At 68.6% G+C, this 57,671-nt stretch carries 46 protein-coding genes, 3 pseudogenes and 1 riboswitch (2 of these 50 running past the window's edge); of the genes and pseudogenes, 13 read left to right on the forward strand and 36 right to left on the reverse strand.

Translation table 11 applies throughout. The features are described 5' to 3' along the window. Both ACZ55A_RS33135 and ACZ55A_RS33140 read right to left on the reverse strand, forming a co-directional pair. A protein-coding gene (locus ACZ55A_RS33135) for a response regulator (RefSeq protein ID WP_468848103.1) crosses the window boundary here: on the reverse strand, positions 1 to 621 show its 5' portion. Its footprint begins 78 nt before the window's first position; the window shows 621 of its 699 coding nt (coding positions 1-621); the start codon lies at positions 619 to 621; its stop codon lies off the left edge, out of view. Continuing rightward, positions 614 to 2,314 carry a sensor histidine kinase gene (locus ACZ55A_RS33140; protein ID WP_468848106.1) on the reverse strand — a complete coding sequence of 567 codons (1,701 nt, stop codon included), beginning with the start codon at positions 2,312 to 2,314 and terminating at the stop codon, positions 614 to 616. Before ACZ55A_RS33140 ends, ACZ55A_RS33135 begins: the two co-directional genes overlap by 8 nt. A 557-nt stretch (positions 2,315 to 2,871) precedes the next feature. On the opposite strand from ACZ55A_RS33140, the gene ACZ55A_RS33145 reads away from it, so the two are divergent. The 3 genes from ACZ55A_RS33145 to ACZ55A_RS33155 all read left to right on the forward strand — a co-directional run bounded on the left by ACZ55A_RS33145 (position 2,872) and on the right by ACZ55A_RS33155 (position 4,684). Next, positions 2,872 to 3,462 carry a hypothetical protein gene (locus ACZ55A_RS33145; RefSeq protein WP_468848108.1) on the forward strand — a complete coding sequence of 197 codons (591 nt, stop codon included), beginning with the start codon at positions 2,872 to 2,874 and terminating at the stop codon, positions 3,460 to 3,462. An 87-nt stretch (positions 3,463 to 3,549) separates the two neighbouring features. Continuing rightward, positions 3,550 to 3,957 (forward strand): LysE family translocator, encoded by a 408-nt coding sequence (locus tag ACZ55A_RS33150; RefSeq protein WP_468848110.1) that lies wholly within the window; start codon positions 3,550 to 3,552, stop codon positions 3,955 to 3,957. 238 nt (positions 3,958 to 4,195) lie between these two features. After that, a complete protein-coding gene (locus tag ACZ55A_RS33155; protein WP_468848113.1) occupies positions 4,196 to 4,684 on the forward strand; it encodes a hypothetical protein in 489 nt (162 codons plus the stop codon). A 212-nt stretch (positions 4,685 to 4,896) separates the two neighbouring features. On the opposite strand, the gene ACZ55A_RS33160 is transcribed toward ACZ55A_RS33155, so the two are convergent. Continuing rightward, entirely contained in the window at positions 4,897 to 5,154 is a 258-nt protein-coding gene (locus ACZ55A_RS33160; RefSeq protein WP_468848115.1) for a hypothetical protein, read from the reverse strand. Between the two features lie 119 nt (positions 5,155 to 5,273). Next, on the reverse strand, positions 5,274 to 6,161 hold the full coding sequence (locus ACZ55A_RS33165) for a hypothetical protein (RefSeq protein ID WP_468848117.1): 888 nt from the start codon (positions 6,159 to 6,161) through the stop codon (positions 5,274 to 5,276). A gap of 653 nt (positions 6,162 to 6,814) precedes the next feature. Here ACZ55A_RS33165 and ACZ55A_RS33170 point away from each other — a divergent pair. Next, positions 6,815 to 7,094 (forward strand): annotated as a pseudogene (locus ACZ55A_RS33170) (transposase); the annotation flags it as partial. 45 nt (positions 7,095 to 7,139) lie between these two features. Here ACZ55A_RS33170 and ACZ55A_RS33175 read toward each other — a convergent pair. From ACZ55A_RS33175 to ACZ55A_RS33220, 10 genes are all read right to left on the reverse strand, one after another. Further along, positions 7,140 to 7,739, reverse strand: coding sequence for a 2'-5' RNA ligase family protein (locus tag ACZ55A_RS33175; RefSeq protein WP_468848120.1), 600 nt, complete (start codon positions 7,737 to 7,739; stop codon positions 7,140 to 7,142). Between the two features lie 138 nt (positions 7,740 to 7,877). Beyond that, complete coding sequence (locus ACZ55A_RS33180) at positions 7,878 to 8,969, reverse strand: endonuclease/exonuclease/phosphatase family protein (RefSeq protein WP_468848123.1); 1,092 nt, start codon at positions 8,967 to 8,969, stop codon at positions 7,878 to 7,880. Positions 8,970 to 9,269: 300 nt separating this feature from the next. Continuing rightward, positions 9,270 to 11,543: a glycosyl hydrolase family 65 domain-containing protein gene (locus ACZ55A_RS33185; RefSeq protein WP_468848125.1), complete on the reverse strand. Its 2,274-nt coding sequence runs from the start codon at positions 11,541 to 11,543 to the stop codon at positions 9,270 to 9,272. A gap of 236 nt (positions 11,544 to 11,779) precedes the next feature. Continuing rightward, on the reverse strand, positions 11,780 to 13,426 hold the full coding sequence (locus ACZ55A_RS33190) for a glycoside hydrolase family 13 protein (protein ID WP_468848127.1): 1,647 nt from the start codon (positions 13,424 to 13,426) through the stop codon (positions 11,780 to 11,782). 324 nt (positions 13,427 to 13,750) lie between these two features. Beyond that, positions 13,751 to 15,400: a glycoside hydrolase family 13 protein gene (locus tag ACZ55A_RS33195; RefSeq protein ID WP_468848129.1), complete on the reverse strand. Its 1,650-nt coding sequence runs from the start codon at positions 15,398 to 15,400 to the stop codon at positions 13,751 to 13,753. A gap of 123 nt (positions 15,401 to 15,523) precedes the next feature. After that, positions 15,524 to 16,429, reverse strand: a complete 906-nt coding sequence (locus tag ACZ55A_RS33200; RefSeq protein ID WP_468848131.1) for a carbohydrate ABC transporter permease — start codon at positions 16,427 to 16,429, stop codon at positions 15,524 to 15,526. Further along, positions 16,426 to 17,385: a carbohydrate ABC transporter permease gene (locus tag ACZ55A_RS33205; protein ID WP_468848133.1), complete on the reverse strand. Its 960-nt coding sequence runs from the start codon at positions 17,383 to 17,385 to the stop codon at positions 16,426 to 16,428. The genes ACZ55A_RS33200 and ACZ55A_RS33205 overlap by 4 nt, the downstream gene beginning before the upstream one ends. Before the next feature lies 1 nt (position 17,386). After that, a complete protein-coding gene (locus ACZ55A_RS33210; RefSeq protein ID WP_468848136.1) occupies positions 17,387 to 18,700 on the reverse strand; it encodes an ABC transporter substrate-binding protein in 1,314 nt (437 codons plus the stop codon). A gap of 770 nt (positions 18,701 to 19,470) precedes the next feature. Continuing rightward, entirely contained in the window at positions 19,471 to 21,159 is a 1,689-nt protein-coding gene (locus ACZ55A_RS33215; RefSeq protein ID WP_468848139.1) for a glycoside hydrolase family 13 protein, read from the reverse strand. A 540-nt stretch (positions 21,160 to 21,699) separates the two neighbouring features. Then, positions 21,700 to 24,117 carry a glycoside hydrolase family 31 protein gene (locus ACZ55A_RS33220; protein WP_468848142.1) on the reverse strand — a complete coding sequence of 806 codons (2,418 nt, stop codon included), beginning with the start codon at positions 24,115 to 24,117 and terminating at the stop codon, positions 21,700 to 21,702. Between the two features lie 398 nt (positions 24,118 to 24,515). Between ACZ55A_RS33220 and ACZ55A_RS33225 the strand changes: the two genes are divergently transcribed. Then, positions 24,516 to 25,754, forward strand: coding sequence for an ROK family protein (locus ACZ55A_RS33225; RefSeq protein ID WP_468848145.1), 1,239 nt, complete (start codon positions 24,516 to 24,518; stop codon positions 25,752 to 25,754). A gap of 480 nt (positions 25,755 to 26,234) precedes the next feature. On the opposite strand, the gene ACZ55A_RS33230 is transcribed toward ACZ55A_RS33225, so the two are convergent. From ACZ55A_RS33230 to ACZ55A_RS33240, 3 genes are all read right to left on the reverse strand, one after another. Beyond that, complete coding sequence (locus ACZ55A_RS33230; RefSeq protein ID WP_468848148.1) at positions 26,235 to 27,491, reverse strand: NAD(P)/FAD-dependent oxidoreductase; 1,257 nt, start codon at positions 27,489 to 27,491, stop codon at positions 26,235 to 26,237. Positions 27,492 to 27,493: 2 nt separating this feature from the next. Next, the gene (gene tal / locus ACZ55A_RS33235; protein WP_468848151.1) at positions 27,494 to 28,615 is read right to left on the reverse strand and encodes a transaldolase; all 1,122 of its coding nucleotides are present in this window, start codon (positions 28,613 to 28,615) and stop codon (positions 27,494 to 27,496) included. A gap of 225 nt (positions 28,616 to 28,840) precedes the next feature. Further along, positions 28,841 to 29,203: a DUF488 domain-containing protein gene (locus ACZ55A_RS33240; RefSeq protein ID WP_381399752.1), complete on the reverse strand. Its 363-nt coding sequence runs from the start codon at positions 29,201 to 29,203 to the stop codon at positions 28,841 to 28,843. Positions 29,204 to 29,721: 518 nt separating this feature from the next. On the opposite strand from ACZ55A_RS33240, the pseudogene ACZ55A_RS33245 reads away from it, so the two are divergent. From ACZ55A_RS33245 to ACZ55A_RS33255, 3 genes and pseudogenes are all read left to right on the forward strand, one after another. Further along, positions 29,722 to 30,179: pseudogene (locus tag ACZ55A_RS33245) on the forward strand (Crp/Fnr family transcriptional regulator). Between the two features lie 98 nt (positions 30,180 to 30,277). Next, positions 30,278 to 30,991: a GTP cyclohydrolase I gene (gene folE, locus ACZ55A_RS33250; protein WP_468848154.1), complete on the forward strand. Its 714-nt coding sequence runs from the start codon at positions 30,278 to 30,280 to the stop codon at positions 30,989 to 30,991. Beyond that, positions 30,984 to 31,880 (forward strand): RibD family protein, encoded by an 897-nt coding sequence (locus ACZ55A_RS33255; protein WP_468848157.1) that lies wholly within the window; start codon positions 30,984 to 30,986, stop codon positions 31,878 to 31,880. The genes folE and ACZ55A_RS33255 overlap by 8 nt, the downstream gene beginning before the upstream one ends. A gap of 76 nt (positions 31,881 to 31,956) precedes the next feature. Here the strand turns inward: ACZ55A_RS33255 and ACZ55A_RS33260 are convergent. Continuing rightward, positions 31,957 to 32,994: pseudogene (locus ACZ55A_RS33260) on the reverse strand (transposase); the annotation flags it as partial. 25 nt (positions 32,995 to 33,019) lie between these two features. Next, positions 33,020 to 34,261 (reverse strand): ROK family transcriptional regulator, encoded by a 1,242-nt coding sequence (locus ACZ55A_RS33265; RefSeq protein ID WP_468848159.1) that lies wholly within the window; start codon positions 34,259 to 34,261, stop codon positions 33,020 to 33,022. Positions 34,262 to 34,577: 316 nt separating this feature from the next. Between ACZ55A_RS33265 and ACZ55A_RS33270 the strand changes: the two genes are divergently transcribed. The 4 genes from ACZ55A_RS33270 (at position 34,578) to ACZ55A_RS33285 (ending at position 38,712) form a co-directional block, all read left to right on the forward strand. Next, entirely contained in the window at positions 34,578 to 35,756 is a 1,179-nt protein-coding gene (locus ACZ55A_RS33270) for a Gfo/Idh/MocA family protein (RefSeq protein WP_468848162.1), read from the forward strand. Then, positions 35,753 to 36,673: a sugar phosphate isomerase/epimerase family protein gene (locus tag ACZ55A_RS33275; RefSeq protein ID WP_468848165.1), complete on the forward strand. Its 921-nt coding sequence runs from the start codon at positions 35,753 to 35,755 to the stop codon at positions 36,671 to 36,673. The genes ACZ55A_RS33270 and ACZ55A_RS33275 overlap by 4 nt, the downstream gene beginning before the upstream one ends. A gap of 147 nt (positions 36,674 to 36,820) precedes the next feature. Further along, the gene (locus tag ACZ55A_RS33280) at positions 36,821 to 37,588 is read left to right on the forward strand and encodes a sugar phosphate isomerase/epimerase family protein (protein WP_468848168.1); all 768 of its coding nucleotides are present in this window, start codon (positions 36,821 to 36,823) and stop codon (positions 37,586 to 37,588) included. Beyond that, a complete protein-coding gene (locus tag ACZ55A_RS33285; protein WP_468848171.1) occupies positions 37,585 to 38,712 on the forward strand; it encodes a Gfo/Idh/MocA family protein in 1,128 nt (375 codons plus the stop codon). The genes ACZ55A_RS33280 and ACZ55A_RS33285 overlap by 4 nt, the downstream gene beginning before the upstream one ends. Positions 38,713 to 39,190: 478 nt before the next feature. Here ACZ55A_RS33285 and ACZ55A_RS33290 read toward each other — a convergent pair whose 3' ends face one another. The 17 genes from ACZ55A_RS33290 to ACZ55A_RS33370 all read right to left on the reverse strand — a co-directional run bounded on the left by ACZ55A_RS33290 (position 39,191) and on the right by ACZ55A_RS33370 (position 56,232). Then, positions 39,191 to 39,718, reverse strand: coding sequence for a GNAT family N-acetyltransferase (locus ACZ55A_RS33290; protein ID WP_468848174.1), 528 nt, complete (start codon positions 39,716 to 39,718; stop codon positions 39,191 to 39,193). A gap of 372 nt (positions 39,719 to 40,090) precedes the next feature. Further along, entirely contained in the window at positions 40,091 to 40,990 is a 900-nt protein-coding gene (locus ACZ55A_RS33295) for a TauD/TfdA dioxygenase family protein (RefSeq protein ID WP_468848177.1), read from the reverse strand. Positions 40,991 to 41,021: 31 nt separating this feature from the next. Then, the gene (locus ACZ55A_RS33300) at positions 41,022 to 41,390 is read right to left on the reverse strand and encodes a 4Fe-4S dicluster domain-containing protein (protein ID WP_468848179.1); all 369 of its coding nucleotides are present in this window, start codon (positions 41,388 to 41,390) and stop codon (positions 41,022 to 41,024) included. Further along, positions 41,387 to 42,979 carry an FAD-dependent oxidoreductase gene (locus tag ACZ55A_RS33305; protein WP_468848181.1) on the reverse strand — a complete coding sequence of 531 codons (1,593 nt, stop codon included), beginning with the start codon at positions 42,977 to 42,979 and terminating at the stop codon, positions 41,387 to 41,389. Before ACZ55A_RS33305 ends, ACZ55A_RS33300 begins: the two co-directional genes overlap by 4 nt. Further along, a complete protein-coding gene (locus ACZ55A_RS33310) occupies positions 42,976 to 44,334 on the reverse strand; it encodes an LLM class flavin-dependent oxidoreductase (RefSeq protein ID WP_468848184.1) in 1,359 nt (452 codons plus the stop codon). Before ACZ55A_RS33310 ends, ACZ55A_RS33305 begins: the two co-directional genes overlap by 4 nt. 53 nt (positions 44,335 to 44,387) lie before the next feature. Then, complete coding sequence (locus ACZ55A_RS33315; RefSeq protein ID WP_468848186.1) at positions 44,388 to 45,332, reverse strand: ABC transporter permease; 945 nt, start codon at positions 45,330 to 45,332, stop codon at positions 44,388 to 44,390. Further along, a complete protein-coding gene (locus ACZ55A_RS33320) occupies positions 45,329 to 46,180 on the reverse strand; it encodes an ABC transporter ATP-binding protein (RefSeq protein ID WP_468848189.1) in 852 nt (283 codons plus the stop codon). The genes ACZ55A_RS33315 and ACZ55A_RS33320 overlap by 4 nt, the downstream gene beginning before the upstream one ends. 3 nt (positions 46,181 to 46,183) lie before the next feature. Continuing rightward, positions 46,184 to 47,281: an ABC transporter substrate-binding protein gene (locus ACZ55A_RS33325; RefSeq protein WP_468848192.1), complete on the reverse strand. Its 1,098-nt coding sequence runs from the start codon at positions 47,279 to 47,281 to the stop codon at positions 46,184 to 46,186. Positions 47,282 to 47,575: 294 nt separating this feature from the next. Beyond that, on the reverse strand, positions 47,576 to 47,737 hold the full coding sequence (locus tag ACZ55A_RS33330) for a putative leader peptide (RefSeq protein ID WP_468848195.1): 162 nt from the start codon (positions 47,735 to 47,737) through the stop codon (positions 47,576 to 47,578). A 116-nt stretch (positions 47,738 to 47,853) separates the two neighbouring features. Beyond that, complete coding sequence (locus ACZ55A_RS33335; RefSeq protein WP_468848198.1) at positions 47,854 to 48,978, reverse strand: LLM class flavin-dependent oxidoreductase; 1,125 nt, start codon at positions 48,976 to 48,978, stop codon at positions 47,854 to 47,856. Further along, positions 48,975 to 50,366, reverse strand: coding sequence for an NtaA/DmoA family FMN-dependent monooxygenase (locus ACZ55A_RS33340; RefSeq protein WP_468848200.1), 1,392 nt, complete (start codon positions 50,364 to 50,366; stop codon positions 48,975 to 48,977). Before ACZ55A_RS33340 ends, ACZ55A_RS33335 begins: the two co-directional genes overlap by 4 nt. An 18-nt stretch (positions 50,367 to 50,384) precedes the next feature. Further along, a complete protein-coding gene (locus ACZ55A_RS33345; RefSeq protein ID WP_468848203.1) occupies positions 50,385 to 51,638 on the reverse strand; it encodes an LLM class flavin-dependent oxidoreductase in 1,254 nt (417 codons plus the stop codon). A 69-nt stretch (positions 51,639 to 51,707) separates the two neighbouring features. Further along, positions 51,708 to 52,295: a flavin reductase family protein gene (locus ACZ55A_RS33350; protein ID WP_468848205.1), complete on the reverse strand. Its 588-nt coding sequence runs from the start codon at positions 52,293 to 52,295 to the stop codon at positions 51,708 to 51,710. Between the two features lie 13 nt (positions 52,296 to 52,308). Beyond that, complete coding sequence (locus ACZ55A_RS33355; RefSeq protein ID WP_468848262.1) at positions 52,309 to 53,046, reverse strand: GNAT family N-acetyltransferase; 738 nt, start codon at positions 53,044 to 53,046, stop codon at positions 52,309 to 52,311. 136 nt (positions 53,047 to 53,182) lie between these two features. After that, complete coding sequence (locus ACZ55A_RS33360; protein WP_468848208.1) at positions 53,183 to 54,208, reverse strand: transporter substrate-binding domain-containing protein; 1,026 nt, start codon at positions 54,206 to 54,208, stop codon at positions 53,183 to 53,185. A gap of 126 nt (positions 54,209 to 54,334) precedes the next feature. Beyond that, on the reverse strand, positions 54,335 to 55,186 hold the full coding sequence (locus ACZ55A_RS33365) for an amino acid ABC transporter ATP-binding protein (RefSeq protein WP_468848211.1): 852 nt from the start codon (positions 55,184 to 55,186) through the stop codon (positions 54,335 to 54,337). Continuing rightward, the gene (locus tag ACZ55A_RS33370) at positions 55,183 to 56,232 is read right to left on the reverse strand and encodes an amino acid ABC transporter permease (RefSeq protein ID WP_468848214.1); all 1,050 of its coding nucleotides are present in this window, start codon (positions 56,230 to 56,232) and stop codon (positions 55,183 to 55,185) included. Before ACZ55A_RS33370 ends, ACZ55A_RS33365 begins: the two co-directional genes overlap by 4 nt. A gap of 335 nt (positions 56,233 to 56,567) precedes the next feature. Then, a riboswitch (SAM riboswitch) is annotated at positions 56,568 to 56,676 on the reverse strand. Between the two features lie 283 nt (positions 56,677 to 56,959). Between ACZ55A_RS33370 and ACZ55A_RS33375 the strand changes: the two genes are divergently transcribed. Next, a protein-coding gene (locus ACZ55A_RS33375; protein WP_468848217.1) for a GntR family transcriptional regulator crosses the window boundary here: on the forward strand, positions 56,960 to 57,671 show its 5' portion. It continues 80 nt past the right edge of the window; the window shows 712 of its 792 coding nt (coding positions 1-712); its start codon is at positions 56,960 to 56,962; the stop codon falls past the right edge of the window.

The following is a 57,671-nucleotide window of genomic DNA, read 5'->3' on the forward strand; positions in this document are numbered from 1 at the left end:
CCGGACATGGCTCTTGACCGTCCCCACACCGATGCCGAGCCGCTCGCCGATCTCCGGGTTCGACAGCCCCTCCCCCAGCGTGACCAGCACTTCCCGCTCCCGGCCGGTCAGCCCCGCCAGCCTGTTCGCCGGGGCGCCGGCCCCACCGCCGCTCAGCATGCGCCGGATCACGGCCCCGGTGACACCGGGAGAGAGCACCGCATCTCCCGCAGCCGCGGCCCGTACCGCACTGATCAGCTCTTGCGGCCCCTCGTCCTTCAGCAGGAAGCCGGTGGCGCCGGCCCGCAGGGCGCGGGTGACGTTCTCGTCGTCGCCGAAGGTGGTGAGCATGACCACCTGCGGCTTGGGGTCGAGGGCCACCAGCGGTTCGACGGCCGCGAGCCCGTCGAGTACGGGCATGCGGATGTCGAGGAGCACCACGTCGGGCCGGTGCTCGGCGGCCAGCCGGACGGCCTCGGCGCCGTTGACCGCCTCGCCCACCACCTCGATGCCCTCCGTATGCCGGAGGATCAGCCGGATACCGTGCCGGATCATCTCCTCGTCGTCGGCGAGCAGCACCCGGAGTGCGGAACCCGCCCCGGAGCCAGCGAAGTTGGCCTGGTCAGGCACCTGGTCAGTCATGCGTCCTTCTCTCTTGGGACGGTTCGGTCACCACCGGGACGGTGAAACGGTCGATCGCGATCAGGGTGTCGGACCGGAAGCAGTAGCGGACGATCCCCACCCGCCCGCCCTTGACGTTCTCGGCCCCGTACGGGTACATGCAGTCCGTCGCGGAAGCCGGCCGCGGCGGCTCACGTCCGGCTGCGCCCGCCCGCGCCATGTCATCGTCCGCTCCCACTGCCCGCTCCACCTGCTCCCGCTCCATCCCCACCCGGGGCTTTTCGGGGCGCTGATATGCGAGGTCGTACCGTGAATGGTCCACCAGCACGAACCCGAACAGCATCATGAGGCCCAGCCCCGCCAGGCCCAGCAGCCCCGTGACAGCACCGGCAACACGCCGCTGGAGAGCGGAGAAACCACTGCCCGGCCCTTCGCCGACGGCCGACCTGTCGTCGTCCGGCGCCGCTCCCGCCCTCTCCGCGCCGGGCCCTGGCTCGGCGGGGATATCGGCCACCACGGCGAACCCGCCACCAGGCGTGCGCCCCGCCTCCAGGCCACCACCGAGCAGCGCCACCCGCTCCCGCAGCCCGGCCAGCCCGCGCCCAGTGCCGAGTCCCGTCACGGCGGCGGGCGGGACGGGCGGCACGCCGTTGCGTACCTTGACGAGCACCCGCTCGTCGGTGTGCGTGACGGCAACGGTCACATGGGCCCCGGCCGCGTACCGGTGGACATTGGTCAGCGACTCCCGCACCACCCGATGCACCGCCCGACGCACCCGCGCCGGCCGAGCATCGAGATCGACCCCGTCCCATGAGAACTCGACGGGAATGCCGACACCGCGCGACTCCTCGACCAGCGCCTCGACATCCGCGCGGGTACCCGTCGCATCGGTCAGCGCATCGGTGCCGGTATCCCGCCCCAACGGGCCCAGAACCCCCAGCACCGCCCGCAACTCCTGCATCGCATCACGGGCGGCACGGCCCACCACAGCCGCCTCGTCCTGCAACCCCGGCGCCTCCTTGCACAGCGCCATCTCCAGGCCGCCCGAGTGCAGCGAGACCAGGCTCAGCCGGTGCCCGACCAAGTCATGCATCTCCGCCGCGATCCGCGACCGCTCACGCACACGCGCCTCACTGTCCGCCAACCGCCGCGCCTCCTCCGCGGCGGCCGTACGCTCCCGCAACGCCCGCAACAGCCGGTCCTGCTGCCCCGCAGCGGCACCCACCAGCCCAGGCACCACGATCGTGGTCACGGCAAGCACCGCACCCAGCGCAAGACCGAACAGCCAGCTGCCCAGCCCCACCAGGGGCGCGAACGCCGCACAGGCCACCATCGCCAAGCCAGCCGCCCCGAGCAACACCCCGACGCGCCACCGGGGCGTCTCCAACCGCCGGGTCGCGGAATAGGCGGCCACCGCGGTCAGCAGCGCCGCGGTGGGCGCCACCCCCATCAGGGCGGCCAGCCCGACCACACTGGCCACCGGGAACCGGCGCCGCACCAGCACCAGCGCGACGCCGAAGACTCCCAGCGCCGGAACCCCGCCCACCAGAGTGGCGTTGATCCACGTCTCACCCTGGTGGGTGAGCAGCACAAGCGCCCCGGCCAGAACCGCCTCGCCCACGGCCCGCCACAGCTGCCGTCCGTCCTCTCCGGGCCTCGCGAAGAGACGTCGGGCAGGGCGCTGCTCGGTGACGGTCGGTGCGCTGGATGACATAACGCCGATTATCGGGGCCTTCGCCCCGGGGGCTCCCTGCGCCTTGCGGACGATCCCGCCTCTACCGGAAGGCAGAGCCCCACGTCTTCACCTCCGAACCTTCGGCCGCCCCCTTCCCGCCGGGAGCAGCATTGGGAGCCAACCCGCTCCCCCAACCCTCCCAACACCACCCCGGGCCCCACCGAGCCCAACGCCCCAACGAGGTAGGGGTTCAAGACCCGTGCCGCTACCGGCCGTCCTCTGCGGAGCACAGGAAGTCTCGGAGGGCTGTAGCGAACAGTGCGCCGCCCATCAGGAAGTACGCGTCAACGGCCCGCATCGACCACATCGTGCATGCCGACGGGTCGGCCTCGCCATAAACCTGTTCGAGGTGTCGTGACGTCAGGCGCGCTTGTGCCAGGTGTCGGTCCTCGGCCCGCCCCGGTTCCGCCGCTCGGCGGAGGCCATTCCTTCTGTGGAACGACGCCTGGCGAAACGGCTAAGAGGACCGTGGAGATCAGCAGGACATCCCTCCTTGCTGCACCAGTTCCACTCCTTTGCATCCCTATGGAGGAAGAATGACCGGAATGCGTCGCCCCCTCGTCACGGTCGCCACGGCTCTCGCCGCGTGTACGGCGACCGCGCTGACCCTGGGCCTGACGGGGCCGGCCGCAGCCGTCCAGAGCGGGCCGCAGGCCGCCCGGCACACCGTCGATGAACCCTCGCTCACGGGCTCCGCCAAGCTCAAGCGCCAGCCGGGCGACAATGTGCACTTCACCTTCAACGCCCACGGCTTCGCGGACAAGGCGCGCGGCACGTTCTACGTCAGCCACCACGTCGGGAAGAACTGGGGCGGCTACATGAAGGGCCGTATCGACTGTCTGCTGACCGGCGGCCCGGTTGCCATCGCCACCGGCATCGTGACCGAGTCGCACTTCAAGAACGCACCGGGCCTGCCCCAGATCGGCGATCTGAAGGCCAAGCGGTTCGGCTTCACCGTCCTGGACAAGGGCAAGGGCACGAAGGACCAGCTGGGTTACAGCTGGGCCATAGACGGCCTGCCGAAGAACAGCGTCGGCAAGTGCCTGGGCTCCGCCCCCTTTGAGACCTTGGAGAAGGGCGACTTCAAGGTCGACCACTGGATGCCGCCCCGCCCCGCCGGGGAGTGATCTGCTGACTATCGCTGCGGCGGGGACTACGCAGGTCTGTGATGGACATCCGGGTCATCGCGCCCACCACGATTGGGCTGCGGAGCGGTGGCCCTCCTTGGCCAGTCAGCCAACACAGCAAAAGGCTCGAAGGACGAGGCCGGCGAGCTGGTCGGTCACTTGACGGCCGAGCATCCCACTACTCCGCTCCCAGGCAAGTGGATTGCCGCTTTCCGCGCTGGTCTTGCGACCAATCTGCTCAATCCGAAAGCCGGCATCTTCTACCTGAGCCTCATGCCGCAGTTCATCCCCGAGGGGACACCGGTGTTCGGAGCCACGATCCTGCTCACAGCGATCGACATTGCCGAGTTGGCGATCTGGTACTGGTTGATCTCCGGCGTCGCTTCGTCGCTGGGCGAGCGCGTCAGGCGACCGTCCTTCCGACGCCGCATGGAGCAAGTCAGCGGAATCGCGTTCCTCTGCTTCGCCGTGACCCTCCTCAGGGACAGCTCCTGAGGCCAACGAGCAAGCGAGCTGGCGCCATCACGGCGTTCACTCTGCCCGATGCCCTGTTCAACGGACCGAGCACGGGCAACTGCCTCAAGTGGGGACCTTGTTGCCCACGCCTCCCGTGCTGGAGCCTGGCGCTGGAAGACCACGTAGTGCGGGTCGCAGCGCGCACTCCGCCTGATGGCGGATGTGTTCGCTACCTCGGGACGACTCCTTGCCCCGCGGCCGGCGGCAGTCTGGTGCCATGACCCAATCCACAAAGATGCAACCGATCGCCGCGGTCACCGCCTGTGCCGGCGCGCTCGCCTACACCGCCAGCAAGGTGGACCTGGCGCTGAAGGGAAAGCTGGGCATGCCGGGCTTTCCCGCACCGCCGGAGTCCTATGTCGGTTTTGGCGATGTCACCGCGGCGCAGCTGGGCAATGCGGGACTGGGCCTGTCCATGGCGGTGATCGCACTGCTTCTGCTGCGGCCTATCGCCAACCCGTTCTTCCGGTGGGGAGCGGTCGTGATCTCCTGGGCGGGCATCGCCATGGTGGGGGCCGGGGTTGTCGGGTTCGGCGCGCGGGCGGCGGGTGTGGCCCCTTTCCTGGGAGACCCACCGCCCGAGACCGGACCGGCGATCGCGGCACTGTCGGTAGGCGCCATATGGGTCGCCGGGTGGTCCGTCGCCACGGTCGGCGTGATGCGCAGGCATGCCCGCCTCCGTACAGAAAGGGACAACGCCTGTTAGCAGCCAGTCCAGATTCCCCACCGATGGCCAGTTATTGGGGAGGCAAGTGGCCCCCGCTGTCACCTTCTGTAACCACCGCCGAGTTTGGCCGGCCCGTCGCCTTCGGCAAGCAGATCCACCGGTGCCGGAGTGAAGAGGAACGGAACAGGAATGTGCCGTCAGCAAACGATGGACACGACCTGCCAGGCAGCTTCGGAGGGGCCATTCCGCCCTCAGCCCGTGTAGATGAGAACGTTGGCCGGGCGGCCCCGAGTGGGCCGCTGGCCGGTGCGTGGCGAGATCCTCTGTGTGAGCTCGCGCGTCCACTCGGTGAGGGTGTCGGGGTACAGCGGGACACGGCAGCGGGCTCGCGCCCAATCCGCCACCTCGCGCCGCCACCGCTCGTACTTGCGGCGGGTCTCCGCCGGGACGGGGTCGGCGAGGTCCTGCTTCGTCGCCTCGGTCAGGTGGTGGTCGGCATCGGTCCACACCGTCTCGCCCGCCGGGCGGGGGACGGCGGGCGCGGGCGCAAGGTGTTACCCGCCTCGCTGTCACGCTTCTGACCTGCGGTAGCTCTTCGCTTGCTTGGACGTCGCGACGGATCGTGTGTCTACCGCACGCCGGGCATCAACTCGACGCGCATGTTGTCGGTCTCCCGGAAGACATGGACAGGATCGGTCTCCGAGTTCCACCCGATGGGCACGGCGTAATAGTGCTCATTCCGAGCCACGATGAGCCGCAGGCCGCTGTAGCGGTACCGAAGGTGGACGCCCTCGCCGAGGTCGTCAAACTTGAGAGCCGGTGAGGGGGAGCGAAGGCCGAGCCGCTCGGCACTGAAGACCACCAGACCGGTGCGCGTGATCACATCCCGGGCATCATTCCTGGCGTGCCGCTCGCCGAGCTGGCCAGCGGCCAGGGTGAGCGTCCAGAGCAAGAACATCCCGGCAGCGAAGACCGGAACAGCTGTGTCCCGCAAGCCTCTTGGGGGACGATCCCCGTCCGTCTGCCGCGCCTCACCGAGCAGGAGGCCGAAGGCGATGAGGAGAGGGCCGAACCAGCGATACGACAGAAACAGCTGCCATCTCCACCACAAGACGAGCAGGATCAGGCCGGCCGCCACGACAACCAGGTAGTAACGGGCCAATACCGACGTGCCGACCGACACGCCGCGCACTACGCCGCCGGGAAGTGCCTGACGCGGCCGACGCCCGCTGAGGGCCAGAGCGATGAGCACCACGACCGCACCCACGAGGACCGGGAAGGTCATCAGATGCAGGCTCTGCAGGACGAATTCGGCAAAGCCGAAGCGAAGGGTGAAGGGTGAGAGATGGAAATGATCGTAGTACGCGCCTGTATAGATCACGCCCACGTAGAACATCAACGCGGCGATGAATGAGGCTTGGGCGACCACGATCTTGATCAGCGCGGTCGGCGACGCCTGATCTCCAGGGTCGGCGCGCTTGGCCAACCGCACGGGGCGAGACTCCGCTTCGCTCACGTACCATCCGGCGTAGGCGTGCGGTTGCCGGGAGACGGCGGGCAACCGGGGGCCCCAGGGCACTCGGGAGGAGTCGTCTCCGGCGGAGTGATGCCGGGGTCCGTCTTCTTCTTCGTCCCGGTCGGAACGGGTGGTGGTGGCACGACCGACTCGCCGCCGTGGGTGGGAGAGCCGCCGGTGGGTGAGGGATACGGCGACGATGTCGAGGTTGTGGGGCTCGGCGACGATGTCGAGGTTGTAGGGCTCGGCGACGGCGGAGTGGGCGACTCTTCGTCCCCGTCGCCGTTCCCTCCTCCCCCGCAGGCTGCGACAAGCCCGAGGCACGCCGCGAACACGCCGGTGCGGGCCATCAAACCAAGGCCGTACCTCATGCCCGCCCTCCGTGTCCTCCAGTGCGATCCGAGGAGAACGTAACGCCGTTCCTGCTCGTCGCTCGGAAACCTGACGGGAGCAGTGGTCCTGCACCGCTCGATCAGAGCAGCAAAGAGGCTCTTGCCATCGCCACCTGCGACCATCGGGAGTCGCCTTTACCGAAGGGCGACGTCGGTTCTCACCGCAGCCGCCGAACCCATACGGCCGTGTGCGGTTGAGCGCCGGCAGCAGGCAGCGTCGCAGCCACCTGATGAACCGGACGGCCAAGCCGCTGGCCGGAAGTGCTGCCGGACCAGGCGCGGCAGTTGCCCGCCGAGCCGGCAAGGATCGATGCGTCCCTGGACGACGAGAGGTTCATCGCCCCGTGGCGGGCCGTGTTCGCCGAACGGCTGGGGCAGACCGTCGATCCCGGTCGAGACGCTGCTGCGGCTGCGGTATCTCAAGCACCGCTACCAGCTCGGGTACGAAATGCTGTGCCGTGAGGTCGCGGACTCGCTGAGCTGGCGGCGGTTCTCCCGGATCCCGCTGACCTCGCCGGTGCCGCACCCGACCACGTTGCTCTGAACAAAGGCCCCGCGCACTTGCCACCGACCCATCGGACACGCTCTAGCACTCCTGCGGGCGACGGACCTCGCCCGTGCCCAGTGTGATCACGGCCCGGGGCTGCATGGGCCCCTCGCCGCGTCGGGAGAGCAAGACCACCTCCTCGACCACCGCCGACAGCGCGCCGAGCCGGAGGGCACACTCGGCGGCCAGGCGCTTTGGGTCCTGGGTGCGGCCGAGGGACAAATGCGGGGTGAAGCGGCCGACGCGCCCGTGGCAAAGTGGGAACCGCAGCCCCAGCTCCCGGTGGAGATGGGCCCACGGTGCCGGGTCGGCCGCAGCCGGATCGAGCCACAACGTCGCGTAGTGCCGGTGCCGGAAGTACCGCACTCCGGCCAGGCGCGCCGTGAACGCCGTGCTCTGTGCCGCCCCGGCGGAGAGCAGCGGCACGGCCCGCGCGAACGCCTCCTCCGGCACGAATCCGAACAGCAGGTTCACGTGCGGCGGCCACCGCCGTACCTGCGGATCGTGCTCCCAGCGGATGTCCTGAATCACCGGCCAGAGCATCCGCGGCGGCAGCCACGCCACAGCCGTCCGGGCCGTCGGCGCCACGGCGAGCGCGTCTACCGGCTCGGCCCCGCCGAAATCCGGATTCCCGTTCACATGGTCATGGTCCCAAATCGGGCTCGGAAAACCGTTCAGAGCCTCTCAGGTCCGCAACGCCCGCCGCCACAACTCGCCCGCCTGGCGGGCGCTGCACGGCGAACTCGCCCGGGGCCCCGCCGTGCCGCCGGGCTGCCATTACAGGTCGAGTTCGGCGACGATGGCAGCGTGGTCGGAAGCCTGGTTGCCGGGTCCGGTCACGTCTTCGAACGGGGTGCCGAACTCGAAGATCCCACGCCGCTCTACCTCGACCTTGTCCACCTTGGCGAACAGCTCCGGCGAGAACATCAGGTAGTCGATCTTGTCGTCGGGGTCCGTGCACTTCCCATGGGTGCCGGGCGGGCCCTCGTAACTGTCGTGGGTCATCGCGTCCTTCAGGCTGGTGGCCTCGAGGAACGTGAGCGGCGGGCTGCCCGGGGTGTCGTTGAGGTCCCCGGCGACCACGACATGAGCCGAGCGCTCGAGCGCGGCCTGGTAGAGCTCGGCGACGCGCTCACCCTGGAGCTTGCGCTTGTCGGCGCCTCCGCCGCCGCGCTTGCTCTTGAAGTGGTTCCCGAGGAGCCAGAGCGGTTCGCCATCGATGTCGATCTCGAATTCCGGGCAGTCCCGGCTGAAGATGTCCCGGGAACCCTTCTTGTCGAAGATGTGTGAGCGTACGGAGGTGATCGGGCGCCGGCTGAACAGCCCCACGTCGATGCCGCGAATGTCGTTGCCGTCGATCAGCATGTTGAACGGATACGGTTCCGCGTCGAACTGGCCCGCCAGCACCTGCTTGTTGAAGCGATGCAGGGTGAGCCGGTCCTCGACTTCGACCGTCAGCAGTATGTCGGCGTTCACCTCGGCGATCACCCTGGCGGTGTTCTTGACGGCGTCCAAGCTGAGGTCGTCCTTGACCAGTTCGGCCCAGCCGACCCAGGCGGACCGTCCCGTGGCCTCGGCCCTGACCTCGATGTTCCTGCCCTCGCCCTTGAGCAGCCGGGCCTGTCCGCGCGGCTCGTTCACCAGGATCGTCTGGGTGGAGATTTCCTGGGAGACATCGACGCTGTGCTTCTTGAGAAGCTCGATGATCTTTGTCTTGTCGTTGGCCGTATACGGGTCGTGATCGAGGATTTCGACAAGTTTCCTGAAGTCCTCGAGCACGGCGTCGCGTATATCGTCTTTCCCGCTACTGAAGACGATGGGCCTTCGGAAGAGGTTTTCGCAGTTGAAAGTGGCTATGCGGATGCTCATGGGCCCTCCTCACACACCTCCGATTCTCCGGCGGCGTGCCATGGCTGTCGAACGGAGCAGGGCCACTCCCGGAGGAGCAGCCCTGGGGCGTCAGCCGCGGAGCGGGCCCGCGCAACGGTAGTCCGCCGACCCGACGGGGGGGTGATCACCTAAGGCGACATCCACGGCGGCATCCACCGATCCTTGTGACCCGGACGTACGCGCGGCGGATGACGGCCGGCTGCAAGGCCCCGGGGGCGGCCCTCGGACCGCAGGCGCAGGAGACTGCGCGGGTGAGCAACCCGACCCCTCGGACACCGCCTAGTCGCGTCGGGGAGCACGGGTCGGAACGACGATCTCGTCCCCCGCCGCCACCGTCTGCCGGACGCCGTCACCCGACTCGACCGGGAGCGGCTGCCCTTCGTGCAGCCGGAGCGTCGTGCCGTCGCGGCGGATGTCGATGTCGAGGCTGCGGCCCCGCCAGCGCAGCCGGCGCAGGGTGATCCCCTCCAGTTCCTCGGGCAGAACAGGAGCGAGCAGCATCCGGTCGGCCCGCCAGCGCAGCCCCGAGTACCCGTACAGGAACACCTGAAGGAAGCCGCCGTGTCCGGTGAGAAAGGTGAACGCGCCTCCCGTGCGGCCCTCGGCGAACTGGTCGAAGGGCGCCCTGATGAACGGGTCCACACTGCGCCTGGTGTACTCGAACGCCGCCCGCACATCACCGAGTTGGGCATGGACGATGGCGTGGACCGAGTCCGTCATCGAAGGCCCGTCGTCGTCGGTACGGGCGCCGTAGTACTCCAGATCGGCTCTCGTCGCCTCGTCGGACTGCGGGTTCTCCCAGGGGTAGGCCAGCATGACAACATCTGCCTGTTTGATCAGCCGGCCGTCATAGCCGTCGAACTCCGGGTGGATGCCCCGCTCTTCGTCGAAGAGCACGACGAGGCCGTCGGCCGTACGGGCCCACCGGGGGTCGGCCGGCTCGCCGAGGAGCTCTGCCGCCTGCACGGCGAAGCGCAGTGACGCGCGTGCGGCGACGTTGGTGTAGACGGAGTCGTCGCCCGGGTCGGCGTACTCGTCCGGCGGGATCACGTCCCTGATGTGATAGCGGCCGTCCTCACCCGCGACCGCCCGGCTCGCCCAGAAGTCCGCCACCCCGCGCAGCACGGGCCAGCCCTTCTCGCGCAGCCAGCCCTCGTCGCCGGTGGCGAGCCAGTACTGCCAGAAGGCCAGGGCGACATCTGAGCTGATGTGCAGCTCGTGTGTACCGAAGGGGAACCCGGCCGGGGTGCTCTCCCGTCCGTCGAGGGCGCTCTCCCACGGGAACCGCGCGCCGCGGTGTCCGTACGCGGCGGCGTAGGCACGGGCGGCCTCCAGGCGGTGGACCCGGTAGTCGAGGACGCTCTCGGCGATCTCCGGGTGCTGGGCCAGCAGGCTCGGCCAGATCCAGGTCTCGGTGTCCCAGAAGACATGGCCGTTGTAGTTGTCGCTGGACAGCCCTGCGGGGGGCGGGGACCAGGGGAAGCCCGCGCGCACGCTGGTGAGCAGGTAGAACTTGGCTGCGCGCACTTGGCGTTGGAGCCGGGCGTCGCCGCGTACGACGATGTCGGCCTCCCACGCGCGCCGCCAGGCCCGGCGGTTGTCCTCGGCGAGACACGCCCAGCCGGCGCCGGCCGCCTCCTCGGCGGCGGTCCGGGCGGCCGCGAGGGGGGCGTCGGTGTCATGGCCTGTCGCGATGGCCACGTACTTGGTGAACGTGTAGCGGTGTCCGGAGACCACGTCAACGCGGAGTCGCTGGCTCGCCGACCCCTCTGCCGCGGAGACCGGGACCGGGGCGCCCGCTCCGTCCGGGCCGTGCAGTACGGAGACCAGCGCCGCCGCGGTGCCGCTGCCCTCGGCCGCGGTGGTCAGCCAGATCCGTCGGCCTTCGCCGCCGCTCCGGGTGTCCTGGGTCCAGGTCGCCCCCCGGCCGTCCAGGGCGTCGGTGACCTCGAGCGTCCCGCTCCAGTGCGGGGTCACGGTGACGGTCACCGCCGCGACGTGCTGCCGGGACCGGTCGGTGAGCAGCTCGTACCGTACGTCGGTGACCCGGTCGGCCGGGGAGGTCCAGCGGGCGGTGGTGGTGATGACGCCGGTTCGCAGGTCCAGCGACTGCCGGTACTGCGAAATGCCGCGGGCGACCACCGCGGCCGGGTCCGCGAGGGCGGCCCAGTCCTCCTCCCCGTCTTCGGAGTTGCCGTCCTCGGACGCGGGGACGGCGAAGGCGTCGTTGAACGTTCCGCTGCCGTCGCTCACGTCGAGAGCCGACCAGGCCGGCAGGGAGACCTTGCGCGCCCACTGCCCTTCGTGGCTGGTGAAGAGGCCTGCAACATGGAACTGAGTAGCGACCGGGGTCGCAGCGAACCCGTTGCCCGCCGCGGGTACCCGTGCTGCGAGGTAGCCGTTACCGGTGAAGGTGGGGTGGTAGCCGGTGAGCGCAGCGAGGTGGGAGTCCCCCCGGCCGGAGGCTGGGGGTAGGGCGTCCGTGGACAGCACCCACTCCCCGGATGCGGTGCCGGGTTCGCTGGCCGGTGTCAGGGGGTTCGCTGGGCTCACGTTGCTTTCCTCGCTGTTCAGGCGGCGTGCTGCGGTGTGCGGTGAGTCAAGGAGACGGCTCGGGGGTGGGCCGGTCCGCCCCCGTTCGAGAGCGGTAATCGTCAGGTTGGGACCACTCTGTTTGAGGGAGCCGGCGACAGGGCGGCGAGCGGCCGGATCACCTTGCGGAACGCTGTCCGGGGGGATCGTCGATATTCGCCACTCCTCAAGGTCCCAGCGCTGTGGGCGCGATCCAGTCAGTCGGGGAGGCGGTCCACGAGCCACCAGGCAGTGCTGTTGGCCGCGAGCTTGCCGTCATCGCACGGAAGGCTGGAGAGCAGCGGCCTCCCGGGAACAGGTGCCGCGACAGGTGCGTCGGTGAAGTTCGTGGCACACACGAAGCCTGGCCCGCGGCCGAAGACCAGTGTGTCGGCAGGGCCTGGCAGCCAGTGCAGTGTGGTGTCGCGGAGTGAGGTGAGGCTGCGGCGTAGTTGCAGGGCGTCGCGGTAGAGGTGCCAGCTGGATCCACTGTCGCCGCGCTGGCGCTGTACGGAGTAGCGGGCGAACCAGTGCGGCTGCGGCAGCCACGATCGGTGCGGAGGTGCATCGGAGAAGCCGAACGGGGCCTGCTCCCCGGTCCAGGGAAGCGGTACGCGGCAGCCGTCCCGGCCTTTGGCCGGATCGCCGGTCGCGGCCACGATGGGGTCGGTCAGGGCTTCCGGCGGCAGGTCGGTGACCTCGGGCAGGCCGAGTTCCTCGCCTTGGTAGAGGTAGGCGCTGCCGGGCAGGGCCAGCATCAGCAGTGCCGCGGCGCGGGCCCTGGCCGCCCCGCGCTCCGGATCCGGTTCTTCGCCGGGCAGCGCGCCGCGGCTGTAGCGGGTGGGGGTGCGTTGCTGGTCGTGGTTGTTCAGAACCCAGGTGACCGGTGCGCCGACGGATGTGATGTCTTTGAGGGCGGCGTCTGTGCGGGCACGGAACGCTGCGGCGTCCCAGGGGGTGTGCAGCAGGTCGAAGTAGAAGGCCTGGTGGAGTTCGTCGGGGCGTAGATAGGCCGCCTGGTCCGCGGGCGTGGGAACGGCCACCTCTCCGACGAGGGTGCGCTCCTTGCCGTCCCGCGCGCTGTAGGCGTTGCAGATCGTCCGCCAGCGGCGCCAGACGTCGTGCACCTCGGGCTGGTTCCAGGCCTGGGGGTTGACGGCGTCGCGGGCGTCCTCGTCGGCGGTGGGGTCCGGTGAGTCGGGCAGGTCCGGGTGCTTGTAGAGGCCGACCGCGACATCGATGCGGAAGCCGTCCACCCCCCGGTCCAACCAGAAGCGCAGCACGTCGTCGAAGTGGTCCGCGACCCCGGGGTGGCGCCAGTTGAAGTCGGGCTGATGCGGGGTGAACAGGTGCAGGTACCACTGTCCGGGCCGGCCGTCGGCTTCCCGGATCCGGGTCCAGGCGGGGCCGCCGAACATGGCCCGCCAGTTGTTGGGCGGCAGCTCCCCGTGCTCGCCGCGCCCATCGGCGAAGTGGAACCGGGCGCGGGCGGCGCTTGCGGGCCCGACCTGAAGCGCCTCGCGGAACCATGGGTGCTCGCGGGAGCAGTGGTTGGGGACGATGTCGAGGATGACCTTGAGTCCGAGTGCGTGTGCGTCGGCGATCAGTTGGTCGAATGCGGCGAGGTCGCCGAAGAGCGGGTCTATGGCGCAGTAGTCGGCGACGTCGTAGCCGTGGTCGTGCTGCGGGGACGGGAAGCAGGGGCTGAGCCACAGCCCGTCGACACCGAGCATGGCGAGGTAGGGCAGTCCGGCTCTGGCGCCGCGCAGGTCACCTACGCCGTCGCCGTTTCCGTCGCGGAAACTGCGCAGATAGATCTGGTACATCACGGCATCGCGCCACCACGGCACACCGGGGATCGCCATCGGACAGTGACCTTTCGGGCAGCCGGCACCGGCCGGCGGACGTCGGAGCCCCAGGGCTCCGGGAGGGGGGAGGTTCTGGCTGCGCGCGAGCGTGAGGCCAATTCCCGTTCGGAGTCTCGGTGCGGGTGAGCGGCCGTCGGAACCGGTGGCCGCGACGGCGCCCGGACAGCGGGGGTTGAGTCCGGACGCCCTCGAAGCCACCGGCGCCGGACAGCTGCCTTGCTGCGGCGGAGCGCGACCGGAGGAGGCGCGTTTCGTGGAGATGCCGTTCCCTTGTGGGAAGCGCCTCCGGGCGTTGGGGAGTTGTGGAGACGTGCAGTCTGCTCAGACGAGCCAGGCCGTGGTGTCGGTGGGGAGTTTCCCTTCAATGAGTGGTGCGCTGCTGAGGACAACGGTGCCTGCCGGCAGTTCCACCGGCTCGGTGCCGAAGTTGGTTATCGAGTGCCAGCCGCCGGGGCGCACAAAGTGCAGCGCGGAGGCGTCGGTGCTCTCGACCCATTGCAGTTCTTCGGACGTCTGCAACTGGCGCCGCAATTCCAGCGCCTTACGGTAGAACCGGAGCGTGGAAGCCTCGTCTTTCCTCTGGGCTTCGACGGAGTACTGACCGAACCAGTCCGGCTGGGGCAGATGAGCCTTGCCGTCACCGAATCCGAAGGACGACCCCGTGACCGTCCAGGGCAGGGGAACGCGGCAGCCGTCGCGGCCCACTTCGACTCCGGGATTACGGAAGAAGGCGGGGTCCTGGCGTGCCTCGGCGGGAATGTCGGTGACCTCGTGCAGACCGAGCTCCTCGCCCTGGTAGAGGTAGACGGAGCCCGGGAGGGCGAGGGCGAGCAGTGTCGCGGCGCGGGCCCTCAGCAGCCCCTGCTCCTTGTCGGGCTGGGGGTCGGCGCCCCCGCCGAGCAGCCAGGCATGCAGGTCCGTGCCGTTCGGCAGTGCGTAGCGCGTCGCATGCCGTACGACGTCGTGATTGGAGAAGACCCAGGTGGACGAGGCGTCGGAGGCCCGCGCCAGTTCGAGGTTCTCCTCGATGATCCGGCGGAACGCCGCGGCGTCCCAATCCGCCATCAGCAGGTCGAAGTTGAACGCCTGGCCAAGACCGTCCGCCGAGGCGTACCGGGGCCGGCGGTGGGCGGGGACCCCAGCCTCTGCGACCGCCGTACGCGGCGGGTGGTACTCGTTGAAGACCTGCCGCCACTCTGCGTAGATTTCGTGCACCTCATCGCGGTCCCAAAAGGGGTGGGATCCGTGCGGGAGTGTTGCGTCGATGACCGCCTTGGGCGGCAGCGGTTCGGTGATGTCCTTCGCCAGCGCGTGCGCGACGTCGACACGGAATCCGTCCACGCCGCGGTCGGACCAGAATCGCAGGGTCTTGAGGAAGTCATCACGGACCTCTCGGTTGTCCCAGTTCAGGTCCGGCTGTTCCTTGGCGAACAAGTGCAGGTACCACTGGCCGGGTGTTCCGTCAGGCTCCCTCACGCGCGTCCAGGCAGGCCCGCCGAAGAGGGATTCCCAGTCGGCCGGTGGTTCGCAGCCGGACGGTCCGGCGCCGTCCCGGAAGATGTACCTTTCGCGGGCCGGTGAGCCCTTGGGGGAGGCGAGGGCTTCCTTGAACCATTCGTGCCGGTCGGATGTGTGGTTGGGCACGATATCGACGATCAGCTTGATGCCGGCCTCATGGAGAGCTGCGACCATCTCATCGAAGTCGTCCAGGGTTCCCAGCCTGGGGTCGACGTTGCGGTAGTCATCAACGTCGTAGCCTCCGTCGGCCAGTGCCGAGGGGTAGAAGGGGCTGAGCCAGACGGCATCGATACCCAGAGATTTCAGGTACGGAATCCGTGAGACAACACCCGGCAGGTCGCCGATACCGTCACCATCGGCATCAGCAAAACTGCGCGGATAGATCTGGTAGACGGTTGCTTGGCGCCACCAGTTCGCATCGACGGTTTCGTCGAAACCGCTACCGGATCGCACGGTGAAGGTCGTTTTTGACAAGGCGGTGCCCTCATCCTCAATCGGTTTGGAAGGTGTCAGGTCACATCCCCCGGCGCACCTTTGGGGGAAATCAGAGGGTCTGTTAGGACCCGGAAGATCGAGTCAGCCTTTCGAGCCCGACAGTGCCACACCTTCGACGATCTGGCGTTGGGCGAAGATGAACAGAATCAGCAGCGGAGCCGCAGCCATGGTGCACGCTGACATGAGGCTGGTCCAGTCCGAGGCGTATTCGCCCTTGAACTGGTTGACGACAAGCGGGAGGGTGAACTTTTCCGGGCTGTTGAGGAAGATCAGTGGATAGAAGAAGTTGTTCCACTGGGACAGGAAGGTGAAGATTCCCAGCGCTGCCATGGGGGTGCGGAGTATCGGCAGGATGATGGTCACGAAGATACGCAGCCTGCTCGCTCCGTCGATCTCGGCGGCTTCGTCCAGTTCTTTCGGGATGCCGCGGACGTACTGCCGCATCAGAAAGATGCCGAAGGCATTGAACATGGCCGGCGGGACTATGAGGGCAAGGTGTGTGTCCACCCATCCTATGGATCCCATGATGATGTACAGCGGAATGATGGTGAGCTGCATCGGGACCATCATCGTCGCCAGAAAGGTCATGAACAGCCCGCTGCGGCCGAAGAACTTGATGCGCGCGAAGGCGTACCCCGCCATCGCCGAGGTCAGGACGGAGACGACCGTGACCGTCGTGGCGATGTAGAAGCTGTTGAAGAAGCCGCGGGCGAAGTCGGCGCCTTCCCATGCCCGTGCGTAGTTGTCAAACTGCCAGTTGTTCGGAAGCAGCGAAGGTGGTTGCTGGAATATCTCGCTCAGCGGCTTGAGGGACGACAGGAGCATCCAAATGAATGGCCCCGCCATAATCAGTGCGCCGACCGCCAGAATGATATGCAGGATGATATGCGAGACATTGAGCGGCTTCTTGCCCCTCCGCCTACCATGCGTTCGCTCATCCCCCGCGGCCTGCAGCGCGCGGATCGCTGTATCGGTTCCGGTACTCATTCTGTGTAGTGCACCCATCTCTTCTGTGCGGCCAACTGCAGACCGGTGAGGCAAAGCAGGGCCATGAACAAGCAGGACGCGACCGCCGAGGCGAGACCGAATTTGAACTCGCTGAAGGCGAGCCGCACAATTTCATAGACCACAGTCCGCGCAGCGGCCGGCGCCGCCGTGTCCATGAAGACGTAGATGTAGTCGAACACCTGGAAGGAACCGATGACCGAAGTGATGGACAGGAACAGGATCGTTGGGGACAGCAGTGGGAGGGTGATCTTCCATAGCTTCTGCCACTCGCTCGCACCGTCGATCTCGGCAGCCTCGAGCAGCGTTTTTGGAATGTTTTCAAGACCAGCCATGAAGATCACGACCTGGTAGCCCAGGCCCTGCCAGATTCCCACGATCGCGAAGGCGGCGATCACGAAGCGTGAATCCTGAAGCCAGTCCGGGGCCGGCAGGCCCAGTTCCGCCAGGAAACCGTTGATGGGGCTGATGTCGGGATTGAACAGCCAGAGCCAGATAGCCGCAACCGCGACGGTCGACGTCACCACCGGAGCGAAGTAGAACACCCGGTAGAACGACTTCAGCTTCCCTGATCGCTGCAGCATCACCGCGACACACAGAGCTGACAACATCAGCCCCGGTACCTGCAGCACAGTGAACCAGACGGTGTTCACCACCGATCGCATCAGCTGCGGATCACTGAAGATCTCACCGAAGTTGGACAACCCGACGAAATTCAGGTCGCCGAATCCGTCCCACCGCGACAGGCTCAGTACCACCGCGAAGATCAACGGCCCGATCATGAAGACGAGCAATCCGATCAACTGCGGCGCCAGGAACGCGTAACCGGCCAGATTGTCCTTGAACCTCCGGCGCCTCAGCGATGCCTGTCTCACAGGTTCCGGTGAGCCCTTGCTCGATGGCGGCGCGGTCGGGCGGGAAGGACTCAACACGGCCATCTCAGCCCTCTCCGTTGAGAAGCTTCACCAGACTCCGACTGAACGACCGAGCAGTCGTCGCCTTGTCCTTCAGCATCCGGTCCACGAGGAGTGGAAATTTCGTAGCCACGGTGGGGTTATGAGCGATCACCTGGGGAATCGCGTACCCCTTCCTGGCGATCTCGGTGAACAGCCGGGCGTTCCGCGGCACTCCGTCCTCGGTCACGACCTTGTCCAGGCCGTCGATCGACGGCACGGCGTTGCCACCACCGGAGAGGCGGAACCTCTGGCCTTCCTTGCTCACATACTTGAGGACAAAGTCCAGTGCCGCAGCCTTGTCCTTCGCCTTCGCGTTGACCGCTATCGCGGCGGTTGCCACGGGGACCGGCATGATGTCCTTGCCTGATTCCGATGGCAGCGGAGCGATGTCGTAGGTGAAGTCGAGCTTGGTCATGTTCGGCAGGATCCACCGCCCGTACTGGATCGTGGCGAGCTGACCGCTGTAGAACAGCGCATCGAGCCCCTGCCCCTTGGGGATCGACCCGCCATAAGTGATGTTGCCCGACTTCAGCTGGTCGAACATCCACTCCAGGGCGGCTTGGGCCTTGGGGTCGGTGTCGAACACCGCCCCGCCGTCATCGTCGAAGAGCGTGCCACCGAAGGTGGTCATCCATCCGAAGAAGCTGAACCACCCGGACTCGATGACCAGGCCGCGCTTTCCGTAAGCCCTGATCTTCTCCAGCATCGAGGTGAGGGCGTTCTGGTCCCAGGTGCCGGCCTTGAACATCTCGACGGGCGTTTGCGAGACACCGGCCTTGGTGAGCAGATTGCTGTTGAACCAGAAGACGGCCGGATTGCAGTCGTGCGGAAGCCCGAAAAGCCCACCACCTTCGGCCGGCCTGCACCACTCCATCAGACCGGGGAAGAACTCGGATTCCTTGACCGGACTGTTCGACTTCTTCAGGGCGGGCGCAAGGTCTACCACCTGACCCGCCTCTATGAGCTTGGCCATCGCGTCGTCCCCCACATAGAAGACGTCCGGCGCCGAACCGCCGGCCAGCTGGCTCATCAGCTTCGCCTTGTAGTCACCCACCACGGTCTGGTACGTGATCCTGACGCCCGACTTCTTCTGGTAGGCCTTGGAGTACTCCCGGAATCTCTTGGCCTCACCCGGGTTGGCCCAAGAACCCCAGGTCACCGCTCCGGTCCCACCCCCGGCGCCGATCCCGGTCCCCCCGCATGCCGACACCAGCGACCCGGCGCCCACGAGCGCGCTGAAAGCCAGGAAACGGCGCCTGGACACCCCTTGCTGGGCGGTGCTCTCGTTCTTCGTCATGTTCTCTCTCCTTGCATGTGCGTTTCTCCGGCGAGCTGGAAAGCAGCTCAACGATGGCTGTCAGGGAAGACGGATTGGAGGCCGGAAAAGCTGAAATATCCCTATTGAGTGAGCAAGTTTGATCGGTCAAAGAACGCCAACATCGACCCCGTGTCAAGACTTCGCGCAGGATCAGAAGGCTGTGCCCGACATGCACCCGCCAATGCCCGCGTGCGCTGGTCGGAGAGTTCGCGGTACCCAGGGCAACGCGCCGTACCCGCCGTCAGCCACGGCAGACACTCATGCGTTGGGGCGAGGCTCCGATCGGGCGAGGATGCCGGGACGCCGACCACCTCTGCGCAGGCCGCGCGGGCACTGCGGAGGTAAACGCCGCCGATCATCCCCGCACCGAGGACTGCCCTCAGCAACCGTGGCGTGCCGGCACTGTCCAGCCGCACGGCTCCTCGGCCGAGGCCGAGGGGCTCGGCCGGGACATGCAGCGTGCGGGGCGCTCGCAGACAGGGCCTGCTCAGTCGGGACAGTCATGCATGGTCCTTTCGGGACGACATGATGCGGCCGTTGTTGCCTTGGCCGGGGCTACCTCACGGCCACCGGTCCGCATCTGTCAGGGGGAACCCGCTATAGAAGGACTCACCCGTCGCTGACGATATGAGCCTCTCTTCCGCCACGGAAGACTCTGAATATTGTTTCTTCTGGAAAATTGCTTCGGTAATTTCACTTAAAGTCGTTGCCCGTGGATCCACCGACGCAGAACGCATGGGTTGCTCTCCTCAGTCCGTGGTGCCGTCCCGCTCCTGAAGCAGACCTTCGGGTTCCAGCCAGGCGGTGGTGTCCGGCGGGAGCTGAACACCGTCGAGCGGTCCGCTGGCCAGGACCACGCGTCCGGACGGCAGCGGCACCGGGGTGTCGCCGAAGTTGGTGATGCAGGCCCACCCGCCGGGACGGCGGAAGTGCACGACGTCCGGCTGCTCTTCACCCCATTCCAGCGATTCGTCCGCCTGAAGGCGCCGCCGCTCGGCAAGCGCACGCCGGTAGAAGGCGAGGGTCGACGCAGGGTCGGCGGCCTGGGCCTCGACTGCGTGGCCGGCGAACTCCGGCGGCTGCGGGAGATGCGGCGCACCTTCCCCGAAGCCGAACGACGGGCCCGACGCCGTCCACGGCAGCGGGACCCGGCAGCCGTCCCTGCCCCGCTCGGTGCCGTTCGACCGGATCCACGTGGGGTCCTGTAGCGCCTCCGCAGGAAGGTCGGCGACCTCGAACAGCCCCAGCTCCTCGCCCTGGTAGAGGTAGGCGGAGCCCGGGAGGGCGAGGGCGAGCAGTGTCGCGGCGCGGGCCCTCAGCAGCCCCTGCTCCTTGTCGGGCTGCGGGTCGACGCCCCCGCCGAGCAGCCAGGCCCGCAGGTCCGTGCCGTTCGGCAGTGCATAGCGCGTCGCATGCCGTACGACGTCGTGATTGGAGAAGACCCACGTGGACGAGGCCCCGGAAGCCCGCGCCAGTTCGAGGTTCTCCTCGATGATCCGGCGGAACGCCGCAGCGTCCCAATCCGCCAGCAGCAGGTCGAAGTTGAACGCCTGGCCAAGACCGTCCGCCGAGGCATACCGGGGCCGGCGGTGGGCAGGGACCCAGGCCTCCGCGACCGCCGTGCGCGGCGGATGGTACTCATTGAAGACGGCTCGCCACTCGCGGTAGATCTCGTGGACCTCATCGCGGTCGTGCAGGCGGTGCGCCCCGTCGGGCAGTCCCTCGGCGGTGAGCTCGGCCTGGCTGGGCAGCGGCTCGGAGAGGTCCTTGGCAAGCATGTGTGCCACGTCCACACGGAATCCGTCGACGCCTCGGTCGGCCCAGAAGCGCAGCGTGGTCAGGAAGTCCGTACGCACTTGCTGGTTGGCCCAGTTGAGGTCCGGCTGCTCGGGCGCAAAGAGGTGCAGGTACCAGTCACCGTCCCCCACCGGTTCCCAGGCCGGACCGCCGAAGGCCGCGGTCCAGTCGGTCGGCGGCTCCTCACCCTGCGGCCCCCTGCCGCGGCGGAAGATATAGCGGTCGCGGGCCGCCGAGCCGGGAGGAGCGGCCAGGGCCTCACGGAACCAGACGTGCCGGTTGGATGTGTGGTTGGGCACGATGTCGACGACGACACGGATCCCCGCCCGGTGGAGCGTGGCGACCAGGTCGTCGAACTCTTCGAGGGTGCCGATCCGCGGGTCCACCGCGCGGTAGTCGTCCACGTCGTAGCCCCCGTCCGCGAGAGCCGACGGATAGAACGGGCTGAGCCAGACCGCGTCCACGCCGAGGTCGCGCAGATAGCTCACCTGGGAGGCGATTCCGGGGAGGTCGCCGATGCCGTCACCGTTGGAATCGGCGAAGCTCCGCGGATAGATCTGGTAGACGACGGCCTGTCGCCACCAGGCGTCATCCGCAGCGAGTTCCTCTACGCCAAGGGCCTCCGCGACCGCCTCCGCCATGGGAGCAACCTTTCACAAGGAATTAAATATAGGCACTAGATTTACTTCTTGGCGGTAAGCTAGAGGGGCCTTTCACGGAAGGTCAAGGGGTCGGTCAGTAACAAATGACGGCGCCGACGCGGCAGATCCGAGAAGCGCGCACGCGCGCCCGGGCGCACCGTGGCACCACCACTCCCCCGCCGTCGGCCGGCCCGTTGTGATCGCGCGGCAGTCACACCCCGGTGGAGAGATCCACCGTGCCTCCGAACCCGGCCGTCATCCCGCACAGCCAGACCCTCGCCACCGCAGAGAGCACCGGCCCGGCCGCTCTTGTGCCGTGGTGAAGTGGTCCGGCGGTGCCGGCAGGACCGCCTGCCACATCGGTGCTTGCGTAGCCGAGTACGGCTACCGCGTCCCGATTGTGGACGGCGACGCCCAGTGCGACGCCTCGTAGCGCACCGCAGTCAGGATGCCGTCCTGGTTGATCGGGACGCGGTCACCTCTGGCGCCGCCGGTGAGGCCGGGCCCGTGCGGCGGCGGGCCCGGCGTTACCGGGCATGATCAGATATCGAATTCGACGGTGAAGCCCTGGCCCGTGCTGGGGATCGTGATCCTGTTGCCGTCGGGTGTGGTCCGGGTGCCGTCGACGCTCACGGTGCCCGGTGCTGCGCCGTGGAGGACGAGGACGAACTCTTCGCGGGCGAAGCCGTCGAACCCGTCACCGGTCGCCTCGGCCCGGAAGGTGACGCGGGTGCCGGTGCGGGCGACGGTGAGCTGGGTGCGGATCCGGGCTCCGCCCGTTGCGGCCAAGGTGAGGCCGTCGTCCTCCTGGAGGAAGGACTGGTGGGCGCCGTCCTTGGCGGGGACGAACAGGTGCAGCTCCACTGAGTTCGGCGCGTGGCTGTGAGTCGAGCTTGGGGCTTCCGCCCACATGGGGACGACGGATCCGGCGCGGGCGTAGAGGGGGATGCGGTCCATGGGTGTTTCGGCGACGATGTGCCGTTGGCCCTCGTGGATCTGGCCTGTGTGCCAGTCGTGCCAGTGCCCGGCGGGGAGGTAGATCTGCCGTGACGTCATGCCGGGCTGGAGGACGGGCGCGACAAGCAGGTCCGGGCCGAAGAGGTACTGGTCGTCGATGTCCGTCACGATCGGGTCGTACTGGTGGTCGAAGACCAGCGGCCGCTGCACCGGCGCCCCGGTCTCCGCTGCCCGGACGAAGCTCGTATAGATGTAGGGCAGGAGCCGGTACCGCAGCTGCAGGGCGTCCCGGACGATCCCGAGGACGGCTTTGCCGAACGACCACGGGTACTGGTCGCGGTTGGCGATGACCGAGTGGTTGCGGCAGAAGGGGGTGAGGGCGCCGTACTGCATCCAGCGGACGAACAGCTCGGGCTCGCTGTCCCCGTCGAAGCCGCCGATGTCGGCTCCGACGAAGGCCTGCCCGGAGATCCCGAAGCCGGTGGCCATCGGGATGCTCATCTTCAGGTGGTCCCAGTTGGCGAGGTTGTCGCCCATCCAGTTGGCCGCGTACCGCTGGATGCCGGCCGAGCCGGCCCGGGAGAGGACGAAGGTGCGCTTGTCGGGCATGGCTTTGCGCAGGCCCTCGGTGGTGCCCATGGCCATGAGCATCGCGTACTGGTTGTGGAAGCGTTCATGTGAGTACATGCCTTTGCCGAAGCGCATGCCCATCGGGGAGATGTTCCCGGTTGCGGGTTCGTTCATGTCGTTCCAGATGCCGGCGATGCCTGACTGGACGTGCCGGGCATTGAGCTCGCCCCACCATTCCCGGGCTTCTTCGGTGGCGAAGTCGGGGAACGCCGTGTTCCCTGGCCAGACCTGACCAACGTAGATGTCGCCGCCCTCGGTCGCGCAGAGGACACCGCGTTCGACGGCGTCGTCGAAGACCGGGTAGCCGGGTTCGACCTTCACTCCCGGGTCGACGATGGTGATGAGCCGGTACCCGTCCTCGTCGAGGCGCCCGAGCAGAGCCTCGACGTCCGGCATGAGCTCTCGGTTCCAGGTGAAGACCCGGTAGCCGTCCATGTACTCGATGTCCAGCCACAGGGTGTCGCAGGGGATGCCCTCGTCCCGGAGCCGGCGGGCGAGGGCTTCGATGTCTTCCTGGGAGTACTTGTGCCAGCGGCACTGGTGGTAGCCGAGGGCCCAGATCGGGGGCAGACCCGTGCGGCCGGTCAGCCACGTGTAGGCCTCGAGGATGCCAGGCATGTCGGGGCCGGCGAACACGTACTCGGTGTACTGGCCGCCGGAGAAGTGGACACGGTACTGGTGCGCGGCGGTGAAGTCGTAGGCGCCCCGGTAGCCGTTGTCGATGAAGGACGCCGCGATCTGTCCGGACGACCGGTCCTGGTGGTAGTAGAACGGGATCGAGACGTAGTACGGGTCGAACTCGGTGCTGGTCGGGGTCGCCCGCGGGTCCCCGGCCTCGCGTCCGGCGGTGAACTCACCGGTCGCGGACGGGTCCAGGACATCGGTGTTCCAGAGGGTGAAGTCCCGGCCTTTCCGGTTCTGCCGCCCGGTCTTCTCGCCCAGGCCGTACACGGCGTCGCTCGGGTTGCATCTACGTACGAACGTGAACGCGTCGTTGAGCGTGGCGTAGGACTGGTGGGTTCCGTTCGAGTCCTGAGCCGTCTCGAACACGACCGTGCCGTCGGTGCGGTGGATGTCTATCCGGAACGGATCCATCCACAGCGATACCACCAGGCTCTCCGTCCTGAGGCGCACAGCGTCGTCGCCCACCAGGACCTTGAACGTCGGAACGGAAGCGGAGGTATCGGCGCAGACCGCGAACGTCGGCCGTTCGTCGAAGACCCCGCCGCGGCTGATCTTGATCCTCACCAGGTCCTCTCTGAGGACGTCGATCCTCAGAGACTCGCCGTGCAGTTCGGCGACCAGGCCGACGGGAGTCTCACGGACGGAGTCGACCCGGTTGAAGCGGAGGTAGTTGTCGTAGAGATTCACGGGTTCCCAAATGGTGTAGGACGGAATTCGAGTTGGGTGATCTGGTGCGAGGAGCAGGGCCCCTGTGCGCGGCACGTCGCGCACGGCTGCGTCTGTGCACATGGCATGTGGCCGCGGTCAGGCGCCGGCGAGGCGCCAGGTCCGTTCAGGAGGTGTGTGGGAGGTGTGTGGGAGGTCTGCGGACACCTGGCGTCCCCGGCGAAGGTGTCCTTGACGTGGGCCACGAGGATGCTCTGGGGCTGAGCCACCGCGTCCACACCGAGGTCGCGCAGATAGCTCACCTGGGAGGCGATTCCGGGGAGGTCGCCGATGGGGCACTAAATATAGAGACTAGATTTACTTCTTGAGGTAAGCTAGAGCGGACGTTCACGGGAGGTCAAGGGGTGGGTCGGAAACAGATGTCGGCGTCGACACGGCAGATCCGGGAAGCGAACCTCCGGGCGGTGCTGCACCACATGTGGGACTCCGACCCCGTCACCGGGTCGGACCTGATGGCCGCAACGGGCCTGACCCGGGCGACCGTCCACGACGTCTGCGAGGACCTCGTGCGACTGGCCTGGATCCACGAGCTGGAGAACCAGCGCGAGCACGGGGGGTACCGCATGGGCCGCCCCGCCCGGCGCTACGCCTTCCGCCCCACGGCCGGAGTGGTCGTGGGCGTCGACTGCGGCGCGCACCGGGCCATGGCCACCGTCGCCGACCTGCGGGGGCATACCCTCGCCCGGCACTCCTGCACCTTCTCAGGACCCGAACACCCGGCCAAGGAGCGCCTTGACGTGCTCGGCCGCACCATCCGCGAGGCACTGGAGGCGGCCTCGCCGGCGGCCGAGCAGGTGCTGGCCGTGGCGGTCGGAGTGCCGGCGCCCGTGGACGTCGCCGGACACACGGCCGGGACCGCCAACCCGTTCTGGGAACGGATGAACCCGGACATCGCCGAGCAGCTGGCCCAACGTCACGGCTGGACCGTCCTGGTCGACAACGATGCCAACCTCGCGGCGTTGGCCGAGGGATGGCGGGGCGCCGGACGCGGGGCGACGAACTTCGTCACCCTGCTCACCGGCGAGCGACTCGGCGCGGGCATCGTGGAGGGCGGCCGCCTCCTGCGAGGGGCGCGCGGCCGCGCCGGCGAGATGGGCTTCCTCGACCTGGTCGAGGGGGTGGGGTCCACTTCGGGACTCGCCGGCCTGGCCCGGGACTGGGCCCGGGAGGCCGTACGTGACCCGCAGGCCCACCCCACATCCAGTCTCCGCAAGCTCGACCCGCAGGACATCGACGCCCAGGCCGTCTTCGCGGCGGCGGCCGCCGCCGACCCCCTCGCCGCGGAAGTCGTCGAACGCCTCGGTGCGCGATTCGCCCGGGTCGTCAGCGTTCTCGCCGTACTCCTCGGCGTCGAACGCATCGTGCTCGCAGGGGCCCTCGCCGGCTCGTACACCGGAGTCCTGCAGATCATCGAGCGCGACCTGCCGCTTTATGTGAACCCACCGCTACCCACCGTCGTCGCATCCGAGCTGGGCGGGGATGCCGTCTCGGTCGGGGCGGTGCGGCAGGCGCTCGACCACGTCTTCGAACACGCCCTGGAGATCGAGCTTCCTGGTTCCGTGCTCGGGGCCGAGGGCCAGGATCCGCCTTCGACGTGATCTTGCCCTGAGCAGGATGAGCGAGAGTAATACCGCCGCTTCGCAGAAGGGGCGGTAGCCAGTCCCGCGATCGCGGTCCTTCCGCCCGCGAGGGTATCGGCCGAGCGACCTGGCGCCTCAAGACGGCGTAGTACGAGAATCTCCGCATCCCTCGAAGCCTCCGACGGCTGGCAACGCGAACCACTCGAGGACGCGCAAGAAGATCAGGTACAGCAGTCGCACAGACCGGACATGCGAGATGCGAAATCAGACGTCGGCGCCGTTGAGGCGGCCTGCGCCTCGCGCAGGGCGAAGAGCACGGCTTGGCGGACGTGCGGGGAAGCCGTCCGTGCCGACCACGATCGGACCAGCGGAGCGGGCACGCGACTGTCGTCCATCTGGCACTCTCCAACGGCTTGAGGCACGGACCACCCTCCCGCCCGTGACAGGGGCAGCCGGAACTGCTGCCGGGGTGCTCTGAGTTGCGGCATGCGGCCTGAGCTACTGCTCGTCGGTTGCACCTCGGCGTTGCAGGAGCGAGTCGATGGGCACCTGCGGGTCGGCGAGTTTTCGGGTGTCAACCTGTTGGCCGGAGCGGACGAGGGCCTGGATCGGTTCGGTGACGTCCCAGATGTTGACGTTCATGCCTGCCAGCACCCGGCCGCGTGCGAGCCAGAACGCGATGAACTCGCGTGCGCCGACATCGCCACGGAAGACGACCTGGTCGTATCCGCCGGGCTCCGCGTATCCGGCGTACTCCATGCCCAGGTCGTACTGGTCGGAGAAGAAGTACGGCACCCGGTCGTAGGCCGCTTCCCGGCCGAGCATCGCCTTGGCGGCGGTCTGTGGCTGGTGCAGCGCGTTGGCCCAGTGCTCCACGCGGATGCGCCGGTCCAGCAGGGGATGGAAGGCGTTGGCGACATCCCCCGCGGCGTAGACGCCGGGTGCGGAGGTGCCCAGCCGCTCGTCGGTGAGAATGCCGTTGTCGACCTGAAGACCCGCGGCCTGGGCGAGCCCGGTGTTGGGGACGATGCCGATGCCGACGATGACCACGTCCGCGTCGATGCGGGTACCGTCGGACAGCCGCACCCCGTCGACGGTCCCCGCACTGCCGGTGAGTTCGGCGACCTGCGCGCCGAAACGCAGATCCACCCCGTGGTCACGGTGCAGGTCCGCGAAGACCTGGGCGACCTCGCGGCCAAAGACACCCAGCAACGGCAGCTCGGCCCTCTCCAGCACGGTGACCTCCACACCGGCGGCGCGGGCCGCGGCAGCGGTCTCCAGGCCGATCCAGCCGGCCCCGACGACCGCCACCCGTGAGGCGGAGGAGAAGGCGTCCTTGATCCGGTCGCTGTCCTCGACCGTGCGCAGATACAGCACCCCGTCCAGGCCCGCGCCCGGCACCGGCAGACGGCGCGGCGAGGAGCCCGTGGCCAGCAACAGCTCGGCGTACCCGAGGCGGCTGCCGTCCGCGAGTGTCACCTCGTGCAGGGCCGGGGCGAGCGCGGTGACCGCCGTCCCCAGGCGCAGGTCGATGTCGTTCTCGGCGTACCACTGGGGCGGGTGGACGTAGATCTGCTCCCGGGCGTCGTTGCCCATCAGGTAGCCCTTCGACAGCGGCGGCCGCTCGTAGGGCCGCTCGCTCTCCTCCCCGATAAGGATCAGCGGGCCGTCGAAGCCCTCCTCGCGCACCGCCTGCGCGGCCTTGGCCCCGGCCAGACTGGCTCCGACGATCACATACGCGCTGTTGTCAGTCATGATCAGCCCCCGGTCTGAGGCGGACGCGCGGTGCTGAGAGTGTCGGAGAGCTGTTCGGCGAGCCTCTCCCAGCTGGCCTCGAACTTCTCCACACCCTCGTCCTCAAGGGCCTGTACGACGTCGTCGTAGTCCACACCGACCGCCCGCAGCCCGTCGAATACCCGCTGCGCGTCGCTGTAGCCGGAACGCACCGAGTCGGCCGGCACCTGCCCGTGGTCCGCGACCGCGCGCAAGGTGGCCTCGGGCATGGTGTTCACGACGCCCGGGGCAACCAGGTCGACGACATAGCGCGTGTCAGGGTAGGCAGGGTCCTTGGCGGACGTCGAGGCCCACAGCGGTCGCTGCGGTCGCGCACCGGCGCCCTCCAGCGCCTTCCACCGCGACGAGGAGAACGCCCGCTCGTAGTGCTGGTAGGCCAGGCGTGCATTGGCGATCGCCGCACGCCCGCGCAGATCGGCCGCCCGCGCGCTGCCGGTCTTGTCCAGCCGCGCGTCGACCTCGGTATCGACGCGGGAGACGAAGAACGAGGCCACCGATCCGATCGCGGACAGCTCCCGGCCCGCGGCGCGGGCTCCTTCCATCCCGTCGAGGAAGGCGTCCATGACCTGGTCGTACCGCGACAGGGAGAAGATCAGCGTGACGTTGATGCTGATCCCCTCGGCCAGGCACGCGGCGATCGCCCCCAGGCCCTGCCGGGCAGCCGGAATCTTGATGAACAGGTTGGGCCGGTCGACCAGCCACCACAGCGCCCGCGCTTCCGCAAGCGTCGCCGCCGTGTCGTGCGCGAGTCTCGGGTCCACCTCGATCGAGACGCGCCCGTCGACGCCGTCCGTCACGTCGTAGACCGGGCGCAGCACGTCGCACGCCCACCGCACGTCGAACGTGGTCAGCGCCCGCAGCGCCTCACCAGCCCCCACTCCACGGGCCGCCAGGTCGCCGATCTGGCGGTCGTACTCTTCACCGTGTGTGATCGCCTTGGCGAAGATCGTCGGATTGGTGGTCACGCCTACTACATGGTCATGCTCGACGAGTTTCGCCAGGCTCCGGGACACCAGCCTTTCCCGGCTCAGGTCATCGAGCCAGATCGAGACCCCAGCTTCGCTCAGTGCGGACAACGGATTCATGGCAGTGCCTCTCCTCTCCGCCGTGCGGCCGAGGCTGCGCATGCGATGGGTGCTCGGATCGGCGCTGGGGCCGGGCCCGCACCGCGCCGGTCACGGGGCCTGCCGTCATCGAGACCCCTGCCTTCCTCCAGGCTGGACTGGGGCGAGACCGTCCGCCACCGGTGGCCAGGGACCCATCGCAGACCGCGGCGCGGCTGCCGTGGCCCGGCCGGACGCCGACGAAGTTCAGCTCCGGAGCAGGCCGGCGAGGACTTCGGCTTCGCTGATCTCGGGCTGCTTGGTCGCGGTGAGCAGCGTCAGTGTCCGGTGCTTCGCCAACTCGCGCAGATGAGCAAGCGCCTCCGCACGCTCCGGATCCTCCAGTTCGCTGCGGTAGCGGCGCCCGAACTCCTCGAAGCGGTCCGGATCGTGGTGGTACCACTTGCGCAACTGCGTGGACGGGGCGACCTGCTTGCACCACTCGTCCAGGCCGGCCTTGGCCTTGGTCAGACCGCGCGGCCAGATCCGGTCGACGAGCACCCTCGTGCCGTCTCCCCGTTCAGGTTCCTCGTATGCCCTGCGCACCTGCACCTTGTGCTCCGATGTCATCAGCGGCTCCTCACGGTCATTCCACACTTGAGTTCTGCCTACTGGCCGCCCCGTTACCCCGCTCCCACGTCACAGCAGTCAGGGACGTCCACCAGGGAACGGCACACCAGCCAGCCATGTTCAGGATTCGCGGTCTACATCCGGCATGAGAACGTCCGCACTTCCCAGCCTGCTTCCGCCCGTCCCAAGCCACCAGTGCGCGCACCCCGCGACGATGGTGGTACGGCACTCGTGCTCGAAGGTGCTGTTGATCGCCGCCCCGATAGCGAGCCTCGCCCCGGACGCGGTCCTCCAGGACTCCGCAGCCCACCAGCGCGCGGGCATCCGCCGCTTGATGGCGGTGGTGCACCATGCGAAGGGACCCGCGCCAAGGCCCTCGGCTACTGCAGCTGGTGGCTGGGATGCGCCTTCTGCCTCGTCCACGGCCTGTTCGCCACCACCGCGCTCGTCAATATCCTGCTGCCGCTCGTCCACCCGCGCACGGGCCAACCCCTGGCTCTGAGGACGGGAGGGCCGTGATGGCCACCACGACGAATTTGCTGGGCATGCTCTCGCCCGAAGATCACGACCGCTTGCTGAAGTTCGCGGCCGACGTGTCATTCCCCGCGGGCGCCCGCATCTTCGAGGAGGGCAGCAAGGCCGACCGGTTCTGGATCGTCCTCACCGGGTTGGTTGCTCTCGACGTGCACGTCCCCGGCCGCCGGGCAGCCACGTTGACGCCGTCGGCCAGGGTGAACTGCTCGGCTGGTCGTGGCTGGTCCCGCCGCACACCTGGCAGCTCGGCGCCGAGGCACACGGCCCGGTACATGCACCGGAATTCGACGCGGCGGCGGTGCGCACACTGATCGAGGAGGATCCGGTGCCGGGGCTGACGATCACACGCTGTGTCGCCACCGTGGTCGGGAACCGGCTTCGGTCAACCCGGACCCGCCCGCTGGATCCGTACGGGCCAGCTGGCAGTGGGCCGAGGCGCTGACCGGCAACTCGGTGTGCGGCCGCAGGAGGCCTCCGTAAACTCAGCACTCCGGCACATACAGGGCGATAATGGAAGTTCATCGTCTCTTGAGGCCGCATATGAACGAGCAAGTCACGCAGATGCATGGTCCCCCGCCCGTCGTGGGGATGGTGGGGGAACGGCTGGTACCCCTCACGGACGAGGCGGAGTGGGCGGCCGTGTCTCCGCGGCAGATCACCCCCGAGGATTGGCAGCGGTTCGAGGACTACCTCAAGGAGATCTTCGAGGCACTCGGCCTGGCCGCCGGATCAGCAGCCACGGCAGACACACCCCGCCGCTTCCTGCGTGCCCTCTTCGACGCCACCAGCGGGTACGAAGGCGACGAGAAGTTGGTCACCGCCTTCGAGACCGAATGCCACGGCGGTTCGGACTGCCGGATCAGCCAGATCGTCGAAGGACCTATCCCGTTCTTCGCCCTCTGTGAGCACCACGCTCTGCCGTTCTTCGGCAAGGCGTACGTCGGTTACATCGCACACGAGCACATCCTCGGCCTGTCCAAGCTGACCAGACTGGTGCGGCTGTTCGCCCGCCGCTTCTCGATGCAGGAGCGCATCGGCCGCCAGCTCGCCGAATCCTTGCAGCAGATCCTGCAACCGCACGGCGTCGCGGTCCACTTGGAAGCGGTGCATCTGTGCACGCAGATGCGCGGCGTACGGGAGATCGAGTCCAGCACCCGTACCACCCACTGGAGGGGCACCTACGACGAGGATCCGCAGCTGCGTGCCGAGTTCTTCACTCTGTGCAGCCAGCGGGGCCTGGCCGCACATGGCTGAGGACAGCGCCGCGCAGCCTGCCGACGGAACACAGACAGGCTCGTTGGAGCCACTGGAGTTGCTGTACGAGGAAGAAGGGCAGCCCCGCTTCGGCCTGCCTCCGGCGCTCGCCACGGCCTACCACGGCGATCTGGGTTTCACCCCACCGTGCGTGTACGCAAACTTCGTCACCTCCATCGACGGAGTGGTAGCCCTCGGCCCCGAATACCCCTCCTCCGGCTCGGCGATCAGCGGCCGCGAACCCGCGGACCGATTCGTCATGGGATTGCTGCGCGCATGCGCCGACGCCGTGCTCATCGGAGCCGGCACACTGCGAGCCACACCCCGCCACCGGTGGACCCCCGACCATGTTTGTCCGCAAGCCGCTCCCGACTTCGCCGAGCTACGACGCAGCCTGGGCCGCGCCACCCAACCGGAACTGGTCGTGGTCACCGCGAGCGGCGACCTCCCCACCGAGCACCCGGCCCTGCAGTCGGGCGCGCTCGTGGCCACCACCCTGGACGGCACCCGCCGACTGGACGGACGCCTGCCGCCAGCGTGCACAGTACTCACCGCAAGCGAAGGCTCCACCCTCCGTATGATCGACATACTCGCGGCTCTACACGCTCACGGACACACCGCGGTGCTGACCGAGGGCGGGCCGCACCTCATCGGCAACCTGCTCGGTGAGGGCTTGCTGGATGAACTGTTCCTCACGACATCCCCGGTACTCGCCGGCCGTGCCGACACCGCTCGCCCCGGGCTGATCTCCGGACTCGAACTGCTTCCAGAGCAACCGGCATGGATGGATCTGATCAGCGCCCGACGACGGAATTCGTATCTGTTCCTTCGCTACCGACTTCGCCCGTCAGACGCACGCGTCGGCCCGCGTTCCGCGGTGGCCATTTGATGCGGCGCCGATTCGGGCACTCAGGTCGTCGGCTGGCTCGCTGTTCTGTAACGACATCACAGCATGTACCACACGCTTAGCTTGTTTCTTGAGCTGTGCGCCGCGGCTTCGTGCCCACCTTGTGGTGGGTGGGGCAGCTGAACCCTTGGCCCGTGGCGAGGACTCGTCCCACGTCATCAGTTTCCTGAACCCCCGCCGGACGGGCGGGAGTCAATTTGTTCGGCGGGGCCGGCTTCTCCCAGGGCCGGCGGAGGTCGGTCGCCAATGGGCAGGCGAGCCGTAACTGGGTATAAGCGGCGGTCACCAGCCATGTCCACCGGTCGGCCGCCTCCGAACTGCGACGCCGCGGCCTGGTCCAGCCCAGGCTCTGCTTGAACAGGCGAAACGTGTGCTCCAGATCAAAGCGTCGGAGGAAGGAATGCCAGCAGCGCTCGACGTCTTCGGCGGTTGCCCCGGTGCCCGACCACCACAACCAGACAGGCTTGTTCGCACCACCGCTTGCTAACTTCTCGACTCGCAGGCGGATGATGGCGCCCTCGATGACCGGCAGCGGGCCGTCGTGGTCGAGCCAGGCAGCCCGGCGGGTCAGACGTGGGTGCAGCCGGTCCCATGCCTGTGCGGTTGCCTTCCCGTAGAGGCGGGTCTCGGTCACGGTCACCGCCTGCTCGGCCCCCCAGGTCGTCTCATCACCGAAGATGAACTCGCCGCCGTGTCAGGGCGGCCGGCCGCCATTGGGGTCGCAGACCCGCGGCGGTGTCGGCCGCCGCATCGCGCGGTCGGAACGGAGCCGGCCGAGGACCTGCACCGGCAGGTCCGACAGCAGGTGAGCGATGCGGGGTGCGTCGTATCCGGAGTCCAGGGAGACCAGGATCTCAGGGGCACCTGCGTTCCACTGGCTGTCGACCATCAGCCGCTCGACCACACCGCGAACCTGGGCGGTGGTGACGGCGGCGACATCGGCGCCGGGCTCCAGGCGGATCGCATCCAGGACCGCCGTCCATGAGGTCCGGCCCGTCCCCAGCGCGGCCACCACCGAATACGGCCAGCCGGGCATCTTCTGATGCTTGGCCTCGCCACGGCCGTACGTATGGCAGAAGGAACGGTCCGGGCACGACCGCGGCGCACAGCTTAAAAACAAGCTAAATCCGCAGAAAGCGCCCGATCTCCGCCGGGGAGAGTAGCTGCTCTATGCCGAGTACCATCGCGCCGACCACCGACGCGTCCCGGCCCAGCGAGCTGTGCGTGATCGACAGCTGACGGGTGGCCAGGGGCAGTGCTCGCCGGTATACCACGCCGCGCACCTCGGAGAGCAGGTCGTCGCTCGCTTCGACGACATCGCCCGCGATGACCACTCGACGCGGATTGATCATGTGGATGCACAGCGCGATGACCTCGCCGAGCGCGGTGCCCGCGGCGCGGACGGACCGCAGCGCGTCCGGCATACCGTGGCGCAGCCGGTCCAGGAAGGCCTCCATGGTCGCTGCGTCTCCCGGCGCACCGGCCGCCGATCCGGGAGCGTCGGTCGCATCGGCCGACGCGTGCCGCCAGGCCATCGCGGCGGTGGAGGCGACCGCCTCGACGCAGCCGACCTTGCCGCAGCGGCAGATCGCTTCCTCGGCACTGGGGCCGCGGATGTGCCCGATGTCGCCGGCCGCACCGTCGGCGCCTCGATGGAGCGTCCCGTCGGCCAGCACCAGTCCGGCCCCGATGCCGGCGCCGACCGTGACGAAGAACAGCGGCAGTTGCTCGGCCGGCAGCGTCCGGGCCTCCCCCAGGGCCATCAGGTTGACGTCGTTGTCCACCAGGACAGGGCAGTCCAGTTCGGCGGCCAGCCGGTCGGCCACCGGGAAGCCGTCCCAGCCCGGCATGATCGGAGGACGGACGGGGATTCCCCGCGCGACGTCCACGGGGCCCGGTAGGCCGATCACCAGGACCCGGGGCCGGCCTGGTGGGACCCGCTGCTGGTGAAGCAGTTCGGTGAACTGCTCCACCAGCAGCGGGACCGTGAGCTCCGGGCCGTCGGCGACGCGCCAGGGCACGGTCCGGTCAGCCAGCACCTGCTGGGTCAGATCCGCCACCACACAACGCACCGTGAAGGCGGCGACATCGGCGATCAGCACCACGCCCGCGTCCCCGTCGAGGGTCAGACGCAGCGCCGGCCGGCCTCTCCCGCTGGTGGGGGCGTCATCCCCGTGCAGCAGACCGGCATCCATCAGCCGCTGCACCTGCTGATGGACCGAGGACCGCGACAACCCGGTGGCCCGGGACAGGTCCAGGCGATGGGCCGCTTCACCAGCTGCCACCAGCCGGGCGATCAGGCTGATGACAGCGTCGCCGTCCTGCCGTGAGCCACTGCTCGGTGCGCCCAGTCTTGCTACCACGTCTACCCCCCGAAAGGTCTACGCCGGTGAATCCAAGTGCACGAGGATAACCCAAATTACGGCAGGAATATTTCAGAAACAACAATATTCAGAGCCTTCCATGCTGGAAGAGAGCCAAATATCGTCAGCAGCGGATGAGGTTGGCCACCGCGGGTTCCCCCGACAGATGCGGACCGGTGGCTGCGAGGTCGTCCTGGCCAAAGCAACACGGCCGCATCACGTCGTTCCGAAAGGACCATGCATGACTGCCCCGACTGGGCACCCCTTCTCTATGAGCGAGCCTCTTTCTCTGAGCGAGCCTCGGCCAGGGGGCCATATGGCCGGACAGCGCCGGCGCACACCACGGTTGCGGGTGGCAGTCCTCGGCGCGGGGATGATCGGAGGCGTCCACCTCCGCAGTGCCCGCGCGGCCGGCGCGGAGGTGGCCGGCGTCCTGGCCTCCTCGCCCGATCGGAGCCTGGCGGCAGCGGACAAGTGGCAGGTCGACGTCGCCTACCCCGACGTCGATGCCGTCCTGAATGACGACAGCATCGACGTCGTCCACATCTGCACACCGAACTTCCTGCATGTCACGCAGGCAGGCGCCGCGTTGCAGGCGGGCAAGCACGTGGTGTGCGAGAAGCCCATCGCCACATCGGCGGCCGATGCCCAGCTCCTCGCCGATGCAGCCATGACATCGGAACGGATCGCCACCGTCCCCTTTGTCTACCGCTACCACCCCATGGTCCGTGAGCTGCGGGCCCGGGTCACGGCCGGCGACTTCGGCGCCTGGCAGCTGGTGCACGGTTCGTACCTTCAGGACTGGCTGCTCTCTCCGGAGAGGACCAGTTGGCGGGTGGACCCGGCAGCCGGTGGCTCCTCGAGGGCCTTCGCGGACATCGGCTCACACTGGTTCGACCTGGTGGAGTGGGTGGCCGACATCCGCCTCGCCGAGGTCCTCGCCGAGACCACCACCACCGTCGCCGAGCGCCCAAGCGCCGGAGGACCGTCGTTCTCGGCCAAGGCAGCGGACTCCGGCCGCGTCCCGGTCACGACGGAGGACGCACTCGGGGTTCTGGGGCGGACGACCGACGGAGTCCTCGTCTCGGCAACCGTCTCGCAGGTCTCGGCCGGCCGGAAGAACCGTCTGTGGTTCGAGCTCGACGGCGCCGACGCCAGCGCAGTCTTCGACCAGGAGCTGCCGGAATCCCTGTGGCTCGGCTATCAGAACCGCACCGAGACGGTCATGCGCGATCCCTCCGCCAACGCCTTCGATGCGGCCCGGCTCTCGATCGTTCCCGCGGGACACCCCCAGGGGTATCTCGAATGCTTCGAGAACTTTCTGCACGACACGTACGCCGCCATCCGCGGCGAGGATCCCGACGGCTTGCCCACCATGGTCGACGGCCTGCGGTCCGCCCACATCGTCGATGCGGTCATGGCCTCGGCGAGCCAGCGGGCGTGGAACACCGTCCCCGACTGCACCAGCCCCCGCCCACAAGGACGTACGCGATGAAGCTTGGATTCCTGACAGCCTGCCTGCCCGGCCAGTCCCTCGAGGAGATCGCCAACTGGGCCGCTCGCGAGGGCTATGAGGCCCTCGAGGTCGCGGTGTGGCCAGGCATTGGCGGCCGCGACTTCGAAGCCTCCCACCTGCCCGTCGCGACCTTCTCGGAGGCCGACGAACGCGCCACCCGCGAGCTGATACATCGCACCGGCCTGGAGATCAGCTCCCTGGCCTACTACGAGAACAACCTGCACCCCGACCCCGCCACTCGCCAGGCGATCCGTACCCACCTCAAGCATGTGATCGATGCGGCGGCGCGACTCGGTGTGGAGTCGGTCGGCACGTTCATCGGGCGCGACCCGCGGCTCAGCGTCGCGGACAACCTGCGCGAAGGAGAAAAGGTCCTCCCCGAGTTGGTGGACTACGCACGAGAGCGCGGGGTCAAGATCGTGATCGAGAACTGCGTCATGGAGGGATGGCACCCAGACGGTTACCCGGGCAACCTCGCCTACTCTCCCGAACTGTGGGAGTGGATGTTCGCGCTCGGCTTCTACCTCAACTGGGACCCCTCCCACCTCACCTGGATCGGCATCGACCCCCTTGAGACCATCGAGCCGTACCTCGACCGGATCGTCCACACGCAGGCCAAGGACGTGCAGACATTCCCCGGCAAGCGCAACCGGTTCGGCTTCTACGGCACCGTCAACAAGGGCGACAACCCGTGGGAGATGGGCTGGTGGCGCTACCGCGTGCCCGGCCTCGGTGAGGTCGACTGGCGCCGGATCATCGACCGGTTCCACGAACTCGGGTACACCGGCACGGTCTCCGTCGAACACGAAGACCCGATCTGGGGCGGCACCCCCGAGAAGGTGAAGCAAGGCCTCCAGATCGCCCACAGGACACTGCGCCCCCTGATGACGCCATGACTCCGTGACTCCGGATCGAAGGGGAGTCGACACCCTCGGATGCTTGATTCTCCCTTGTTCATCGGCGGATTCCTCGCCGGCCGATGACCCAGGCCCCGCAGCCAACAGCCGCTGACACTACGCTTTCCCACCCGCCAGGAGTCTGCCATGTCTTATTCAATCCAGCTCTACACCCTGCGCAACGCCCTTGAGGCGGACCTGCCGGGGACCCTTGCCAGAGTTGCCGCGATCGGCTTCACCCAGGTGGAGGCGTACGACTTCGTTGACACCGCCGAAGAACTCGGCGCGGCCTTGGTGGCGAACGGCCTCACGGCCCCGTCCGGCCATGCCCCGCTGCTGAGCCAGGACCAGGATGAAATCTTCGCGGCGGCCAAGGGATTGGGCATCAGCACCGTCATCGACCCCTATGTGCCAGCCGAGGAATGGCTGAGGGCGGAAGATGTCCAGGCCACCGCAGCCAAGTTCAACCAGGCTGCCAAAAAGGGGGCTGAACACGGCATTCGCGTGGGCTACCACAACCATGCCTGGGAGTTGGAGTCCACCATCGAAGGCCAGACCGCCCTGGAGTACTTCGCGGCACTGCTCGACCCCGGGGTGGTTCTTGAAGTGGACACGTACTGGGCTGCCGTGGGCGGCCAGGACCCGGTGGAGCTACTGGCCCGCCTGGGTGACCGTGTGAGGTTCATCCACATCAAGGACGGCCCGGCCACCACCGACACCAAGGCCCAGCAGCCTGCCGGCCAAGGCACCATCCCCGTGCGGGACGTCATCGGCGCCGCCACGTCCCTGGAGGTGGGCGTGGTGGAGTTCGACGACTACGCCGGAGACATCTTCGAGGGCATCACCGAAAGCCTGGCCTTCCTGCAGACCCCCGCCGGCCAGGCGGCTCCTTCCGGTCAGGATGTGCGCGCATGAGCACCGTACGGATACCGGAATCCGGCCGCGGACCCGTCGGCGTCGCCGTCATCGGTGCCGGCAACATCAGCAAGGAGTACCTGGACAACCTCACCGTCTTCCCGGATCTGAAGGTCCACGTCGTCGCTGACCTCTTCGAGGACGCGGCGGCAGCCCGGGCAAGGGAGTACGGCATCGGAGAATCGGGGGGCGTGGAGGCGGCGCTGAACCATCCCGACGTCGAGATCATCGTGAACCTGACCATTCCTGCCGCGCACGTGGAGGTGGCCTCTGCCGCCGTCAAGGCCGGCAAGCACGTCTGGTCGGAGAAGCCGTTCTCCCTGGACCGCGAGTCCGGACTGAGCCTGCTGAAGGCGGCCGACGCCGCGGGCCTCAGGCTGGGCTGCGCCCCCGATACCTTCCTGGGCGCCGGACTCCAGACTGCCCGGCGGACCATTGAACGCGGTGACATCGGCACGCCGTTGACGGCGACGACAACGTTCCAGGTCCCCGGACCGGAAGCCTGGCACCCCAACCCCGCGTTCCTCTTCCAGCATGGGGCGGGACCCCTGTTCGACATGGGCCCGTACTACCTCACCGCGCTGGTCCAAACCTTCGGGTCCGTGCGCAAGGTGGCAGCAGTCGGGTCCAAGGCCAAGGAGGTCCGGGTCATCGGCTCCGGACCCAGGGCCGGAGAGGAATTCGCCGTCGAGGTCCCCACCCATGTCAGTGCCATGGCCCAGTTCGAAGGCGGCCAGACCTCGCACAGCCTCTTCAGCTTCGAATCCCCCCAGCCACGGGCGGGCGTCGTGGAAATCACCGGCACGGAGGCCACCATCTCGCTGCCGGACCCGAACAACTTCGACGGCGTCGTCCGGCTCTGGCGGGCCGGGGACGAGGACTGGACGGTGGTTCCGACCACGGGCCCGGCGAACGGCCGCGGCATGGGCGTACTGGACATGGCCCGGTCCATCCGCGCCGGAATCCCGCACCGCGCCACCGGCAACCTGGCCTACCACGTCCTGGACACCATGGTCTCGATGTCCGAGTCGATCGAATCCGGCGCCTTCGCCGACGTCGAAAGCTCCGCGCCCGTCTCCGCAGCCCTCCCCGAGGACTGGGACCCGACGGCCCAACACCTCTAGTGTCGTGATCCCGTCGTCATTACGTGATCTGGACTGGTTCCAACCTGTTCGCCGCCCTGAATGTTGGCACCGGCAAGGTCTTCGGCGAGTACAAGACCGGCGAGCGTGCGTAAACAGCGCCGTCTTGAGAACCGAGAATCCGAAATGCCCGAACAGAACCACGAGTTGCAGGGCGCCCCGTAGAGCCCTACGAGCATCCGCGTCGCCACCACCGCCCTCCCCGCGCAGTCGAAGTCGGCGAGCCGGAGCACAGCAAGACCGTACGAACACCTCACCAGGCCCGTCCCCGAACGCAGGAACCCCCGCCGGCAAGACGACGGGGGTTCCTCACCTCTCACGCGATATCACACGCGTCTCACCAACAGCATTGACGCTCCTGGGCCACAAGGCCCTGACCTGTGCCTACACCCCTGTGCTCGGCGTTCGCGCGGCACGGGCTCATACGGACGACACACCCCATGAACACCCGCAATCCTCTTCACGTTCCGAGGGAGCCCGCACCCGGCCGTCGCACCATGTAGACGTCGATCGGGTCCTGAACCTCCGCGGTGAACCCGTGGCGCTCGTACAGCCGCCGGGCAGCGCTGCCCTGTAGGACATTCAGGCGGACGAGCACGCCGTCGGCATCGGTCCGCTCCAGCAGTGTTCGCAGGACAGCCGATCCGAGTCCCCGGCCCTGCATGCCCGGAGCGAGATAGAAATGCTCCAGCCATCGTCCCTCCTCGGCCGGGCGCACGGTGACGCAGCCCGCGAAGGCGCCGTCGGCCATGATGACCGATGTGTGCTGCGGGGAGAAGGAATCCCGCAGCCGCTGCCGGACCCGATGCTCGTCGAACCGTCCCAACCGCTCCAGGTCCGGGCGCATCACCGTCGCCCGCAGCTCTGCGATCGCCTCGACATCCGCCGGCTCCGCGGGACGCAGCGCCCATTCCACGGGCCGGCCCGACCCGATCCCCGGCGCCGCCCGCCCCGGCCGTATCCCGTCCGCCCTGGCACTCGTACCCATGGCCGGAAGTATCTCAATGGCCGACGTTGACCAAACGCAGCCGTCCACCACTGGGCCGACCTGGCAGCCGGAATCCGCGAACCGCGCAGGGTCGCCCGCCGCCGCATCGCCATCCTGACGTGGGACCAGCGCATCTTCCGCGACCGGTGCTGGCTCGTCCGGGACCACCTCCCAGAGGCAGCCGCGTTCGACGACACCCGCGCCAACCCGACCGACCAGCTGGACGATCTGCTCGGCGGGGCGCGCCAGGATCCGGTCCGTCCGCCATGACTGCGTGGACGGATTCGGCGCCGCATACTGGCGCCGCCCCCCGCGCCTACCTCGACCCGTAGGTGGGCGCGGGGACCTCGGCGGCCGGCGGGCCCATGGGCGTCAGGCCACGGCGGGTGTGTAGTGGCCGGCGTCACCGCCCTCGATGGCGCGGCTGGAGGTGCCGTCGATGCCCACCGGAGCGTCCCCGGCGACGGTCACCCGGTGCAGCAGGCGCGGCAGGTCGCCGAAGTCGTCGGGGGCGTAGTGCTGGGTGATGCGGTTGTCGAACAGGACGAGGTCGCCCGGTGTCCAGGCCACTCGGACGATGTTCTCCGGCCGCGTCACGTACGACTGGAAGATGCGCAGCAGGTCCCGGGATTCGGAGGGGCCGAGGCCCTCGATGGTCTGCGCGAAGCCGCCGATGAACAGGCCGCGCTCCCCCGTATCGGGGTGCACGCGTACCACCGGGTGGGCGGTGCGGTACTTGCGTGAGACGAATTGCTTGCGGTGCTCGGCCGCCTTGTCGCTCTTCGGGGCCGCGTAGTCGTAGTCGTTGGTGTGCACCGCCCACAGCTTGTCCGCCAGCTCGCGCAGCGGCTCGGGCAGGTCCTGGTAGGCCGCGGCCGCGTTGGCGATCAGCGTGTTGCCGCCATAGGGCGGGACAACGATGCTGCGCAGGGTCGACGCCTTCGGGGGTGTGCGGACGAAGGTGACGTCGGTGTGCCAGTGGTTGGCGCGGATGCCCTCGTCCCCGTCCACGGGCAGGACGTTGGGCTGCCCGTCCACGGACGGGACGGTGGGGTGGGCGGTGGTGAGTTCGCCGAAGAGGGAGGCGAACCGCAGCTGCCCGGCGTCGTCCAGCTGCTGGCCGCGGAAGACGAGCGCCTTGTGTTCCAGCAGAGCCGTGTTGATCTCGGTGACGATCGCCGGGTCGAGGGCGGCGGAGAGGTCAACGCCGACGATCTCGGCGCCGATGCGTCCGCCGATCCGGCGGATGTCGAAGCCTGTGCTGGTGCTCATGTGCGCGTTCCTTTCAGGAGTTTCGGCAGTTTCAGGAGGTGATGGGCAGGGAGGTTCCGTTGGCGCCGGGCGGGTTGAGGGGTGGTCCCAGGGCCAGCCGGGCGCCGGGGGTGCGGCCTCGCCCCCAGCCGATGCAGCGGCGGTAGCTACCGAGCAGGCCGGCCCGGTCGAGACCGTCCTCGTCCCGGACGGTGGGTTCCTCGGGCAGGGGATATGTCTGCGGGGCGACGTAGAGGGCGTCGGCGGGGCAGTTCGCCTCGCACTGGAAGCAGGTCTGGCAGTCCGCGTGGCGGGCCAGGACCGGGATGCCGTCCTCGCCCCGGTCGAAGACGTTGGTCGGGCAGACCCTGATGCACTTGTCGCAGGCAATGCAGCGCTCTGCGGAGATGAATTCGATCACGGGGCTGCCTCCAGGGGTGCGGCCGCGGGCTCGGGCCGGGTCCACACCTCGTCGAGTCCGCCGGTGACGATGCGGTGGCGCTGTGCGGGGTCCTGAGCGGGGAAGTCGAGGCGCCGTGCCATGCCGCGGCTCTCGGTGCGGGCGAGTGCGGAGGCGTACATCCAGCGGGCGTGTGCGGTCATCGCCGCGGCCTCGCGGGCCCGTACGACATCCGGCCCCGTGCCGCGCAGTGCGGAGCGGGCCTGGTCCCAGGTGGCGTCGAGCGCTGCCAGGGAGGTGGCGAGAGCCGCGCCGTGGCGCAGGTAGTTCTTCTCGTACGGCAGGACCTCGCTTTGAACCGCCGCGATCACCTCACGGTGGGCACCTGCCGGGCCCGCTGCCCGGGTCGGCCGAAGGCCCGCCCCGCCCGTCGGCGCCAGTCGGCGGGTGGCGGCCCGGCGACCGAAGGACAGTGCGTACCGTGCCGCCCCCTGGCCCGCCCAGGTGCCCGAAGAGATGGCCCAGGCGGCGTTGTGGCTGCCGCCCCCGGTGAAGCCACCGCAGATCAGCTCGCGGGTGGCGGCGTCCCCGGCCGCGTACAGCCCGGGGACGGTGGTGGTGCAGTGGTCACCGGTGATGCGGATGCCACCGGTGCCGCGCACCGTGCCCTCGGCGAGCAGCGTGATCGCGAACCGTTCGGTGAACGGATCGATGCCGAGCCGGTCGAAGGTGAGGAAGAAGTTCGGCTGGGCCAGCCGCATCCCCCGCCGGGCCGAGGCGTCGGCACGGTCGAGACGGCAGTACACCTTCTCGTGCAGCAGAGCGCGGGCGATCGCCGACCGGCCGCCCTGGCTCGCCGCGCCTTCCAGGACGGTCCCGTCCTCGTGGTAGAAGGTCGCGAACGAGTAGAACGCGGTCTTGGTGACCGAGGTGCCCTCGGGTGCGATGCCGTAGGCGTTGGAGAACTCCATGCCGGACAGCTCGGCACCTGCCTCGGCGGCGAACAGTGCGCCGTCTCCGGTGTTGACGTTGCAGCCGAGCGCTCCGCTGAGGAACGCACAGCCGCCGGTCGCCAGGACCACCGCCCCCGCGCGCACCCGGTAGGCCTCACCTGCCTGTCGCCGGTAGCCGCGGGCCCCGGCGACCGCCCCGGACGGGTCCGTCAACAGCTCGGTGACCGGACTGTGGTCGAGGATGCGCGCCCCGGCCCGCTGGACGCGGATGCGCATCCGGCGCATGTACTCGGGTCCTTGCAGGCCGTTTCGGAGTTGCGTACCGTCCGGCCCGGTGGGGAAGGGGTACCGGCCCGCCGCGGCCAGCTCGTTCATGCCCGCGTACGTCTGGTCCAGGACGCGTTCCTTCCAGCGGCGGTCGTCGAGGTATCCGCCGAGCTTCTCCCGGCTCGCCATCGCCGACTCCCGCGCGGCGGGGTCCGGCGGGACGTACCAGACGCCGGTGCCGCCCGACGCGGTCGCGCCGCTGGTTCCGCAGTAGCCCTTGTCGGCCAGGATGACCTCCGCTCCGGCCTGGGCCGACTTGAGCGCCGCCCAGGTGGCGGCGGGACCGCCACCCACCACCAGGACGTCCGCGGTGATATCGACCCCGGTCATGCCGGCCGTCCCTCGGCGGCGGTGACGGAGGGGGCGAGCCGGCCTGCGGGGCGAGGCAGGCCGTAGTGCTCGCGCAGGGTGCGGCCGGTGTACTCGGTGCGGAACAGGCCCCGGTACTGGAGGATCGGCACGACGTGGTCGACGAAGTCCTCCAGACCGCCCGGCAGATGCGGCGGCATGACGTTGAAGCCGTCGGCGGCTCCCTGCGTGAACCACTCTTCGAGCTGGTCGGCCATCTGCTCCGGCGTCCCGGCGAAGACCCGGTGGCCGCGCCCACCGCCGAGGCGTGCGATGAGCTCGCGCAGGGTCAGGCCGTCGCGCCGGGCCAGTTCGGCGACCAGGGTGAAGCGGCTCTTGTTGCCGTTGATGTCCCGCTCCTCGGGCAGCGCGGGCAGCGGACCGTCCAGCGGCAGCCCGGTCAGGTCGGTGCCGAGCATCCCCGACAGCTGGGCGAGCCCGTACTCCGGCACCTGGAGGTCGGTCAACTCCTGCTCGAGGGCGTGGGCCTCCGCCTCCGTCGAGCCGATGACCGGGCAGATCCCGGGGAGGATCTTCAGGTCGGCCTCGGACCGCCCGTAGCGGGCGAGGCGGCTCTTCACGTCCTTGTAGAAGGCCTGCCCGTCGGCGAGCGTCTGCTGTGCGGTGAACACGGCCTCGGCGTACTGGGCGGCGAACTCCTTGCCGTCCTCGGACGAACCGGCCTGCACCAGCAGTGGGTAACCCTGCGGGCTGCGCGGCACGTTGAGCGGGCCCTGTACGGCGAAGTGTTCCCCCCGGTGGTCGATGGGCCGCACCTTGCCGGTGTCCGCGTAGATCCCGCGCACGCGGTCGAGCACGACCGCGTCGTCCTCCCAGCTGTCCCAGAGCTTGGTGGCGACCTCGACGAATTCCCGCGCCCGGTCGTAGCGCAGGCTGTGTTCGAGGTGTTCGTCCTGCCCGAAGTTGCGGGCCTCGTCGACCGTGCCGGAGGTGACGATGTTCCAGCCGGCGCGCCCGCCGCTGAGGTGGTCGAGGGAGGCGAACTTCCGGGCGGTGTGGAAGGGCTCGTTGAAGGTGGTGGAGACGGTGGCGATCAGGCCGATGCGCTCGGTCACCGTCGCCAGGGCGGACAGCAGCGTGAGCGGTTCGAAACCGCCGAGCGCGTTGTGTTCGACCTTGCCCCATAGGGCCAGGCCGTCGGCGAAGAAGACCGAGTCGAGCTTGCCGCGTTCGGCGGTCTGCGCGAGGTGCTGGAAGTAACGTACGTCGGTGGCGCGTTGGGGCTGGGTGCGCGGATGCCGCCAGGCGGCGTCGTGGTGGCCGGCGTTCATCAGGAAGGCGTTGAGATGAAGGCGTCGGTGGCGCGCTGCGGGCATGGCAGGTTCCTCCAGGTTCCTTTGGGCTCCTTGTGCAGGGGCTAGTACGGGCGTCAGCTCGTGGCGGGGACACGCCACGAGCTGAGCCGCTTCTCCACGGCCACCAGCAGCTGGTTGAAGGCCACGCCGATGACGGAGATCGTGACGATGCCGGCGTACATCTGCGGAATGGCGAAGTTGTACTGGGACGCGTTGATGAGATAGCCGAGACCGGCCTTGGCGCCGATCATCTCGGCGGCGACCAGGACGACGATGGACACCGCCCCGGCCAGTCGGATTCCGGTGAAGATCGTCGGCACCGAGGCCGGCAGGATCACCTTCTGGAACAGCCGCGGGGCCGACAGGTCCATGGACTTCGCCAGTCGCAGCAGGGTGGGGTCGACAGTGCGTACCGCGCTGATGGTGTTGAACAGGATCGGCCATGCGCACGCGTACACCACGATGGAGATCTTCGACGTCTCGCCGATGCCGAGGAGCAGCACGAACACCGGCAGCAGCGCCAGGGCAGCGGTGTTGAGGAAGACCTGCAACAGTGGGTTGAGGAGATCGGCGACGGGCCGGTACCAGCCGATGAGCAGGCCCAGCGGTACGGACACACCGACGGCTATACCGAATCCGCTGAACGAACGCACCAGGCTCGCCTGTGCGTTGTCGGCGAGCTGGCCGTTGGCCACCAGTCCCCACCATGCCTGGGCGACCTCGCTGAACGGCGGCAGGAAGGTCCGGTCCACCAGGCCGTAGCGGGGTGCCAGCTCCCACGCGAGCAGCAAGGCGACGATCGCCGCCGACTTGGTGGCGCCGGTCAGTACCGCGCGCAGGATGCGGGGAAGCACGGAAGGGCGGTGGTGCCGCGGCCTGCTCAGCGCGATGGGCAGGACGGCTGCGGGCTCCTCGGCGGACGCCGACGGCGTGCCGGTGGCCGGCGCGGAGAGCTCCTCCGGGGGCGTGAGTTCCTCCGAGGCCTTGCGTCGAGTGCTCGAACCGCTTGCGAGGCTCATACGGAGACCTCCTCCTTCTCCAGCAGTTGGGTCCTGGTCACCTCGTCGTGCAGGAGCGTCCAGATCTCGTGTCGGTACCGTGCGAACTCGGGGCTGGACCGCAGGTCGTCCGTCGCCGTGCGGGAGTTGAAGCCGATCGGCACGACCTGTTTGATGCGACCGGGCCTGGAGGTCATGACGGCCACCCGCCGGCCCAGGTAGACGGCCTCCTCGATGCCGTGGGTGATGAAGACGATGGTCTTTGCGGTGCGCTGCCAGATGCGCAGCAGCTCGTCCTGGAGCGACTCCCTGGTCTGGGCGTCCAGTGCGGCGAACGGCTCGTCCATCAGCAGGACGTCGGGGTCGTAGGCGAGAGAGCGGGCGATGGCCACGCGCTGGCGCATACCGCCCGACAGCTCGTGCGGGTGACGGTTCTCGAATCCGGAGAGCCCGACCAGGTCCAGGTACTCGCGGGCACGCGCGGCGCGCTCACGTCGTGGCACTCCGGTCGCCTCCAGGCCGAACTCGACGTTGCCCAGGGCGGTGCGCCAGGGCAGCAGGGCGTACTGCTGGAAGACGATGCCGCGGTCCAGGCCGGGGCCGGTCACCGGTTCCCCGTCCAGCAGGATCCGTCCGCCGGTCGGCCGGGCGAGCCCGCCCAGCAGGTCCAGGAGCGTGGACTTGCCGCATCCGCTGGGGCCGACCACGACGACGAACTCCCCCGCGTCGATCCGCAAATCGACACCGTCCAGAGCGGTGAACTCACCGTCCCCGTGCGCCGAACCGCGGCCCTGGCCCCTCCCCCTCTTGGCGGGAAAGGTCTTGCGCACCTGCTCGAACTCGATCTTGGGTGTGGTGGATCCAGGCATAGGTCAGCTCCCGCTCTTGGAGGGCGACTTGGGCGCGGACGACGTGTCCTTACGGCCGGCGGACGATTTGTCCTTCCGGCTGTACGCGTTGAACTCGTTGGTATAGAGATCCGACGCCTTGACCTGGTCCTTCTCTATGTCACCGCGTTTGGCGAGCCAGTCGATCCACAGCTGGAGGTCCTTGTCGGTGATGCGCCCGGCGGTCTCGGCGACGCCGAAGGACTTCCAGTACTTCAGCGGAGCGGTGTCCTCGTTGCGGCCCCGCTTCTTGACGATCTCGATCTGCCGCTCGATGACCTCTTTGCGCGGGGTGGCGCGGGCCCACTCGATGGCGCGCGCGATGCCCGTGACGAATGTGCGCGCGGTGTCGGGATTCTGCTTCAGGAAGCGGTCGTTCACCACATATGTGCCGGCGGAAAAGTTGCCGAGCAGCTGATAGTCGGTGAACAGCGGCCTGATGCCGCCGGTCTGCAGGGCCTTGTCGCGCAGGATGTCGCCGAGGACGCCCACCTGGATCTGCTTCTGCCGCAGGGACTGCTCGGTGTTGACCGGGGGCACCACCAAAGGCTCGGCCTTCTTGATGTCCTCCTGCGACAGGCCGTGGCGTTGCAGGTAGATATCGAGCATCGCCTCGGAGTGCGCGCCGAGGGTATTCATGCCGACCTTCTTGCCGATCAGGTCACGGGCCGAGTGGATCGGGCTGTCCTTGAGGACGTAGAAACCGTTGTAGGCGGCCTTGTCAACGCCGTAGTAGCTGATGACCGCCGTAATGGGAGCCTTTCTCGCAGCGAGTTTGACGACGGCTCCGTTGAACGCACCGCCGAAGTCGACCTGTCCGGTCGCCGCCGACTGGATGTCCTGCGGCCCGCTGATCGTGTTGCCGACCCACTTGAGCTTCACGTCCTCCAGGAAGCCCAGGTCCTCGGCCAGTTCGGGCAGGATGACGGATCCCGCCCAACCCTGGTACCGCAGGGTCTTGGTCTGCTCCTTGGCCGAGCCGCCGCCCCCGGTGCCGCAGCTGACCGCGACCGCCGAGAGGCCCAGCAGGGTGAGGAACTGTCGTCGGTTCGATGGGGTCGTCAGCTTGGCTATGGAGCTCATGGAAGGGTCCTGTTCGAGTTGGTGGGTGGAGCAGCGGCGGGTACGCGTACGGGGGCGATGGTGATGACCGCCGACGCCCGGGACGTGAAGAAACGGCTTGGGGCGTCAAGACACCCGAGGTGCGAAAACCGAAAAGGAAATGCGAATGGTGAGGTGGAACAAGCCGGCACGCACACCGAACCCGGCAGATTCCAGGTGGGGATGCGGCGAGAATCACCAGGCGACGGGGAAATCCCGGGCCAGTAAGTGGGCCGGAATCAAGGTTCGCTCAGGAGCTGACGCTGGTCGGCAGCTCTAGCGGCCAGCGGCACAGATGGCACTGGCCTGGCGTCGCAGATCGACGTGCAGGCGTGCGGTGAAGTCCTCCGAGTGGTTCACACTCGGGAGGCTGACAGCGAAATTCAGCCACGTCAATGACACGACAGCCCTTGTCTCACTTTCTGATTCTCCCGCCACGCGCGCGCAGCATTTCGTTCACAATCGCAGCCGCAGACAGCCCCTGTGCATCGCCCCGCAGAGCATCACGCCGGACAACGTCCGTGCGCGGTGGACGACCGCGCACGGGCGCCCGCTCATCTGCGCTGCCACTCCTCGGCCAGCAGTTCGTAGGAACGCACCCGGTCGGCATGGCCGTGTGTGATGGTGGTGATGAGCAGTTCGTCGGCGCCGGTGGCCTCCTGGAGCTGCTCAAGTTGGTCGGCCACCCGGCCCGGGGAGCCGACGAACTGGGTTTCCACGCGGTCGGCGACCAGTCCCCGGTCCGCGTCGGTCCACACATGACAGCGGGCCTGCTGAGGCGTGGGGAACTCGATCGCGCCCTCAGCGGTGCGGATGCTGCGGACCCACAGGCCGTACCCGGTGGCGAGCTCATGGGCGGTCTCGTCGTCCTCGGCGACGACGACATCGGCCGAGACGCTCACGTACGGCTTGTCGAGCACGTCGGAGGGCTGGAACGCGGCCCGGTAGCCTTCCGCCGCCTCCAGCACGGTGGCCGGGCTGACGTGGTAGTTCGCCGCGAACCGCAGACCGTTGCGGCCGGCGACCTCGGCGCTCTGCCCACCGCTGCTGCCCAGGATCCACACCTGTACGTCGGCGCCCTCCCCCGGGACGGCGTGTGCCTCGACGCCGTCCGCAGACCGGTAGGTGCCGGCCAGCAGCGCGAGGATGTCGTCGATCTGCCCGCCGTAGTCCTGCGGCTCGGCGCCCGGCTGCTGGAGCAGTGTGCGCTGGAGTGCGACCCTCGGTGAGCCGAGCAGGTGCGCGAAGGAGAAGCGCTCCGGGATCCGCAGCCCGTTCGGGGCGCGGCCGTCGACGACGGGGGTCGCGGTCGGCAGCGGGGTGGCGGGCGGTCCGGCCGGGCGGCCGCCGGAGCGTCCGAGGCCCAGGTCGAGACGCCCGGGATGCAGCGCGTCGATCAGGCCGAACTCCTCGACCGTGGACAGCGCGGTGCGGTGACCGAGCTGTACGGCGCCGGAGCCGAGCCGGATCCGCGACGTCGCGGAGGCGGTCAGGGCGAGAACGACGGCGGGTGAGGTGCCCGCCACGCCCGGGTTGAGGTGGTGCTCGGCGAACCAGTAGCGGGCGTAGCCGAAGCGCTCGGCCTGCCGGGCCAGGTCGATGGAGTTGCGGAGCGCTTCGGTGGCCGTGGAGCCGGACGAGATCGGGACGAGGTCGAGGACGCCGAGGGGTGCGCTCATGAGGCGGCCCGCCGGGCCGGCGCCGCGGCGTCGGGGTGGTCCAGGCCGAGGTGGTCGCGCAGGGTGGTGCCCGCGTACTCCGTACGGAACACTCCGCGCTCCTGGAGCAGCGGCACCACGGTGTCGGCGAAGACGTCGAGGCCGCCGGGGGTGATGTGCGGGACGAGGATGAAGCCGTCGGAGGCGTCCGCCTGGACGAAGGCGTCGATGGTCTCGGCGACGGTGGCCGGGGAGCCGATGAACGACTGGCGGGTGGTCGTCTCGATGACCAGCTCACGGATGGAGAGGGCCTTCGCCTCGGCGCGCTCGCGCCACTCCTTGGCGACGGCGAGCGGGTCACGGAACTGCCGTACGCTGGCCCGGCCGAGGGCGATGGTGTTCTCGCCGGGGATCGGGTCGACGTCGGGCAGCGGGCCGTCCGGGTCGTACGCGGACAGGTCCCGGTTCCAGACGTGCTCCAGGTACTTGATCGCGGTGGCCCCGCTCACCTGCTGGCGCCGTACCTCGTGGGCGAGTTCCCGCGCCTCGGCGTCCGTGTCGCCGAGGACGAACGTCGCGGCGGGCAGGATCAGCAGCTGGTCGTGCCTGCGCCCGTAGCGGGCGAGGCGGCCCTTGACGTCCTGGTAGAACGCCTGCCCCTCCTCGAGCTTGCTGTACCGGCTGAAGATCGCGTCAGCGCTGGAGGCCGCGAACTCGCGCCCCTCGTCGGAGGCGCCGGCCTGGAAGATCACCGGGCGTCCCTGGGGGCTGCGCGGGACGTTGAACTGTCCGCCGATGTCGAACTGCTGGCCCCGGTGGACGAAGGCTCCGGCCTTGGCATCGCGCAGGAAGGTGCCGGTCGCCTGGTCGGCGATGATCTCGTCGCCGCGCCAGGAGTCGAACAGTTCATGGGCCGTGGTCAGGAACTCCTTGGCCCGGGAGTAACGCTCCTCCCGCGGCAGGAAGCCGCCGCGGCGGAAGTTCTCGCCGGTGAAGGCGTCCCAGGAGGTGACCACGTTCCAGGCGGCGCGCCCGCCCGACAGGTGGTCGAGGCTGGCGAACTGGCGGGCGACCTCGTAGGGCTCGTTGAAGGTGGAGTTGATGGTGCCGGTCAGGCCGAGGTGTTGGGTGACGGCGGCGAGCGCGGTGAGGACGGTGAAGGTGTCGGGCCGTCCCACGACGTCGAGGTCGTAGATCTTCCCGCCCTGCTCGCGCAGCCTCAGCCCCTCGGCGAGGAACAGGAAGTCGAACTTGGCCCGTTCGGCGGTCCGCGCCAGGTGCGCGAAGGAGCTGAACTCGATGTGGCTGCCGGCCTCGGGGGCGCTCCACACGGTGGTGTTGTTGACGCCCGGGAAGTGGGCCGCAAGGTGGATCTGCTTGAGCGGCTTGTCCGTTGACGACGTGCTCATTCGTTAAGTCCCTCCGGCTCAGGCGGTGGCGGTAGCGGCGTAGCGGTTGGCGGGGCGGACGAGCCCGAGCAGCCCGCGCAGGGTGTCGGCCTCGTAGGAGCTGCGGAAGGTGCCTCGGCGCTGGAGTTCGGGGACCAGGCCCCGGGTGATGGCGGGGAGGTCGTGGCCGAGGACGGCGGGACGCAGCCGGAAGCCGGACAGCCCGGCCTCCCTCAAATCCAGTAGGACGTCGGCGAGTTGGGCGGGCGTGCCGGTGAAGATACGCGCGTCGCTGGTGTACGTGTATCCCGCGAGGGCGTCGAGGCGGTCCCGGCGGACCTCCGCCGCGGCCGGAGTGTCGTCCAGGAACACCACCAAATCGCCGAAGAGGTGCAGCGGATCCTCCGCACGCCCCGCCGCGTCCTGCTCGGCCCGCACCGCGGCGACGACGGCGCGCGCCTGCTCGGTGTCGTGCGGCGTGACGTACCCGACGTCGGCGGAGCGGCCGACCAGCCGGAACGGAGCACCGGTCGCGTTCACGTGCGCGAGCGCGCTCACCGGGGGCTGGCCCTGCGGCGGCCGGGGCGTGATCGAGGGGCCCTTGACGCTGAAGTGCTTGCCCTCGAAGTCGATGTAGTGCAGCTTGTCGCGGTCGATGAAGCGGCCGGTGGCGACGTCCCGGATCTCCGCGTCGTCCTCCCAGCTGTCCCACAGCCGGCGCACCGCTTCGACGTAGTCGGCGGCCTCGTCGAGGAGGTCGGTCGTCAGTTCCTGTACGGCCGGGCTGTCCAGGTCCCCGAGGCCGAACCGGGGGAAGGCACGGCGCCCGAAGTGCGCGGCCTCGTTCGGGCGCGCCGTCACCTGCACGCGCAGGCCCGCGCGACCGGAGCTGACGTAGTCGAGCGTGGCGATCGCCTTGGAGATGTGGAACGGCTCGGTGTGGGTGGCCACCACAGTCGGCACGAGCCCTATGTGCCTGGTCAGCGGGGCGACGCGGGCGGCGATGAGGACGGCGTCCAGTCGTCCGCGCACCTGGTCGGTGCGCCCGTCCGGTTCCAGGAAGTGCGAGGACTGCAATCCGAGCGAGTCCTCGATCGTCACGAAGTCGAGCAGGCCGCGTTCGGCCTCGGCGACGAGGTCGGCCCAGTAGCCGGCGGTGAACAGGTCCCGGGGGCGGGCCACCGGCTCGCGCCAGGCGGCAGGGTGCCAGCCCGCGCCGTCGAGCGCGACGGCCAGGTGCAGCGGAGCGGAGGTAAAGGCCGAAGAGGGCAGCGAAGAGGATGATGAGGACACGAGGGGGCACCTTCCTGAGGGGTCGTACGTACCGGGAGTGGGCTCATCTCGTTGTGATCGTCGTGATCGTCACGAAGCGCGACGGATCGGTTGTGGGAGCAGTGGATGGGCCGCGGCGAACGCCCCGTCGTGATGCACCAGTGCCGTCGCGTCCTGATGCACCGCGCCGGACTCGACCTCGCCGACGACCAGCAGGTGGTCGCCGACGGGCTGACGCAGCGTCACCCGGGCGCTGAGCCAGGCGGGTACGTCGTCGAGTACGGGCAGGCCGTCCTCGTGCGCGGTCCAGGCGACACCCTGGAACCGGTCGGCGCCGCTGCGCGCGAACTGCCGTGCCACTTCGGCGTTCTCGGTGCCCAGGAGGTGGACGGCGAACCGGTCGGCTTCCCGCACGGCCGGCGCGGTCGATGCGCCGAGGCCCAGGCAGAAGGACACGAGAGCTGGCCGCAGCGATACGGAGGTGAAGGAGGTGGCCGTGAAGCCGGCCGGGCCCGGGACGGTGATCACCGTTACTCCGGCTGCGTGGCGCCGCAGGGTGCTGCGGAGTATGTCGTCGGCGGCAACGGCCGCGGAGGATCGGGCGGGGCGGTTCTCGGAGGTGATCATGTCGGTTCCCTTCGGCGTCTGGGCGTGGTCGGGCATGGCGTTGTCGGGCATGGCGGCCGCCTGCTCAAGGCGTCGGTGCCGGATGACGGCCCGGGGTGCGCACCAGCAGGAAGTTCGTATGACGGCGCAGGGTGAAGCCGATCGACTCGTAGAGGCGGATGGCGGTGGTGTTGCTCGCGTGGGTGTGGAGGAAGGGGGTCTCCCCGCGTTCCCTGATCCCGGCCGCCACCGCCCGGACCAGTCGCGTGGCCAGGCCCCGCCCACGGTGTGCCGGGTGGGTGCAGACGGCGCTGATCTCCGTCCAGCCCGGCGGATGCACGCGTTCCCCGGCCATGGCGATGAGCCGTCCGCGGTGCCGGATGCCGAGGTAGGTGCCGAGTTCGACGGTGCGTGGCAGGAAGGGGCCCGGCTTGGTCAGGGCGATCAGGTTCAGGATCTCGGGGATGTCGTCGAACCCGAGCCGCACCGCTTTAGGCGCGGGTTCGGCGCGCAGCCCGGTGTCGACCAGTTGGACGCCCTGCCCTGCCTCCACGATCTCCCATCCGTCGGGGACGGCCCCCGCTCCCGTGACGGCGGTGACAGTGTCCGGGCCGACCAGCGCGGCCAGGTCGTCCCAGGCCCCCGGGTCAGCCGGGTCGGCGAGGGCGGTGAAGGGGCACACGTCCAGGGGGTAGCGGGCGGCGCGGCCGACACGCTCGGCGAACCGGGCGTGCGGGCCGGTCAGCGCGGCCCAGACAGCGTTGTCCAGGACGTGCCGTTCGGCCGGGCTCTGCGCGGGGGGAGGAGAGACGCTGGTGGACATAGCGGTGAGAAGGCTCCGTGTCATCCGTGGCATCCATGGCATCGATGTCGTCCGTGGCGAACATGGCGGGCCGGTGCGCCCGGGACTCCGACCTGACGCCGGAGTCCCGGGCGGCAGACGCCCCTGCGGGCGTTGATCAGGAGTTGTCGAGCGGCAGGCCGGGCGGGTTGACCTGGGAGGTCTTGACGGCCTCATTGGAGAGGTTCCAGGCGGCCAGCCACTTGGCGTACTGCCCGTGCCTGATCAGGTAGTTGATCGCCTCGGAGACCGGCCTGGCCAGCCCGCTGTCCTTCTTGGAGGTCGCGGCGATCAGTCCCTGGAGCTTCGCTCCGGCGCCCGAGTACGTGCCCGCGTTACGGGTCGCGTCGGGGGTTTTCGCCACCTGGGTGATGTGGTAGGCGACGCTGGGGTTGGGGCCGAAGTGGACGTCGGTCTTCCAGCTGTTCAGCGCCAGGTAGACGCTGTTGACGTTCGGGTAGTACTTGACGGTGAGGTCCTTGCCCTCCTTCTTCAGCTTCGCCTTCCACTCCAGCAGAACCTTCTCCTGGTTGGTGCCCCGGCTCACCGAGACCGTCTTGCCGGCCAGGTTCCTGTAATCGCCGTCGAAGTTCCAGGTGCTTTCCTTGCGTACCTCGAACGCCAGGTTGTCCTGCCGGTAGGAGGCAAACTCGTACTTCTTCTTGCGCTCCTCGGTGTCGGTGACGTTGGAGAAGGCCGCGTCGACCTTGCCGCTGTCGATACCGACGAACAGGTTCTCCCAGGTGAAGTTCTTCAGCTCGGGCTTGAGGCCGAGGACCGCGGCCACCAGCCGGCCGAAGTCGGGCTCGGATCCGGTGAGGGTCTTCTGGTCATCACCCACGTAATTCAGCGGCGCGGAGCCGGTGGGCAGGGCGCCGACGCCGATGACCAGCTTGCCCTTCCTGACGATCGACTTGGGCAGCTTGGCGCTGATGGACTTGACCTCGGACACCTTGAGCTCGGTCTCCTTGGCGGCCCCGTTGGACCGGGACCCCACGGTGACCGTCCCGGACGGGTTGCCGCCGGAATTGCCGGCCGCTTCGCTGTTGCCCCCGCAGGCGGCCAGGCCGGTGGCGAGGGTGGCGACGGCGGTGCCCGCGGTGAGACCGCGGAGGAGTCTGCTGCGAAGGCTGAGGGTGCGCATGGCTGTCCTAGGTTCGGTGGGCAGTTGTGGTGGCGTGTTGCTTGTTCTTCGGGGGTGTGGGGGTTCTTCGGCGGCGTGGGGGCCGCGAGTCCGGGCGGGCCGCGGGCAGTGGGACGAACGTCAGGGTCAGAGCACCTTGCTCAGGAAGTCCCTGGTCCGCTCGTGCTTCGGGTGTTCCAGCACCTCGGAGGGCGGGCCCTGTTCGACGATCCGGCCCTCGTCGAGGAAGACGACCCGGTCGGCGACCTCACGGGCGAAGCCGATCTCGTGGGTGACGATGATGAGGGTGGTGCCGCTGGTGGCCAGGTCCTTGATGACGGCCAGCACCTCGCCGACCAGTTCGGGGTCGAGCGCGGAGGTGGGTTCGTCGAAGAGGATGACCCCCGGCCGCAGGGCGAGGGCACGGGCGATGGCAACCCTCTGCTGCTGGCCGCCGGACAGCTGGCGCGGATAGGCACCGACCTTGTCGGCCAGGCCCACCCGGCCGAGCAGTTCGCGGGCCAGCTCCTGGGCCTCGGGCTTGGTCAGCTTCCCGGTGGCCACGGGAGCGGCGGCCACATTGTCCAGCGCGGTCAGGTGCGGGAAGAGGTTGAAGTTCTGGAAGACGAAGCCGATCCGGCTGCGCTGGCCCAGGATGACCCGTTCGCTCAGCTCCTTGAGCCTCCCCCGGCCTTCGGCCGGGGGGACCCCCGCCTCACGGCGCTCGCCGTGCCGGCGTACGCCGATCAGCTCACCGTTCACGCTGACGTACCCGACCTCCGGCTTCTCCAGGTGGTTGATCACCCGCAGCAGGGTGGACTTGCCGGACCCGGACGGCCCGAGGATCACGGTGACCTCGCCCGGCCGCACGGTCAACTCGACGCCGTCCAGCACCCGGTGGGCGCCGTACCACTTGTGCACATCGTGGACCTCGACGGCAGCCGGGCGTATCTCGGTGGTGTCGGTCGGCTCGCTGATCTCGGTGGTGTCCGTGGTCATATCGCCGCCTCCCTCCGGGCTCGGGCCCGCAGATCACGCAGCCCCGTCCGCAGCTTCTGCAACGGCGTCGGCGGAAGGGTGCGCGTTGCGCCCCGGGAGAAGTACCGCTCGACATAGAACTGGACGACGGAGACCGCACTCGTGAGGATCAGGTACCAGACGGTGGCGACCAGCAACAGCGGGACGATGTCACCCGGGTAGGTGCTGCCCATGCTCTGCGCGGAACCGAACAGATCGAGCAGCGACACGTAGAAGACGAGCGAGGTGCTCTTGATCAGATTGATCAAGAGATTGACGTAGTTCGGGGTGATGGAGCGCAGGGCCTGCGGGAAGACGATCTTCGTGAACTGGTAGCTCTTCGGCAGACCGAGTGCCAATGCCGCCTCGTGCTGCCCCTGGTCGACCGCGAGGATGCCGCTCCGCACCACTTCGGACGCGTACGCCGCCTCGTTCAGGCTGAGTCCGACGACCGCGACGACGATGTCGGTGGCGAGCCGGGACTCGTCGAAGGTGAAGAAGGCGGGCCCGAACGGAACCCCGAGGCTCAGTGTCTTGTACAGCGCGCTGAAGTTGTAGAGGAACAGCAGCACCACGATCAGCGGAACCGAACGGAACAGCCATGTGTAGGTCCAGCTGACCGCCCACAGCACCGGGCTACGGGAGAGCCTGCCCAGGGCGACCAGGATGCCGCCGAGCAGACCGAGCACGGCGCTGTACGCCGTCACTTCGAGGGTGATGAGCAAACCGTCGAGGATCGTCGGGCGCAGGAACCAGTACTGGAACCGGTCCCACTGATAGAAGGGGTTGGTCACCAGTCCGTGGGCGATCTGGGCGACCAGCACCAGCACGATCGCCGTGGCGATCCACCGGCCTGGTCTGCGCAGCGGCAGCACCCGCTGTGCCGCCAGTGGCCGCGGTGCGGTGTCGTCGCCCGGCCGTTCGGCCTCGGCGAGGCATGCGGTACGAGGCTCGGAGGAGGGTTCGGGGGTCTCCTCGCCAGGAGGCGCTGAGGCGCGGGATACCACAGCGCCAGGGGATTCACTCATGGAGGGCTCCAGCGAATTCGGACACCCCGGACCACGGATGCGGCAACGGCACCGCAGAGCCGTCAGGACCCTGCGTGACGATGCGCACGGGACACGCGGAACGGGGGCTGGGCAGGAAGGCGCACACCGCGACAGCGGTGGCATCAGAGATTCAGAAAGCCGTCAGCCTCGGCAGTAGGCACGGCAGGTACAGGTGCCGGTACACAGTGCGCTGTTGACGCGGAGCAGATCGACAGACCGGTTCGCGCACAGCAGCAGGCAGCCGCGACGCCGCCATGCGGCCGTCCCGAAAGCTGCGTACATTCCGTCACCGTCACTGTTCCAGCCCCATGGGGGCCTCGCGCTTACCGAAAGGCATCCGGTCCGGTCGTCACCTGGGGCACCCCACCGCGGCGCGAGGGTTGCCGGTCAGCAAGCCAGGGCTTCTCGCTGACACTCATGACCGATCTGCGGCGTAAGTTAGGCAGATCCCGGACATGGTTGTCAAAGCCTGCCCGACCTCTGGGACGACAAACCGAGTCGGGACGAACCTGGTGGGATGCCGGCAAGGTCCGGGCGTGAACCGGAACCGCGGCCGATCGCGCCATCAGGTGAACCAGGCGTCCGATGTGGCGGATCTCCCCCAGATACGCGCATCTACGCAGGTCACAGCCCCGCCGTGGCCATACGGCATGGCGCAATACTCTGGCAACACACCTGGTCGGCAAACGCGGTTACGGTCCCTGCCATGCCTTCCGCCCAACGCCTCCGCCAACAGCACGGAGCCGACCCGACGAGCCCTACCGCGGCCGCCGCGCGGCGCCGGCGGCTGCGCGCGGACCAGGCACGGCAGCTCGCGGACCTGCTGCGGCACCAGGTGCTCGGCGGAGCCTTCCCGGACGGGGCGCTGCCGCACGAGGGGACCCTGTGCGCCGACTACCGGGCCAGCCGCAACACCGTCCGCCAGGCGCTGGATCTGCTGCGCGCCGAGGGGCTGGTGGAGCGGGTGCCGGGGGTGGGCACGATGGTGGCCGCCGAGAAGTACCCGCATGAGCTGAACCGCCTGCAGGGCCTGGCCGAGACGCTGCATGAACACGGGAGCGTCAGCAACGAGGTCCGGACCGTCGGGCCGGTCGTGGCCCCCGGCTGTGTGGCGGAGCGGCTGGGGGTGCCGGACGGCAGCGAGGTGCTGTACGTGGAGCGGCTGCGCAGGCTCGGCGGGCTGCCGCTGTCGCTGGACCTCACATACCTCCCCCTGGACATCGGCGCGCGGCTGCTCGGCGCCGATCTGGAGAACACCGACATCTTCCGGTTGCTGGAGGAGCTCACCGGACAGCCGCTCGGCACCGCCGAGATCACCCTGGAGGCGGTCAACGCCGACGCGCACTCGGCGGCCGTGCTCCAGGCACCGCGCGGCGCGGCGGTGCTGATGCTGGAGCGGCTGACGCATCTGGCCGACG

Source organism: Streptomyces sp. NPDC034111, assembly GCF_055575375.1.

Coding starts and splice junctions, on each gene's coding strand:
- ACZ55A_RS33360 (WP_468848208.1), bottom strand. CDS start 54,208: ATGCGCACCCTCAGCCTTCGCAGCAGACTCCTCCGCGGTCTCACCGCG.
- folE (WP_468848154.1), top strand. CDS start 30,278: ATGAACGAGCAAGTCACGCAGATGCATGGTCCCCCGCCCGTCGTGGGG.
- ACZ55A_RS33205 (WP_468848133.1), bottom strand. CDS start 17,385: ATGGCCGTGTTGAGTCCTTCCCGCCCGACCGCGCCGCCATCGAGCAAG.
- ACZ55A_RS33325 (WP_468848192.1), bottom strand. CDS start 47,281: ATGAGCTCCATAGCCAAGCTGACGACCCCATCGAACCGACGACAGTTC.
- ACZ55A_RS33365 (WP_468848211.1), bottom strand. CDS start 55,186: ATGACCACGGACACCACCGAGATCAGCGAGCCGACCGACACCACCGAG.
- ACZ55A_RS33320 (WP_468848189.1), bottom strand. CDS start 46,180: ATGCCTGGATCCACCACACCCAAGATCGAGTTCGAGCAGGTGCGCAAG.
- ACZ55A_RS33315 (WP_468848186.1), bottom strand. CDS start 45,332: ATGAGCCTCGCAAGCGGTTCGAGCACTCGACGCAAGGCCTCGGAGGAA.
- ACZ55A_RS33200 (WP_468848131.1), bottom strand. CDS start 16,429: ATGAGTACCGGAACCGATACAGCGATCCGCGCGCTGCAGGCCGCGGGG.
- ACZ55A_RS33145 (WP_468848108.1), top strand. CDS start 2,872: ATGACCGGAATGCGTCGCCCCCTCGTCACGGTCGCCACGGCTCTCGCC.
- ACZ55A_RS33225 (WP_468848145.1), top strand. CDS start 24,516: ATGTCGGCGTCGACACGGCAGATCCGGGAAGCGAACCTCCGGGCGGTG.
- ACZ55A_RS33270 (WP_468848162.1), top strand. CDS start 34,578: ATGGCCGGACAGCGCCGGCGCACACCACGGTTGCGGGTGGCAGTCCTC.
- ACZ55A_RS33355 (WP_468848262.1), bottom strand. CDS start 53,046: ATGTCCACCAGCGTCTCTCCTCCCCCCGCGCAGAGCCCGGCCGAACGG.
- ACZ55A_RS33340 (WP_468848200.1), bottom strand. CDS start 50,366: ATGAGCACGTCGTCAACGGACAAGCCGCTCAAGCAGATCCACCTTGCG.
- ACZ55A_RS33180 (WP_468848123.1), bottom strand. CDS start 8,969: ATGAGCATCCGCATAGCCACTTTCAACTGCGAAAACCTCTTCCGAAGG.
- ACZ55A_RS33305 (WP_468848181.1), bottom strand. CDS start 42,979: ATGACCGGGGTCGATATCACCGCGGACGTCCTGGTGGTGGGTGGCGGT.
- ACZ55A_RS33275 (WP_468848165.1), top strand. CDS start 35,753: ATGAAGCTTGGATTCCTGACAGCCTGCCTGCCCGGCCAGTCCCTCGAG.
- ACZ55A_RS33370 (WP_468848214.1), bottom strand. CDS start 56,232: ATGAGTGAATCCCCTGGCGCTGTGGTATCCCGCGCCTCAGCGCCTCCT.
- ACZ55A_RS33335 (WP_468848198.1), bottom strand. CDS start 48,978: ATGAGCGCACCCCTCGGCGTCCTCGACCTCGTCCCGATCTCGTCCGGC.
- tal (WP_468848151.1), bottom strand. CDS start 28,615: ATGAATCCGTTGTCCGCACTGAGCGAAGCTGGGGTCTCGATCTGGCTC.
- ACZ55A_RS33280 (WP_468848168.1), top strand. CDS start 36,821: ATGTCTTATTCAATCCAGCTCTACACCCTGCGCAACGCCCTTGAGGCG.
- ACZ55A_RS33255 (WP_468848157.1), top strand. CDS start 30,984: ATGGCTGAGGACAGCGCCGCGCAGCCTGCCGACGGAACACAGACAGGC.
- ACZ55A_RS33230 (WP_468848148.1), bottom strand. CDS start 27,491: ATGACTGACAACAGCGCGTATGTGATCGTCGGAGCCAGTCTGGCCGGG.
- ACZ55A_RS33295 (WP_468848177.1), bottom strand. CDS start 40,990: ATGAGCACCAGCACAGGCTTCGACATCCGCCGGATCGGCGGACGCATC.
- ACZ55A_RS33350 (WP_468848205.1), bottom strand. CDS start 52,295: ATGCCCGACAACGCCATGCCCGACCACGCCCAGACGCCGAAGGGAACC.
- ACZ55A_RS33310 (WP_468848184.1), bottom strand. CDS start 44,334: ATGCCCGCAGCGCGCCACCGACGCCTTCATCTCAACGCCTTCCTGATG.
- ACZ55A_RS33290 (WP_468848174.1), bottom strand. CDS start 39,718: ATGGGTACGAGTGCCAGGGCGGACGGGATACGGCCGGGGCGGGCGGCG.
- ACZ55A_RS33285 (WP_468848171.1), top strand. CDS start 37,585: ATGAGCACCGTACGGATACCGGAATCCGGCCGCGGACCCGTCGGCGTC.
- ACZ55A_RS33190 (WP_468848127.1), bottom strand. CDS start 13,426: ATGGCGATCCCCGGTGTGCCGTGGTGGCGCGATGCCGTGATGTACCAG.
- ACZ55A_RS33210 (WP_468848136.1), bottom strand. CDS start 18,700: ATGACGAAGAACGAGAGCACCGCCCAGCAAGGGGTGTCCAGGCGCCGT.
- ACZ55A_RS33140 (WP_468848106.1), bottom strand. CDS start 2,314: ATGTCATCCAGCGCACCGACCGTCACCGAGCAGCGCCCTGCCCGACGT.
- ACZ55A_RS33215 (WP_468848139.1), bottom strand. CDS start 21,159: ATGGCGGAGGCGGTCGCGGAGGCCCTTGGCGTAGAGGAACTCGCTGCG.
- ACZ55A_RS33155 (WP_468848113.1), top strand. CDS start 4,196: ATGACCCAATCCACAAAGATGCAACCGATCGCCGCGGTCACCGCCTGT.
- ACZ55A_RS33240 (WP_381399752.1), bottom strand. CDS start 29,203: ATGACATCGGAGCACAAGGTGCAGGTGCGCAGGGCATACGAGGAACCT.